At 60.8% G+C, this 45438-nt stretch carries 72 protein-coding genes and 1 tRNA gene; 33 read left to right on the forward strand and 40 right to left on the reverse strand.

What is annotated here, in order from left to right:
• The first annotated feature begins 36 nt into the window (after positions 1-36).
• Positions 37-121, forward strand: a tRNA-Leu gene (locus ACK4HJ_RS20815).
• A gap of 168 nt (positions 122-289) precedes the next feature.
• On the forward strand, positions 290-1219 hold the full coding sequence (locus ACK4HJ_RS20820; protein ID WP_409835109.1) for a tyrosine-type recombinase/integrase: 930 nt from the start codon (positions 290-292) through the stop codon (positions 1217-1219).
• Positions 1220-1409: 190 nt separating this feature from the next.
• Here ACK4HJ_RS20820 and ACK4HJ_RS20825 read toward each other — a convergent pair whose 3' ends face one another.
• The 34 genes from ACK4HJ_RS20825 to ACK4HJ_RS20990 all read right to left on the reverse strand — a co-directional run bounded on the left by ACK4HJ_RS20825 (position 1410) and on the right by ACK4HJ_RS20990 (position 25654).
• The gene (locus ACK4HJ_RS20825) at positions 1410-1808 is read right to left on the reverse strand and encodes a DUF1353 domain-containing protein (protein WP_409835110.1); all 399 of its coding nucleotides are present in this window, start codon (positions 1806-1808) and stop codon (positions 1410-1412) included.
• Entirely contained in the window at positions 1805-2284 is a 480-nt protein-coding gene (locus ACK4HJ_RS20830; RefSeq protein WP_409835112.1) for a glycoside hydrolase family 108 protein, read from the reverse strand. The genes ACK4HJ_RS20825 and ACK4HJ_RS20830 overlap by 4 nt, the downstream gene beginning before the upstream one ends.
• Positions 2281-2526, reverse strand: a complete 246-nt coding sequence (locus ACK4HJ_RS20835; protein ID WP_409835114.1) for a holin — start codon at positions 2524-2526, stop codon at positions 2281-2283. The genes ACK4HJ_RS20830 and ACK4HJ_RS20835 overlap by 4 nt, the downstream gene beginning before the upstream one ends.
• A 141-nt stretch (positions 2527-2667) precedes the next feature.
• Entirely contained in the window at positions 2668-4359 is a 1692-nt protein-coding gene (locus tag ACK4HJ_RS20840) for a hypothetical protein (protein ID WP_409835116.1), read from the reverse strand.
• A complete protein-coding gene (locus ACK4HJ_RS20845; RefSeq protein WP_409835118.1) occupies positions 4360-5619 on the reverse strand; it encodes a hypothetical protein in 1260 nt (419 codons plus the stop codon).
• Between the two features lie 2 nt (positions 5620-5621).
• Positions 5622-6383: a hypothetical protein gene (locus tag ACK4HJ_RS20850; protein ID WP_409835120.1), complete on the reverse strand. Its 762-nt coding sequence runs from the start codon at positions 6381-6383 to the stop codon at positions 5622-5624.
• A gap of 1 nt (position 6384) precedes the next feature.
• Positions 6385-6747: a hypothetical protein gene (locus tag ACK4HJ_RS20855; protein WP_409835122.1), complete on the reverse strand. Its 363-nt coding sequence runs from the start codon at positions 6745-6747 to the stop codon at positions 6385-6387.
• Positions 6747-7718 carry a hypothetical protein gene (locus ACK4HJ_RS20860; RefSeq protein ID WP_409835124.1) on the reverse strand — a complete coding sequence of 324 codons (972 nt, stop codon included), beginning with the start codon at positions 7716-7718 and terminating at the stop codon, positions 6747-6749. Before ACK4HJ_RS20860 ends, ACK4HJ_RS20855 begins: the two co-directional genes overlap by 1 nt.
• 8 nt (positions 7719-7726) lie before the next feature.
• Positions 7727-7969 carry a hypothetical protein gene (locus ACK4HJ_RS20865; protein WP_409835125.1) on the reverse strand — a complete coding sequence of 81 codons (243 nt, stop codon included), beginning with the start codon at positions 7967-7969 and terminating at the stop codon, positions 7727-7729.
• The gene (locus ACK4HJ_RS20870) at positions 7970-9520 is read right to left on the reverse strand and encodes a hypothetical protein (protein ID WP_409835127.1); all 1551 of its coding nucleotides are present in this window, start codon (positions 9518-9520) and stop codon (positions 7970-7972) included. It abuts the gene before it with no gap.
• On the reverse strand, positions 9520-9768 hold the full coding sequence (locus ACK4HJ_RS20875; RefSeq protein WP_409835129.1) for a hypothetical protein: 249 nt from the start codon (positions 9766-9768) through the stop codon (positions 9520-9522). The genes ACK4HJ_RS20870 and ACK4HJ_RS20875 overlap by 1 nt, the downstream gene beginning before the upstream one ends.
• A gap of 2 nt (positions 9769-9770) precedes the next feature.
• The gene (locus tag ACK4HJ_RS20880; protein WP_409835131.1) at positions 9771-10862 is read right to left on the reverse strand and encodes a hypothetical protein; all 1092 of its coding nucleotides are present in this window, start codon (positions 10860-10862) and stop codon (positions 9771-9773) included.
• Positions 10859-11701 carry a hypothetical protein gene (locus ACK4HJ_RS20885; protein ID WP_409835133.1) on the reverse strand — a complete coding sequence of 281 codons (843 nt, stop codon included), beginning with the start codon at positions 11699-11701 and terminating at the stop codon, positions 10859-10861. The genes ACK4HJ_RS20880 and ACK4HJ_RS20885 overlap by 4 nt, the downstream gene beginning before the upstream one ends.
• Complete coding sequence (locus ACK4HJ_RS20890) at positions 11701-12279, reverse strand: hypothetical protein (protein ID WP_409835135.1); 579 nt, start codon at positions 12277-12279, stop codon at positions 11701-11703. Before ACK4HJ_RS20890 ends, ACK4HJ_RS20885 begins: the two co-directional genes overlap by 1 nt.
• A complete protein-coding gene (locus ACK4HJ_RS20895; RefSeq protein ID WP_409835136.1) occupies positions 12276-12587 on the reverse strand; it encodes a hypothetical protein in 312 nt (103 codons plus the stop codon). The genes ACK4HJ_RS20890 and ACK4HJ_RS20895 overlap by 4 nt, the downstream gene beginning before the upstream one ends.
• 57 nt (positions 12588-12644) lie before the next feature.
• Complete coding sequence (locus ACK4HJ_RS20900) at positions 12645-13616, reverse strand: DUF5309 family protein (RefSeq protein WP_409835138.1); 972 nt, start codon at positions 13614-13616, stop codon at positions 12645-12647.
• 12 nt (positions 13617-13628) lie between these two features.
• A complete protein-coding gene (locus ACK4HJ_RS20905) occupies positions 13629-14594 on the reverse strand; it encodes a hypothetical protein (RefSeq protein WP_409835140.1) in 966 nt (321 codons plus the stop codon).
• Between the two features lie 85 nt (positions 14595-14679).
• Complete coding sequence (locus ACK4HJ_RS20910) at positions 14680-14973, reverse strand: hypothetical protein (protein WP_409835142.1); 294 nt, start codon at positions 14971-14973, stop codon at positions 14680-14682.
• On the reverse strand, positions 14970-17150 hold the full coding sequence (locus ACK4HJ_RS20915; protein ID WP_409835143.1) for a hypothetical protein: 2181 nt from the start codon (positions 17148-17150) through the stop codon (positions 14970-14972). Before ACK4HJ_RS20915 ends, ACK4HJ_RS20910 begins: the two co-directional genes overlap by 4 nt.
• Before the next feature lie 170 nt (positions 17151-17320).
• Positions 17321-18574: a PBSX family phage terminase large subunit gene (locus ACK4HJ_RS20920; protein WP_409835144.1), complete on the reverse strand. Its 1254-nt coding sequence runs from the start codon at positions 18572-18574 to the stop codon at positions 17321-17323.
• On the reverse strand, positions 18558-18878 hold the full coding sequence (locus ACK4HJ_RS20925; RefSeq protein WP_409835146.1) for a hypothetical protein: 321 nt from the start codon (positions 18876-18878) through the stop codon (positions 18558-18560). The genes ACK4HJ_RS20920 and ACK4HJ_RS20925 overlap by 17 nt, the downstream gene beginning before the upstream one ends.
• 601 nt (positions 18879-19479) lie before the next feature.
• A complete protein-coding gene (locus ACK4HJ_RS20930; RefSeq protein ID WP_409835148.1) occupies positions 19480-20163 on the reverse strand; it encodes a hypothetical protein in 684 nt (227 codons plus the stop codon).
• 196 nt (positions 20164-20359) lie between these two features.
• On the reverse strand, positions 20360-20698 hold the full coding sequence (locus ACK4HJ_RS20935) for a hypothetical protein (RefSeq protein WP_409835150.1): 339 nt from the start codon (positions 20696-20698) through the stop codon (positions 20360-20362).
• Complete coding sequence (locus ACK4HJ_RS20940; RefSeq protein ID WP_409835152.1) at positions 20688-21254, reverse strand: recombination protein NinG; 567 nt, start codon at positions 21252-21254, stop codon at positions 20688-20690. Before ACK4HJ_RS20940 ends, ACK4HJ_RS20935 begins: the two co-directional genes overlap by 11 nt.
• Positions 21248-21544 carry a hypothetical protein gene (locus ACK4HJ_RS20945; RefSeq protein ID WP_409835154.1) on the reverse strand — a complete coding sequence of 99 codons (297 nt, stop codon included), beginning with the start codon at positions 21542-21544 and terminating at the stop codon, positions 21248-21250. Before ACK4HJ_RS20945 ends, ACK4HJ_RS20940 begins: the two co-directional genes overlap by 7 nt.
• Complete coding sequence (locus ACK4HJ_RS20950) at positions 21541-21948, reverse strand: recombination protein NinB (protein WP_409835155.1); 408 nt, start codon at positions 21946-21948, stop codon at positions 21541-21543. The genes ACK4HJ_RS20945 and ACK4HJ_RS20950 overlap by 4 nt, the downstream gene beginning before the upstream one ends.
• Positions 21941-22168 (reverse strand): hypothetical protein, encoded by a 228-nt coding sequence (locus tag ACK4HJ_RS20955; RefSeq protein WP_409835157.1) that lies wholly within the window; start codon positions 22166-22168, stop codon positions 21941-21943. Before ACK4HJ_RS20955 ends, ACK4HJ_RS20950 begins: the two co-directional genes overlap by 8 nt.
• Complete coding sequence (locus ACK4HJ_RS20960) at positions 22165-22419, reverse strand: hypothetical protein (RefSeq protein WP_409835158.1); 255 nt, start codon at positions 22417-22419, stop codon at positions 22165-22167. Before ACK4HJ_RS20960 ends, ACK4HJ_RS20955 begins: the two co-directional genes overlap by 4 nt.
• A complete protein-coding gene (locus ACK4HJ_RS20965; RefSeq protein WP_409835160.1) occupies positions 22416-22670 on the reverse strand; it encodes a hypothetical protein in 255 nt (84 codons plus the stop codon). Before ACK4HJ_RS20965 ends, ACK4HJ_RS20960 begins: the two co-directional genes overlap by 4 nt.
• A 407-nt stretch (positions 22671-23077) precedes the next feature.
• Positions 23078-23938 (reverse strand): ATP-binding protein, encoded by an 861-nt coding sequence (locus tag ACK4HJ_RS20970; RefSeq protein WP_409835162.1) that lies wholly within the window; start codon positions 23936-23938, stop codon positions 23078-23080.
• The gene (locus ACK4HJ_RS20975) at positions 23922-24728 is read right to left on the reverse strand and encodes a helix-turn-helix domain-containing protein (RefSeq protein WP_409835164.1); all 807 of its coding nucleotides are present in this window, start codon (positions 24726-24728) and stop codon (positions 23922-23924) included. Before ACK4HJ_RS20975 ends, ACK4HJ_RS20970 begins: the two co-directional genes overlap by 17 nt.
• Positions 24729-24744: 16 nt before the next feature.
• Entirely contained in the window at positions 24745-24909 is a 165-nt protein-coding gene (locus ACK4HJ_RS20980) for a hypothetical protein (protein ID WP_409835166.1), read from the reverse strand.
• Complete coding sequence (locus ACK4HJ_RS20985; protein WP_409835168.1) at positions 24906-25274, reverse strand: hypothetical protein; 369 nt, start codon at positions 25272-25274, stop codon at positions 24906-24908. Before ACK4HJ_RS20985 ends, ACK4HJ_RS20980 begins: the two co-directional genes overlap by 4 nt.
• Before the next feature lie 140 nt (positions 25275-25414).
• Positions 25415-25654, reverse strand: a complete 240-nt coding sequence (locus tag ACK4HJ_RS20990) for a YdaS family helix-turn-helix protein (protein ID WP_409835170.1) — start codon at positions 25652-25654, stop codon at positions 25415-25417.
• Positions 25655-25725: 71 nt separating this feature from the next.
• Between ACK4HJ_RS20990 and ACK4HJ_RS20995 the strand changes: the two genes are divergently transcribed.
• The 31 genes from ACK4HJ_RS20995 to ACK4HJ_RS21145 all read left to right on the forward strand — a co-directional run bounded on the left by ACK4HJ_RS20995 (position 25726) and on the right by ACK4HJ_RS21145 (position 40933).
• Positions 25726-26427, forward strand: a complete 702-nt coding sequence (locus ACK4HJ_RS20995) for a helix-turn-helix transcriptional regulator (protein WP_409835172.1) — start codon at positions 25726-25728, stop codon at positions 26425-26427.
• A gap of 8 nt (positions 26428-26435) precedes the next feature.
• On the forward strand, positions 26436-26780 hold the full coding sequence (locus ACK4HJ_RS21000) for a hypothetical protein (RefSeq protein WP_409835174.1): 345 nt from the start codon (positions 26436-26438) through the stop codon (positions 26778-26780).
• Between the two features lie 8 nt (positions 26781-26788).
• Positions 26789-27121: a hypothetical protein gene (locus ACK4HJ_RS21005; protein ID WP_409835176.1), complete on the forward strand. Its 333-nt coding sequence runs from the start codon at positions 26789-26791 to the stop codon at positions 27119-27121.
• 678 nt (positions 27122-27799) lie between these two features.
• Complete coding sequence (locus ACK4HJ_RS21010; protein ID WP_409835178.1) at positions 27800-28069, forward strand: hypothetical protein; 270 nt, start codon at positions 27800-27802, stop codon at positions 28067-28069.
• A gap of 32 nt (positions 28070-28101) precedes the next feature.
• Positions 28102-28428 carry a hypothetical protein gene (locus tag ACK4HJ_RS21015; RefSeq protein WP_409835180.1) on the forward strand — a complete coding sequence of 109 codons (327 nt, stop codon included), beginning with the start codon at positions 28102-28104 and terminating at the stop codon, positions 28426-28428.
• Between the two features lie 387 nt (positions 28429-28815).
• A complete protein-coding gene (locus ACK4HJ_RS21020) occupies positions 28816-29103 on the forward strand; it encodes a hypothetical protein (protein ID WP_409835182.1) in 288 nt (95 codons plus the stop codon).
• On the forward strand, positions 29100-29309 hold the full coding sequence (locus ACK4HJ_RS21025; protein ID WP_409835184.1) for a hypothetical protein: 210 nt from the start codon (positions 29100-29102) through the stop codon (positions 29307-29309). The genes ACK4HJ_RS21020 and ACK4HJ_RS21025 overlap by 4 nt, the downstream gene beginning before the upstream one ends.
• Positions 29302-29547, forward strand: coding sequence for a hypothetical protein (locus ACK4HJ_RS21030; RefSeq protein ID WP_409835185.1), 246 nt, complete (start codon positions 29302-29304; stop codon positions 29545-29547). Before ACK4HJ_RS21025 ends, ACK4HJ_RS21030 begins: the two co-directional genes overlap by 8 nt.
• A complete protein-coding gene (locus tag ACK4HJ_RS21035) occupies positions 29544-29960 on the forward strand; it encodes a hypothetical protein (protein WP_409835187.1) in 417 nt (138 codons plus the stop codon). The genes ACK4HJ_RS21030 and ACK4HJ_RS21035 overlap by 4 nt, the downstream gene beginning before the upstream one ends.
• Positions 29957-30304: a hypothetical protein gene (locus ACK4HJ_RS21040; RefSeq protein ID WP_409835189.1), complete on the forward strand. Its 348-nt coding sequence runs from the start codon at positions 29957-29959 to the stop codon at positions 30302-30304. Before ACK4HJ_RS21035 ends, ACK4HJ_RS21040 begins: the two co-directional genes overlap by 4 nt.
• A 183-nt stretch (positions 30305-30487) precedes the next feature.
• Positions 30488-30997, forward strand: a complete 510-nt coding sequence (locus ACK4HJ_RS21045) for a hypothetical protein (RefSeq protein WP_409835192.1) — start codon at positions 30488-30490, stop codon at positions 30995-30997.
• On the forward strand, positions 30994-31719 hold the full coding sequence (locus ACK4HJ_RS21050) for a hypothetical protein (protein ID WP_409835193.1): 726 nt from the start codon (positions 30994-30996) through the stop codon (positions 31717-31719). Before ACK4HJ_RS21045 ends, ACK4HJ_RS21050 begins: the two co-directional genes overlap by 4 nt.
• A 45-nt stretch (positions 31720-31764) precedes the next feature.
• On the forward strand, positions 31765-32205 hold the full coding sequence (locus ACK4HJ_RS21055; RefSeq protein ID WP_409835194.1) for a single-stranded DNA-binding protein: 441 nt from the start codon (positions 31765-31767) through the stop codon (positions 32203-32205).
• Positions 32206-32213: 8 nt separating this feature from the next.
• Positions 32214-32663 (forward strand): hypothetical protein, encoded by a 450-nt coding sequence (locus ACK4HJ_RS21060; protein WP_409835195.1) that lies wholly within the window; start codon positions 32214-32216, stop codon positions 32661-32663.
• Between the two features lie 48 nt (positions 32664-32711).
• Positions 32712-33230 carry a hypothetical protein gene (locus tag ACK4HJ_RS21065; RefSeq protein WP_409835197.1) on the forward strand — a complete coding sequence of 173 codons (519 nt, stop codon included), beginning with the start codon at positions 32712-32714 and terminating at the stop codon, positions 33228-33230.
• A 9-nt stretch (positions 33231-33239) separates the two neighbouring features.
• A complete protein-coding gene (locus ACK4HJ_RS21070) occupies positions 33240-33440 on the forward strand; it encodes a hypothetical protein (RefSeq protein ID WP_409835199.1) in 201 nt (66 codons plus the stop codon).
• On the forward strand, positions 33437-34387 hold the full coding sequence (locus ACK4HJ_RS21075; protein WP_409835201.1) for a phosphoadenosine phosphosulfate reductase family protein: 951 nt from the start codon (positions 33437-33439) through the stop codon (positions 34385-34387). The genes ACK4HJ_RS21070 and ACK4HJ_RS21075 overlap by 4 nt, the downstream gene beginning before the upstream one ends.
• An 11-nt stretch (positions 34388-34398) precedes the next feature.
• Positions 34399-35016 (forward strand): hypothetical protein, encoded by a 618-nt coding sequence (locus ACK4HJ_RS21080; protein ID WP_409835203.1) that lies wholly within the window; start codon positions 34399-34401, stop codon positions 35014-35016.
• Positions 35016-35279 (forward strand): hypothetical protein, encoded by a 264-nt coding sequence (locus tag ACK4HJ_RS21085; RefSeq protein ID WP_409835205.1) that lies wholly within the window; start codon positions 35016-35018, stop codon positions 35277-35279. Before ACK4HJ_RS21080 ends, ACK4HJ_RS21085 begins: the two co-directional genes overlap by 1 nt.
• The gene (locus ACK4HJ_RS21090) at positions 35276-36181 is read left to right on the forward strand and encodes a hypothetical protein (RefSeq protein ID WP_409835206.1); all 906 of its coding nucleotides are present in this window, start codon (positions 35276-35278) and stop codon (positions 36179-36181) included. The genes ACK4HJ_RS21085 and ACK4HJ_RS21090 overlap by 4 nt, the downstream gene beginning before the upstream one ends.
• On the forward strand, positions 36174-36659 hold the full coding sequence (locus tag ACK4HJ_RS21095) for a hypothetical protein (protein WP_409835208.1): 486 nt from the start codon (positions 36174-36176) through the stop codon (positions 36657-36659). The genes ACK4HJ_RS21090 and ACK4HJ_RS21095 overlap by 8 nt, the downstream gene beginning before the upstream one ends.
• Positions 36646-36903, forward strand: coding sequence for a hypothetical protein (locus tag ACK4HJ_RS21100; RefSeq protein ID WP_409835210.1), 258 nt, complete (start codon positions 36646-36648; stop codon positions 36901-36903). Before ACK4HJ_RS21095 ends, ACK4HJ_RS21100 begins: the two co-directional genes overlap by 14 nt.
• Complete coding sequence (locus ACK4HJ_RS21105; protein ID WP_409835212.1) at positions 36900-37025, forward strand: hypothetical protein; 126 nt, start codon at positions 36900-36902, stop codon at positions 37023-37025. Before ACK4HJ_RS21100 ends, ACK4HJ_RS21105 begins: the two co-directional genes overlap by 4 nt.
• Positions 37022-37255 carry a hypothetical protein gene (locus ACK4HJ_RS21110; protein ID WP_409835214.1) on the forward strand — a complete coding sequence of 78 codons (234 nt, stop codon included), beginning with the start codon at positions 37022-37024 and terminating at the stop codon, positions 37253-37255. The genes ACK4HJ_RS21105 and ACK4HJ_RS21110 overlap by 4 nt, the downstream gene beginning before the upstream one ends.
• Positions 37252-37584 (forward strand): hypothetical protein, encoded by a 333-nt coding sequence (locus ACK4HJ_RS21115; RefSeq protein ID WP_409835216.1) that lies wholly within the window; start codon positions 37252-37254, stop codon positions 37582-37584. The genes ACK4HJ_RS21110 and ACK4HJ_RS21115 overlap by 4 nt, the downstream gene beginning before the upstream one ends.
• Complete coding sequence (locus ACK4HJ_RS21120) at positions 37581-37769, forward strand: hypothetical protein (protein ID WP_409835217.1); 189 nt, start codon at positions 37581-37583, stop codon at positions 37767-37769. Before ACK4HJ_RS21115 ends, ACK4HJ_RS21120 begins: the two co-directional genes overlap by 4 nt.
• The gene (locus tag ACK4HJ_RS21125) at positions 37766-38341 is read left to right on the forward strand and encodes an ead/Ea22-like family protein (RefSeq protein WP_409835219.1); all 576 of its coding nucleotides are present in this window, start codon (positions 37766-37768) and stop codon (positions 38339-38341) included. The genes ACK4HJ_RS21120 and ACK4HJ_RS21125 overlap by 4 nt, the downstream gene beginning before the upstream one ends.
• A gap of 201 nt (positions 38342-38542) precedes the next feature.
• A complete protein-coding gene (locus ACK4HJ_RS21130) occupies positions 38543-38683 on the forward strand; it encodes a hypothetical protein (RefSeq protein WP_409835221.1) in 141 nt (46 codons plus the stop codon).
• A 31-nt stretch (positions 38684-38714) separates the two neighbouring features.
• A complete protein-coding gene (locus ACK4HJ_RS21135) occupies positions 38715-39821 on the forward strand; it encodes a DNA cytosine methyltransferase (RefSeq protein WP_409835223.1) in 1107 nt (368 codons plus the stop codon).
• A 41-nt stretch (positions 39822-39862) separates the two neighbouring features.
• Entirely contained in the window at positions 39863-40054 is a 192-nt protein-coding gene (locus ACK4HJ_RS21140; RefSeq protein ID WP_409835225.1) for a helix-turn-helix transcriptional regulator, read from the forward strand.
• 468 nt (positions 40055-40522) lie between these two features.
• Entirely contained in the window at positions 40523-40933 is a 411-nt protein-coding gene (locus tag ACK4HJ_RS21145; RefSeq protein WP_409835227.1) for a GNAT family N-acetyltransferase, read from the forward strand.
• A gap of 151 nt (positions 40934-41084) precedes the next feature.
• On the opposite strand, the gene ACK4HJ_RS21150 is transcribed toward ACK4HJ_RS21145, so the two are convergent.
• From ACK4HJ_RS21150 to ACK4HJ_RS21175, 6 genes are all read right to left on the reverse strand, one after another.
• Positions 41085-41453 carry a hypothetical protein gene (locus tag ACK4HJ_RS21150; protein WP_409835229.1) on the reverse strand — a complete coding sequence of 123 codons (369 nt, stop codon included), beginning with the start codon at positions 41451-41453 and terminating at the stop codon, positions 41085-41087.
• Positions 41454-41460: 7 nt separating this feature from the next.
• The gene (locus tag ACK4HJ_RS21155; protein WP_409835231.1) at positions 41461-42213 is read right to left on the reverse strand and encodes a plastocyanin/azurin family copper-binding protein; all 753 of its coding nucleotides are present in this window, start codon (positions 42211-42213) and stop codon (positions 41461-41463) included.
• A gap of 4 nt (positions 42214-42217) precedes the next feature.
• Positions 42218-42682, reverse strand: coding sequence for a group I truncated hemoglobin (locus ACK4HJ_RS21160; RefSeq protein WP_409835233.1), 465 nt, complete (start codon positions 42680-42682; stop codon positions 42218-42220).
• Positions 42683-42692: 10 nt separating this feature from the next.
• Positions 42693-43625: a DUF3034 family protein gene (locus ACK4HJ_RS21165; protein WP_409835234.1), complete on the reverse strand. Its 933-nt coding sequence runs from the start codon at positions 43623-43625 to the stop codon at positions 42693-42695.
• Positions 43626-43766: 141 nt separating this feature from the next.
• The gene (locus ACK4HJ_RS21170) at positions 43767-44576 is read right to left on the reverse strand and encodes an anti-sigma factor domain-containing protein (RefSeq protein ID WP_409835236.1); all 810 of its coding nucleotides are present in this window, start codon (positions 44574-44576) and stop codon (positions 43767-43769) included.
• Between the two features lie 14 nt (positions 44577-44590).
• Positions 44591-45160 (reverse strand): RNA polymerase sigma factor, encoded by a 570-nt coding sequence (locus tag ACK4HJ_RS21175; protein WP_409835238.1) that lies wholly within the window; start codon positions 45158-45160, stop codon positions 44591-44593.
• Positions 45161-45438: the final 278 nt, after the last annotated feature.

Here is a 45438-nt window from a genome sequence, read left to right on the forward strand (position 1 = left end):
CCTACTGTGCCATAATTTGGGGCTTCACGAATTCCAGCCCGGGTGGTGAAATTGGTAGACGCAGGGGACTCAAAATCCCCCGCCGCAAGGCGTGCCGGTTCGATTCCGGCCCCGGGCACCATCGGCTATTTTTGCGGTCATTGAAGATTGCCGCTTTTTGCCGGTTTTCCTCGTTAGATCAAGCACTTACGGCGGCTTCCATCTCATCACGGAAGCCGCCGTTTTTGTTTTTCCTTCGCGGTTATTGCTACAGTCTCCCCACAAATTTACGCATCATGGGGAATTACGCATGGCATCCATCAAGCCGCACGGCGACCAATGGCGGGCCCAGGTTGCCCGCAAGGGTGTGCGCAAATCCGCTGTCTGGCCGACCAAGCGCGAGGCCCTGGCCTGGGCTACCCGTGTAGAGGCAGAAATTGACGCAGGCGCGCAACGCGGCCACACCCTGCAAGAAGCGATCAACAAGTATTTGGAGTCGGTATCACCCACCAAGGCGAACGCCACCCAGTGGGAGGCCCGGCGCTTTGCCGCGTTCGCGCAGCACTTCGGTGATGTGGCGCTGGCCGAGATCGACAGCGAGGCCTTGGGGAACTGGCGGGATGCGCGGCTCAAGACGGTGAGCGGGTCCACGGTCCTACGAGAAGTGAACCTGTTTCGCAACATGTTCAAGATCGCCCACAAGGAATGGAGATGGCTTGACACCTCGCCGTTTGATGGCGTGCGCCTACCGGAAGAAAACCCCGCCCGGGAAACCGTGTGGGGTTGGAAGGAGATTCGCAGGGTGCTGCAAGCGCCCAGGTCGGGCAAGACGGCGCAGATGCAGGCCGCGTTCAGGATTGCCCTGCACACGGGCTTGCGGATGCAGGAGGTGCTGACGTGCCGTTATGACCCAGTGCGCAAGGTGCTGGTGCTGCCGATCAGCAAGGGCAAGCGCAGGCCCGTGGCAATGCCAGTTGTCACCAGGGCGCGCAAGCTGCTGGATCCGCTACCATCTTTCACCGTTGGCGCGAATGAGGGGTCTGCGCTGTTCAGCCGGTTGTGCTCTGAACTGCTGATCAATGGCCTGACGTTCCACGATGCCCGGGCCACGGCGCTGACCCTGCTGTCACGCAAGATGGACGCCCTGACGCTGGCCCGAATCTCGCGCCACAAAGACCTCAACATCCTCATGAAGCGCTACTACAGGGAAACCCCGGAGCAGATTTCAGCGCGGCTGTGACGGCCACGCCTCCAGCAGCCCTACAGCTTCTTTACCCCAGCAGGCGCCACAACAGGCGCTGGCTGTGCTGGCTCCATGGTCGCAGCAGTGCACTGACCGCTTACCCCGTATGGGATGTAGCACCCGGCCCCGAGCTTAAAGCTGGAACACCCGACCAGAGCCAGGGCGCAGAGAGTGATTGCAAGAGCCTTCATGGCGCTTCCCTTTCGGCCTCGTTGGCCTGTTGATGAGACTGGTAATACGCACCCCCGCCGAGCCGCACGGCCCAGTACATGAGGCGCCTTGGAATGGCTCCAACTTCGTTTTCCATAGCGGCCAGGAATATCCTGTCGGCGCGCTTGCGGTCGACCTGTTGGGAATAGAGGTAGTCGTGCAGGATCGCCGAGCGCCTGCCCCTGTTGGCAAAGACCAGATAGGCCCCAGGCAGCCTTGGGACGCTGGCAAGGTCCGTGGTGAACCCATTGGGGACCGTGATGATTTCGGTGGTGTCGCCATCCTCCACCCGCACGGTGAATGGATCGCAAAGCTCCCACTCGTCGCTGTTTCCGATGGGCTGTAACTTGGGCTGGATGAGGAAGGTGACTTTCATTGCCCGATGCCCTTGAGGTTCTCGGCAACCCTTCGCGCCCATCCGCGCCCGAACGTGGGCCACGTTGGCAGGTCCGCCATGAACGACAGGCGCTCACCGTTGAAGCGGGCCTGTATCACGGCATCCGGCGTGCTGTTTACGGCTTCCAGCGTCTTCGGGCCAATCACCCCATCTGCGATGACCCCGGCAGCCCGCTGCAGGAAGATGGTGGCGCGCAGTACACCGCTATTTACGGCGGTGTCGAACACATCAAAATCCACCCCTTTCGGCAGTCGGCCGCACTTGGCCTTGTCCCAAAAATCTCGCTTGTAGATTTGCTTGGCGCGCTCAAGGGTCATGCCCTTGATGTCTTCCTGCGGGTAGGAGCGCTTGCTGATGCCGAAATTCGTTTCGCCGCCTGGGTCGTTTTTGTGGTTGACATAGCCGCCCTCATGGCCGATCAGCCGCTCGAAACAGGTGTCAAAGCGGGATTTCATAGCTTGTTCCACTCTGAGCCGAACTCGCTACGCATACGGATCTCTTGCTCTCGCGTCTCGCGGCGGTCTTTGCGCCAGGACCAGATTTGGCCTAGCACCAGCCCCACCACCGCCACGAAAATACCGACGATCACGCCTAGCTCGTTGAGGGTGAGCCCTGCCACCACGGCCCCACCTGCCCCGCCGTAGGCTGCCACCTTGCTTGCGACAATGCCTGCGTTCTCAACTGCGTGGTTGCTCATCTAACCCCCTGTGCCTCTAAAATGCCCCTTTGCGGGCGTAAAAAAGCCCGCTAGGAGCGGGCATGGAATTCACTGATTGGATGTGGCTCAAGGTTGCTGTGATTGGCTTCCTGGCCTTCCTTTACGGCATCTGGCGCGGCTTCACTGGGCGGTGAGGACCGGAACGGTTCTCTGAGTTGCGGTCAGCAATCCGGGCATCTGCGGGACATTGGCAGACAGCAGGCCACGCGCGAGCATGGGCGCGCCAAGAACCTGATTCAAACCCATCGCGGACGGAACAACAGCCGCCGCCACCAGTGGATTGGACATAGCCCCAAGACCAAGAGCCGCGCCGATTGCGCTGTTTTGGATGCCAGCCCGCAGACTACCCCCTGTCTGGGGCGTCCTGTCCACAAGGTACTTTGAACCCATCTTGCTCAGTTCAGCCAGTGGCGACCCTGCGGGGTTGGACTTGTACGACTGCAGCACAGCGCCCGGCAGCAATGCCGCAGGCACGTCGCCAGCTTCGCGCCCGGCAACCCCCAATTCACCCTTGTTCAGCAGCGGTTCGACCGTCTTGAAGGCCTTGTACTTCTTCTGATTCAACGCCAGTGCGGCGGCGTCATCTGGAGACACCGAGCGATTGAAAGCGCCGATCACGTCTTTGCGCAGGTTGGTCAGGTCGTTTTTCAAAAAGCCCTGGGCACTCTCTGAAGCCTTGCGAATCGATGATTGGTAGCGGTTTGCCACCTCGCCGGGGATGATCATGGACCCATCGGCAGCTTGTACCACTTGACCCTCCAGGTCATCCAGCATCGACAGGATGCGGGTGCGCTCTGCCTTGGGCAGCATGGAAGCGTTGGCGCGGGTCTTGGACAGCGTATTCAGCAGCTGGTTGTCCACCTTGAGGGCGTTGTTTGACCAAATGCGGTCAAATTCCGCACCCATCTTCTGCTTGGCTGCGTCCATCACCTGCGGGGTCAGCTTGTCATCAGCGGCGTCGAATACCTCGCCCACGGCACGGTTGAACCACTTCTGTTTCGCCTCGTTCTGAGCGGCGCCAATCCCACCCGTCAACGGCGCATCGTTGAGAACCGAGCGCACGGCCTTGGTGAACTTGCCCTCTGCGACATCTGCAATACCAAGCGGCGCGCCCATATCAAGGGCTTTTTGTGCAAGCTGCGCGCTTTCACCGCCCGGGCGGAGTTGACGGCCAATGGCTGAACCCACGGCCCCCAAGCCTCGGACCACGCCGGGCATTGCGCCACCGGCAAGCGCACCAGATATGGCATCCTCTGGATTCACCGTAGCGGCAGTAGCGCCGCCGGTTATGGCGCCGCCAGCCGTGCGCGTGAGCAGCCCGGCACCCGGTGCTGACATGCCGCCAGACTGGATTGCAGACAGCAGCGGTTGAGCACGCGGCAGAAGCTGAGGTGCAACAGTCACAAGCCCACGGCCTGCCACGTTTGCGATTGCCCCACCAGTACCGGCGGTGCCTGCAATTTCACCCGCAAGTTTGCCGCCTTTGTAGGCCCAGGAATCAGTGTCAGCGCCCAAGCTGCCCAGCGCAGCGTCCATGTCGGCGCGGCGCTGTCGGTTGGACTCCAAGGAAAGACCTTTCCCCGCGAGCGCATCGCGTGCAATGTCGACAGGCGCAAGAAGCGTCGCCCCGATAGACCCTGCACCACGCACAGCACCGGCAGCAAGGTTTCCCACACCCTCGGCAATGCCGCGCATGGTGCTCTTTGGCTGCTGCGAGGTGATGACCTGCTCCAGCTGGTCCGCAGTCGCCCCGGCTGGCCCCTCGATGTCATAAGTCTTGCCGTCAGGGCCTTGGACTGTGTAGACGGGCATTTAGCGTACTCCGATGATCTTGAATCCACCGCTGGATGGCTGCATCCCAAAAGATCCGCTGCCAATTTCTCCGGGCTTCGCTGGATCTTTTGGCATCTGTCCATTGACCGCGTTTTTCCAGTTCCCGTAGTGCTTTTCGATCTTGTTCAGCGACTGCTGGAGCTGCGCAGGGCTTTGCGCCTGGTCGAGCGAAGAAACGGTGGACTGCAGGGCGATTAGTTCCTGAACCGCCACAGCGCCCAATGCCCCGCCTGTCGGCGACATGTCGCGCATCTGCTGGAGACGGTCGAAGCCCAAATTGGCCTTGATGGTTTCCAGCTTGGCCTGAAGGTCGCGGGCGTTTGTTCCTGGCACTCCTGAAAGCACGGACCCCACGCCAGCAGTTGTCCTGCCGGTGAGGTTCTTGGCGTCGCGCACTGCGTCCAGCGTGTTGTCTGCCGCCGATGTTGCAAAAGCCGCCCGCTGCTTGGCCTTTTCCCCTTCCAGCCCAGCCTTCACATCTGCCGGGCCGCCGGGGATGGCTTCGGCGGTTCCATCCTGCTTCCATCGATAGCCGGGCGGTGCCTTGCCAAATTGTCGGGTCAGCGCAGCTTGGGCGCCACCACCTTCAGTGCCGCCGCTCATGTCGAAGGCAAGCCGTTGTTGTGCGAGGTTGTTGGATGCCCAGCCGCGTGCGGATGCGTCACGCTCGGCCTGGGACATGTTGATCCCCAGGCTGCCGATTGTTTGACGTGCCGCAGGGTCGAAAAGGGTTTGCCGGTCCCCCTGGTTGATGAGCATTGGCGCCTTCCACTGACCTACCCCATCCCCCACGCGCTGACCGAATTTGTCGTATTGGAACGTGGCCGGGCGGCCTTGAGCATCGACGCCCTCAACGGTGCGCGCGACCTCTTGGCGGCCCACGTTCTGCAGCTCTGCATATTGCTGAATTGCCTTGGGGTCCATGCCAAGTGCAAGCGCCTTTTGCACGTCGAAGCCACTCACACCACCAGGTTGACCGGGAGTGAACAGCGAAGGGATGGCAGCTTGTTGCGCGGCCTGAGCCTTGGCGGCGGCGTCCTTCATCTCCCATTCCTGGCGCTGGCGGTTGGCCTGCTCCTGGCGCAATGCTGTTTCGGCTTTCATGCGCGCCGAATCGTCCTGCGAAGCCAGCAACCCCATCAGCCCCTGAAACCCCTGGTTGCGCGGCATCTGGCCCAAGGCCAGAAGACCCAGCCCCATCCGCATCCCTGGGTCGTTGAAGTCGAGCAGTCCAGCCATGATTAAGCCCCCGATCCGATATAACCCATACCCGAACGCACCAGGCGCTCCCATTCCTCTCGGGCGAGGTCTTCGGGCGACTTCTCTGGCGGCTTTTCAGCGACGGGGGTTTGTGGGATTCCGTTGGATGCAGTGAACGGATTCAGCTGCGTCCAATCGAGCGTGCCGTATGTGCTACCAGCGGGGACGGAGAACGGGCCACGGTTGCCTGCTTGCGTTTGACCAAACCCATATTCCATCCCTGGCTGGCCGCCCAAGAGGCCGTTCCAGCTTTCTTGCGCTCCCATCAGCGACCTGCCGCCACCCTGCGCCATACCACCGAGCAGACCCTCAAGGCTGCCGCCTTGTGCCTGCATGGGCTTGGTCTGGTACACACCATCCGGGCCTTGCATGAGCATGGGTTTCTGCTGCCCCATCATCGGCTGGGATTGCATAGCCTCCACCTGCGAGTTGCGCGGGCCCCGCTGATAGTTCGAGGTCATCATGCCGTTGGCGAAGTTCATCAATCCCGGCGCCATCTGGGTGCGGAATGCGTCGATGTCGCCGAACAGGTTTTGATAGCCTGTCTGCTGCAGCTGGTTAAATGGATTGCGCTGGTAGTAGCGCTCAAGGTCTTGGCCGGTGTTTAGCGAGTTGATAAGCGGCTTGCGTGCGGGCTCCCACGGCTCTTTGGACGCGGTTTGTTGTTGTCCGCCATCGTCGCCGCCCAAGAGGCCACCAGCTAGCGCCCCGACGCCGCCCAAAATACTTCCCACTCCTGGCATATCAATCTCCTAGTTTTTTCCGAGCAAACACCCTAATTGGCTCGTAATCCTTGCGTCTGCGGGCCCAACCAATCCGGCCAGCGAAAATCGATTCGACGCACCCTTGCTCTGTCGCCCATACGTTGATTTCATCAATCAACACATCACATTCAGCCCCGCCAAGCGCCTCTATTGCAATCACTTTTCCGACCTTCGTGACGGCTACCACCGTCACTGCCCAGCAGTCTGAATTGCGCCACAACATCGCCCGCCCTTTGCGGCATAGATCCACCCACTTTTCTGCGGTTTCCGTGTACGAATACGCAGCGGCAGGCCGCAGCGCATCCACCGCCTCTGCGGGGATGTTTTGGGGCGTGTAGTGCATCAGAAATTCAGGCCGAGGTCTTGATTCCCGTACCCGGCGCCTGTACCCCAGCCTTGCGCATTTGCCCCGCCAACGGAATTGGTCGTCGGGCCTTGGCCTCCCCACATCGAGCCTATGCGACTACCCAACTGCGCACCACCGAGCGCGCTCATGAATGGGTTGCCCTGCTGGCTGGTAGAACCCGTAGTTGCGCCGTAACCCTGACCGATGGAATTGAACTGGTTGCCGAACTGGCTCCAGTAGTTCATCGGCGTGTTCTGGACGTTCGTCCCGGCGTTGATGCCCGTCTGGTTGTTGCCCATCAGGCGGTCAAAGATGCTCAGGCCGAACTGCGCGCCGGTCAGGTTGTTATTGAAGTTGTTCTGTGCGATCTGTGCATCCAGGCCAGCAAAGCCCAGGTCGTTGCCACGCAAGCCCAAGTCATAGCCGCGCATGGCGTTGAAGTCCTGTAGCCCGAGGCTTGCAAGGCTGTTCGCCAAACCCTGGTTCATGTCGCGCATGGCGTTGGCTTCGATCACGCCTTGGCGAGAACCACCGTAACCACCGGTCGCCATCATCTGACTGGAGATTTGTGGCATCACGTTCCGGTTGAAGTTCGTGGTGACCTGGTTGGTGATGCTGTCCATCATCGGCTGCAGATAGGGGTTTTGCCCGCCGAAACCGCCGCCAGATGTTTTCGTGTTGCCGTTGTAGACGCCACCAGAACCAGAGCTGGAGCCGCCGAACGTTGCGCCACCGGACGGGCGAACCGTTGCCGGGTCCACAAAGTCGGGAGGGGTGTAGCCCATCATGGATGCGGCTGCCGACCCGCTCACGCCCGGTGTGTAGCCGCCGCCAGGGTTTGCGGAGCCCAGGAAAGAGCCTTCCATGACCGAGCCGTTTGCATCGAGCATCACATTTCCAGATGCGTCGCGCTGCCACGGGCTTGCACCCATGGTGCCGTCCGAATACTTGTACATCCAATCGGCCATTTTTTCTCCTATCCCAAAAACACCCAGGCGCCCGCCCGGTAGATGTAAAGGCCAGCCCCCGATCCGGGGTTCCAGTTCGTGCCGTCCGCCTCAACCAAAAGACCGGCACGGGGCTTGGCCGGGGCGACTGATTGCGGCTGCAGCTGCACGGTGTCGGTCACGGTGCTGCGCGCGATGTTGTTGAGCTCTGACGAAAAAAAACCCGGCAACAAGGCCGGGTCTGCGGGGGGTTGGCGGGGTATGTAGGCCATCTAGTAGCCCCCCCTTAGTTCGTAGTTCACGCCGTACGAAACGATCTTGAAAGCCTGATTCCCTACCGAGGTAAACCGGACACCCATGAATCGCCCGGCCTTGGAAAACACGTTCACTTCGATCTTGCCGGACCCGTGCGTGTACAGAGCCGGTGCGCTCCAGGTCACGTTGTCCTCTGCCTGCATGGCAGACCCCACTTGCACCTGTACTTGCGTGCCTGCTGGGCCGTTGACTCGAAGGCGCACCCCTTTGATGACCTTCACGCGGTCGGGTTGATCCATCGTCCAGCCGGTGCGCTCAGCCACTGCGGTGAATGGCACCCCGTTGAATGTCGCGGCGGCATCCATGGCGGCGATCAGTGGCTCTGTGGTCGTGACCAGCAGGCGGGATTGATTGCGCGAGAACTCGTCTTCATCCCACGCCGTCACGTCGTCATCCCAGGCGTCGTTGTCACTGTCCCATGTCTGCGTGGCGGAGTATTCGATCTGTCCGGTCGCCCCGTAGGTGACATTCGGGAGATCGCGCACGCTCCACACGTCATCCACCCAATTCCATACACACGCTTTGTCGCACGCTGCAGAACCCAACGAAGGGAAGCACACCAGCACCTCATTGGTCGCCGGGTTGAGCGTCACAAAGGACATATCCCCGTTTGTGCTGTCGATCTGCGAGAACAGCCACCGACGCAAACGGGCGTTGATGATGGACCGTGGGCCTTGGCCGCTGTGAATGATCACATCACCGGGGGTCAGCACGACGTGCCCAAGCGGAGTATTTGCGATGCACCCCCGGGCCAGGGCCCCAACCTCGCCGGGCAAACGCTGGAAGCGGAAAATCTGGCTGTCACCGCTGGGCACCATCGACCACATGGACTGCTGCTTGTAGATGATGTTTGCATCACCCAATGTCAGCTGGTCCACCATCTCCGATGGCTCTTCGGCCAAGTCCAGTTCGCCCGCGTTTTTGGTCGGGTCTGTCTCATCCCAAGATGAAGGCACAGCACCGGGCACGGCCTGATCTGACCACTTGACCATGTGGGGGTATTCCACAGGCGTAGACCCGACCCCCTTTGTTACCCCAATGGCAACAGCGACGTTTTTGTATGGGCGGATGGACCGGGCGCGGACACCAGATTGCCAGCCGGGCAGGGTCTGCAATACCCCCGTACCCCCCCAATACCACGGCGCGTCCTTGCCGTTGTTCATGATCAGCACACCATTGAGAACACCACCGGTATATCGGTCCATGACACCGCCAGTCGGCGCAGACGATGGGGTGATGGTCGAGCGGCTCGTGCCGTCATCAGCAAACACCGCCGCCAGCCCGGCGTGAATCCACCACCGCTTCCCGCCCTGGTTGTATGCCTGCAGCCAGTACGGCGTGACGGATGGCGTGGTGTAGATCTGCTTGTGCCCAAGGATCTTCTCCATTGCCCCTTCGCGGAAACGGACGTTGTTCACGTCCGATAGCGCGCTGACCGGCAGTTCCTCGGCTGGCTGGTCGTAGATGACCCCTACCGAGCCGAGTTTAGGGACCTGGGTGATGGGCATCAGGACAGGTCCGGAGTGTGGGCCTCTGTCGCCGGGTTGGGGTTGTACCACTCACCCTCGGGGGTGTCACGGACCCAATTGACCCAGCAGTTTTCCGGAAACTGATTCTGTGGTGCCCAGGTTGTCCCAGGGTAGAACGAAGTCAGCCATGGCGTGAACAGAGCAATGTCTGACTCCTGTGCAAAGTTGATCGCGTAAAGAATGACGTGCCCTTCACCTTGGGCTGCGTAGCCAAAACCAATGACCATGATTAGCTCCCAGACTGCAGGAATACTGCAATTACGAAACCCTCACCACCAGCCCCGCTGGTGACGCCAGAGCCTGCGACGGCGGCAAAAGCACCACCACCACCACCGGCTTTTCCTGCACCGCCGAAAACCCCTGTGTGCGAAGAACCGTTGGTATTGACTGCGGCACCACCTCCACCAAACAGAATTGCGTTTCCACCGAAGTTTTGCCCGCCGCCGCTGTCTTGGCCGCTGCCGCCACCACCGCCGCCGCCAGGGGCGTCATTGGTTCCAGATGTTGTGCCTATGGTCGAGGTTCTTCCACCGCCAAACACATCAAGCCCAAACAGCGCAAAATTACTCAGGATGCTTGTCGGAGAGGCCGCATTGCTGGTCCCTACTGCGTTCGGGCCACCAGTCAATGCATCAGTAGCTGCAGCCCCACCATAACCACCGCCTCCAGAGCGGAAAACTGAGTTGGTTGTGAGGTCTCCACCATTCCCACCAGCGCCACCACCGCCTGTTGATGTGGACGTTCCAGCGCCTGTTTGTGAGTAGTTGCCGCCGCGCGTAATCGTGGAGCTGCTGGTTAACTGCAGATTGCACGCCCCACCGCCCGTGGCCCCGGTGCCGTTGTTTGCAGTGCGGCTTCCGCCATTACCACCTGCGCCACGCTGGACAAGTGATGTGCCACCAGTACCACCAGTACCGCCAGCGGCGCCGGTGATGGCGCCTGTTGTCGTGGAACGGACGCCGCCAGCACCGGGCGCGCAGGTCAGGCTATACGTGATGGACCCGCCGATGGAGACTGCTGATTGCGTCCCAGGATTTCCGGCGTTTATGCCGGTCACCGATGCGCCACCAGAACCCGGCGAGAGGATCACCAAATCACCCACCTCGATGTCGATCAAGTCAGTTGCGATTTCCCCGGCCGCACCACCGCCACAAAACCCGGTGTTATTGGTCGTTGCTGCCCCACTCCCAGAACCAGCCACACACAGCACAGCCAGCTTCCCGCGCACAGGGCTGGTGATCATCTGCATGGAGCGGGCAAAGACGTAGCGCAGAGGAATTAGGCTGCTACCCGCCCCGATGAATGTGTTTAGATTGCTCATGCGACAAGCTCCCAGCCGTAGCCAGTGCGGAATTCAAGGACGAGGGGGAAGTAGGGGTTGCCGATGGTCATGTTTTCAGCAAGACCACAGATGTTTTGCCCGTTGCGCGCCACCACGTTGTCTTTGCGGCGGTTGAGCGAGGCGATGCCGACCACATCACCGTCGGAAGGCGAGGCGGGCAGCGTGACCGTGGTTGCAGCGGCGTTTTGCAAGCGATACCGCTTCCCGGCAACTGCCGTAACGCTCGTTCCGGTCACGGACTCCGAAAAAAGAAACGGATAGCGCCAGCTCGCAACAGAGCCATCATTCGCGGTGAACTTGAAAGGGTTGCCGGATATGCCAGGCAGCGCAGACGAGAACGCCACGCCCGCTACAAAAGCTGTAGAGGCAGCCTTTGTGCTGGCATCCCCTGCCATTGCCGTTGGGACGTTGACAGAGCCCGCCGTGAAGTCATGCGCACCGCTCCACGTCTGCCCGGTGATGGCGCCTTTCCCATCCAGCTGAGTCTGGATCGCAGACGACACACCGGACAGGCGGGAAATCTCCGCATCCGTGACCGTGCCAATCGAAGTTGTCGAAGGAAGAACGACAGTGCCCGTAAAGGTAGGGCTGGCCGTGTTGGCCTTGTTCCCCAGCTGCACCTGCACGTTCGATGTGACGCCGCTCAGGTAGTTGATTTCGACGTGGGTAGGCGTGACCTGGCCGGTGATATTCGGGAAGGTGTTCTTTGTCCCGAATTTGATAATCTGCAGGTGGTTGTCACCGTTGGACTTGGGGTCGCTACCCAGCGGCCATAGCGGGTTGAAATCGCTGATGTAGTTTACGGTTTCGAGTGGCATTAGCGCCCCCCTCTGACGATGAGCCGCGATCCGCTGGATTGAGCGGCGCGGTCTTGGCTGTTGAGCGAGTTCACGGCGCTGGCGTAGTTGTTGGCCTCGCGTGCTGCGGCTTGGTCATCCATGGCCCAGCGGTAGGCTTCCACCAACAGCGATGCCAGGTAGACGGAAGGCGCGTTTTCCGTGAGCCAGTTGCTGTCACTGTCTGCGACTGGTGTGGTCAATTTGGCGTAGTACGTCAGGTCAAGCGGAAAGCCCTGGTCGTCGGACAAAACCAGCGTCTGGCCGTCCCAACTGAATGCGCGGCGTTCCAGAGACAGGCGGTTTAGCGGGCAGAAATCCAGCGTCTTGTCCGGGCTGCTGGCTTCGTTGACCTTGATTGCCTCAAGGAAACCTGATGGCCTGGTTCCATTGGCAAGGGTCGCAAACTGCCGCATAGCAGCCACTCGCACCTTTGGTGAGTTCACCTCACCGATGTAGATGCGCTGCTCTGCCAGCTGCAGAAACGTAGGGAACAGCGCATCCAGGTCGTCGCGGTGGGTGTAGCCCGCAACTGCGGCTTTGAGTTCACCCCAGTTCATTTGATGAAGGCGTCATACGCCAGAAATGCGGGGTTTTCGCGGAAGAATTGCTTTGTGGCGCGCTCGCGTTCGGCGTCGTCCTCAATCAAGGAAATCGGATGGCTGACCCAAGGCGGCAACACGCCCACCTCCTTGCCTTCACCCCAACGCTTACCCTCGTTGCGGGCCCGCATCTCTGCGGCGCGCTGGATGTAGGGTTCGGCGTCGTAGGTCTTCTGCACAACGACTTGATCGCCTTCGAAGTGAATGCGCGTGCGAATACCCGTGGCCGGGTTCACGCCTTCGTCAATCTGGAAGTTGCCGAACATCTGATGTCCCAATGAAAAAGGGGCCCCGAAGGGCCCCTCTTGTTGCTGCCGAGTTGATCAACCGCCTGTGAGGTCGGCGATCTTGAAGTTGGCTTTTTCAGCCTCGACGCGCAGGGTGGCATCCACCAGAATCTGCTCGCGGATGCTGTCGCCAGTCTTGGCCAGGGGGGTGGACTGGAATGGGCGCAGGTACGCGATCTTGATTTCGCTCACGTCCAGGCCGAACACATTGGTGCTGCCAGCCATCATGTAGTGGGGGACGTGGGTCATCGCGCCGAAGTCCGACACGTACACGTCAGCACCGCCGATGATGGCGCCCTGGTTCTCGCCCTTCACTTCGTAGCGATTCTGGGCAATGCCAGTGAAACCGGAAGCGACGGTCTTGTGAGCTGGGGACATGTACACAGCCTTTGGCACCTTGCCTGCGCTGATGTACGTGGCCTGAACAGCGGCGTCGTAGATGGTCTTGCTGAACGCACGGCCAGTGCCAGCAGTCGGGGCGACCGTGGCAAAACCAGATGTGTGCGCAACCGTAGAACCACCGGCACCGTGGTTGGCGTTGGTGTAGATCAGCGGGCCGAGACCGGCAGACTTCGCCGCAGCGGCACCAGAACCCAGCACGGCGACGTTGTTGGAGACCACCATCTTCTCCATGTCGCGCATGAGTTCCTTGTACATCTTGGCCTTGTTGTAGGCTAATGCGGACTTCATGCCTGCCTTGTCCACCACTTCGGCACGACCGGAGACCTGCACCGTGTCGGTGAAGATCTGGCAGTAGTTTCCGACGCGGGCGGGGGGTGTCTTGGCAGACGTGGTTGCGTCGTCGCCGTCGATGGCCGCGTTGTCTGCGTTGGGGGCGCGCAGCGAATCGCGGTTCCACTCGTGCGCCGTCTGCATGGCTTTGGCTTTGCCAGCGCTGGAGATGATGGGCGTGGTTTCGGGGTCCTGGCGGGCGATGAAGTCGGCCAGGTCTTCGCGCACGTTGGTCGATGCCGTGTAGCGCGTGTAGGTATTGGTTGGGACTGCCATTTGCAGACCTCCTTACAGATCGTGTTGTGCGATGAATGCGGCCAGGTCGTCACGCGACCCTCGACCGGAACGAAGCCGCTCTGCGCGCTTTTGCTCGGGCGCATTGCGGGGCACGGGTGATTTCTGAGGCAGGCGCGGTGCAGCCGCAGCCTTTTGGGTGACCTCGGATTTCTTCTTCTGCAGTTCCCGATAGGCAACCGCGTCGCGCATCACCATCACCGCCGCAGGGTCTGCCAGGGTGGCAAAGCTCTGCATGGGGATTCCGTAGTCTTTCGACACGGTTTCAAAGATGTGCTGCAGCTTGGGTTTGTCGATGCCTTTCTGGCCCAACACGCCCCAGCATTTGGCGAACTGCTGTTGCATGGCCGCTTGCTGTTCCTGCTGCTGCCGGAACTGCTCTTGCTGCCACTGGTTTTGCAGGCCAGCGATCATGCTGTGCACCTGCTGCTGCCGGGCTTGCTCTGCGACGTACGCCGCAGGGTCTTGGCGCGACAACTCCAGCATTTCTTCGGGACTGCGCAATCCAGCAAGACGAGCCACCAGCGCTTCGGCCATTTGCGCTTTTTGGACAAAGTGCTGCTGCGCCTCGGTGACCTTGGCGCGGACAATCTCTGTCGCTTGCTCCTCTCGCCGCGCAAGCTCTGCGGTTTTGCGGGAGTAGTCCGCGTGCCGCTGGTAGCCTGCTACGAGTTCCTTTTCGTCAACCTCTGTTTCGAGGTCCGCGCCGTCTTCGCCCTTGACGGTGACTTTGAACTTGCGACCGCTTGTCGGATCGGGCTTCTCGGCGGGGTCTTCCTCGCCATCATCCGGGCTGTCGTCTTCGGTTTCCGGCTCGTCCGTGTCCTCATTGGAGGGGGATTCGTCGGTCGGCTCTTGCGGTTCTTGTGGTTCATCGGCCCCGTCTGCTTCGGGGTTGTCGATCAAGAACTGAGCCAAATCATCAGCAGAGACCGGGGCCTGATCGGCTTGTCCGTCCATTAGATGCTCCTATCAAAACCCGCTCTCACGTCACCAGAGAGGGCTGCGGGCGCGCATCACTGCGGAGGCCCAAAAAGGTAGGTGACTACCGAAAAACCTTGCGCGCCGCCTTCTTCATGGCGCTTTCGTCGCGGTGCTTGTCCAGATTGGCCTGGGCAAACTTGCCGCCTTCAATCATTCGCTTGAGGATGGTCTCGAAGTCGTCTGTCACTGATGCGAACTGGCGGGCGATCTTCAAGCCCTCAGCATCCCGCAGGTCGGTTTGCTTGAACGCCTTGTGGGCCAGTTCGTGCATCTGCGCCATGGCCTGCTGAAACGCCGGGTTGTTCAGCACCTGGCGTGCGTCGTCGCCCATCTTGGCTATTTCGGCGTCGTTCATGGCCGCACCTCCCGGCCGATCTCGGCGGTGGCGGCAGCGGTCGCCTCGTTTGCCACCTTGGCCTTGCTGCTGATGTTGGCCGACTCGATCTTGACCGATGCATCCAGCTCAGCTTCCCATCGTTTGTAGGCCATCTCACGCACATGGCGGGCGTCGTCGTATTGCGCACGCAAGGCCTGCACTTCAGCCTCTTGCGCCAGCTTCATGCGATGCAGTTCGGCTTCCATCGCCTGCCGATTGGCATCCGTCTGCTGCTGGGCGCGCTGGCGGATCAGTTCCAGCTCTGCCTGTTGGCGGCGGTCCATCTCTGCCGCCTGAGCCTGGAATTGCAACTCCATCTGCTTGATCTGGCCCTGCTGCTGCATCTTGGCCTGCTCAAGCATCAACTGCGGAGGCGGGCCGGGCTGTGGCAAGGGTTGACCTTGCGGGTTGGCGATGAAGTCATTCACATTCTTCTGGCCGCCCAACTCCACCATCTTTGCGACGGTGTTGTAGATGTGCTGTGGCTGGATCATCAGCTGACCAAAGGGAGATTGAGCCAGGCCCATCTGCGTCTGCAGAAGGTTCGTAAACACGCCGATTTGCTGCTGCTTGTCACCCGTTCCCAGGCCGACATTCACGGTCATGTCGTACTGGTCCCGCCATTCATTGGGGTCGTATTGCACGAACTGCCCGCGCAGGCGGAAGGCCAATGGCTCCATTTCCCCTTGCGTCAAGAGCTTGAGGATGCCCATGAAGACCGGCTTCACCAGCGTCTCAGCAAAGATTCGGGCAATCAGCTTCACCCGTTGCTTTGCCGCGTTGGCCGTCATCATCACTTCGGCGGCCGTGCGGTCGGGGCGCAGGGCGTTCACATCAAGGCCCTGCTGCTGCTTGGACACACCCGTGCGCTTCTCGGCCATGTCATCGACATAGGCGAGGACTGGCAGCACTTGGCCTGGGTTGAATGGCGTTGGCTCTACGCTCAGCGCGTTTTCCCGAGTCTGACGGACGATCCCACCCACACGGAAGTCCAGCAGATCATCCACATCCACGTATGGGTTGCCGTTCGCATCGGTGAGAACTGTCTTGCGCGGGTTGACGGCAAGATTCGCGCCGTTGACCATCGCGCGGGTCAGATCGGTTTTCAGCCGCTGGATATCCGACACGCATTCGGCAATGGACATGCCGTCCCAGCGGTGCGTGTTGATGATCGGGCTGGTGGTGGCAATCTGTACCTGGTCGGTTTCCTCGTTCTCAAGGATCTTGTCGTGCAGGCGATAGATCAGGCGGCGCTCTGCAATGCCGTCGCCGTCATAGTCCACCAGCACGAACTCGATGCGCAGCCAGCCAGTAGCAAGGCTCTCGTCCTCGGTATCGACCGAATCACCGTCTTCGGTGAACTTGCCCTCGGTGCGCTGGATACGATAGTCCTCTTCCAGGCTATCAGGCAAGGCATCCTCAGAAGCCCGAAGCTCGGCGGCAGTCACATCCTTAAAGCCCATCTGCCGCAGGTCGGACAGCGTGACTTCCATCACCCGGGCGACATAGGGGCAGTCGGCCAACAGGGGGGATGTCCACCCCTTCTTGATGATCATTTGCTCAGGCGGGAATGCCTCTACCCGAATCTTCTTCTTCTCGACCGTGCGAGCTACAGACGCATTGAACAGCGGAACAAGCGCGCCCATCACAGGGCTGGCAGCCTCAATCTCGTAGCCCTCTGCCTCAAGCATGGCGAGCACCTCGATAGGTGCTCCATTGACCTTCTGAACCTCGCGCACTTGATCCGTGCAGGTGCGCCACATCACCGCGCAGTTCTGGGCGATCAGCGCATCCTTGAACGCCGTGTACAGCGTCAGGAAGCCATTGTTCTGCTTGTAGAAGATGTAGTTGCAAGTGTCGGTAGCCTGCTGGGCGCCCTGCACGTCTTCTTGCGTTGTTGGCTCGAATACCACCGCTTCATCGCTGGTGGTGAACACATCCAGCAGTTCGGGCAATATCCATTCGACCGTGTCCTGAACCTCGGACGTGACAATCTGCGACCAGCCGTCCAGCTCTTCATCGCCTGGATAGGGCTCGCGGTAATACTCGCGCATCGACGCGAGACGCGCATAACCCACGGCCTCGACGTACTGCGCAGCATCATCCTCGTTTGCCTGGAGGTGCTTTAGCAGCGTGTCGTCGGTCATCTTCGCCATTGGTTAGTCCTGCTTTGGCTTGGGGCCTGGTTTCGCGCGTGGCTTGGGCTCTGGTTCTTGGGTCGTCGGCTCACCACGCAGCAGGGCCGCTTGTTCTTCCAGTGGAGACAGCTTCGGGAATGGTGCGCATCCGACCCGCTGCGAGCCGTCTGCGTAGGTGTGAAGTTCGTTCATGCGAGCATCTTTCGCTTGTATTGGATGGGTTTATTCCCTGCTGCATTACCCATCTGGTCAACCGCCATGGCCGCGTAGCGGAACATGTCAGCGCCGTGGCTGTGTTCGTCGTGAAGTGGTGCGCCTGGCTCGTTCGTCCTGGCATTGATCGTCCGCTTGTAGCGCTTCAAATGCTCCAGCAGGGGCCCCGCCTTGTCCTGGTCAAAATACGTGCGCGGGAACATCATCCGCGTGGCCTTGATGCCCTCCTCCACGCTGAGCACTGGCAGAACCTCTACCGCCTTACCCATTCCCGTCAAGATTTCTTCTGTGCTTTTGCCGGTCTTGAAGTCCCTAGCCCTGCCGTCGTGCGGTATGAAGTACGTCCCTATGCGATAGGGGCGCTTTTCGACCTCCGCCACATACCAATCGAGCGTTCGGAATGAGTCCTCGATGTAGTCGATGCAACGCACCTCAGCGCCGGAGCGCTGGAAGAACCCGACAGTCATCGAGTCGTTCCAACCCAAGTCCCAAACGGTGTGCACTGAGAGCAGCGGGTCGTAGGGCACTGCCCGCACCCTGTTTTGTGCATACGCTTGGTCAATCTCCATAGCGTAGATCGCACCCTCTGCGACACGCTTTGGCTTGCCTTCCCAGATGTTTTCGTAACTGTCCGGGTCGCGGCGCATGGTCTCTTGCCGCTCCGCCTCCAGCACATCAGGGAACCACGGGTTATCGCGCCAGTTCACCTGCTCAACTAATGCATTTGGAGGCGGATTAGCGACAAACCTCTGGTAGGTCTCGTCCGTCTCCATATCTGGATTCAGGCTCAGCCACACCTCTGACCCATCCTTTCGAATTGTTGGCAGAAGCACGTCGTATGACCGCTTGCTGATGACCTGCGATTCCTCCAGCCAGCAGATGTCCACACCCTCAAAGGATTTGATGGACTCGACTGTGTGCTGGCTCAACCCGGCAAACAAGAAAAGGCTACCGTTCTTACCTCGGATCTCCGACTCAAGTACGTCGAACGACTGACCCAGGCCCAATGCCTGAATCTGATCGCTCAGGAGCCGGTGGACAGAATCCTTGATGGACTTCTGCACCTCTCGGCCGCACAGGATGCGCAATGGTTTCTGTGCGGCCAAAAGGATCAGCGCGCGGGCGAATGCCCAAGATTTGCCAGAACCACGCCCGCCGTGCGCTACCTTGTATCGGGCTGGCTTGAACAGAAATGCGAGCTTCCGTGGAAACTCAGCTTCGATCTGCATTCACTACCTTGATGACGATCTCGTTCAGGACCGGCCCGCCGCCTTCGCCAACATGCTCCACCCGCCCGAGCTTTGGAGCGGCGAACTCGGCCAGCTTCGCCAGCAGGTCAAGCGCCTTTGCCGGATCGGCTTTGTTCTCGCCGTGGCCCTCGGCTACTTGCGTGATCCACGTGCCTACGTTCTCTGCGTTGTCGTCCAGCAGCTTGCGGACAGTCTCGCGGAACTCACGATTGACCTTGTTGGGCGTGCCTTTGGTACGGCCTCCGGTCTTCTCTCGCTTTCTAGTGGGCTCTACAGTAGACATGGCTCGGGTTCTCTGTGGATTGTCCGAAGTGGTTAAGCGCCCATCGGTCTAGCTCATGCCTGGGCGTTGCCGTTCGCGCCTCCCCCTGTCGTATGGGCATACGAGAAAGAACCGACTGGTTTACCCGCCAGCCGCCACGCAGGGTTCGCGGTGTTCTCGGGGTCCGACTATTGGCACACCTCACATGTCCCGTCTTCTGACAGTTCGCAGATGACGGGCAGAGGTGTTTCGTCGTTCAGGTCAAGCTCAAAGGGCTCGTCCTGTTCTGGTTTGGGTTCTGGGGTCATGGCAGTGGGTTGCTCAGCGCAGGACGATCCAGGGCGGTGAAGGCTGTGTCTGGCGAGCCTGGCTGAGCGAACGAGACAGGGTGCCCGTGGCATTGCTACCAAAGGCGCCCGGATACTTGCTATCCACATGGGACACAAGCCAAACGAAAAACCCCGCCAGGCGCGAACCTGCGGGGTTAGAAAATTTAGGGCGAGCTCTCCCATCGAGGTCTTCCCACGTCGCTACAGGCGATGCCAGGCTGTTGCGTGGTGACGTTCAGCAGAGAGTCGCCGCGCGAGAGGGACAGCGCCCTCTGCAATCGACGGTTGCAATTCTAACTACATCCAATTGTGGTGTGCAAGCGCTTTTTTATCGAGTTGCGCGCGATGCCCACACAGTCGTCCATGAAGTTCGCCAACCTGCGCCCCGCCTCCCCGTGCGGAATCCGTAACTTTCCCGTCGCGCCGCAGGGCTTGCATTGCTTGCTAGACAGCCGGCCGGTGTCCGGGATCGTCTCGAACTTGCGGCCTTGGCAGGCGTGGCAGTTGGGGGCCAACCACCACCGCAGCAGCGCACCCGCCACCTGCTCGGCGTTTTCTACCTTCCATTTCAGCAACTGCAGAGTCAACTGCTCGCGGATGACGGGCATGGTCTTCAAGTGCGCCATCAGCAACTTGGCCTGCTGTTTGTTGTGCTCGGTCGCAAGCTTCTCGGCCCGCTCGACTTGCTCTCTCTTATCAAGCATGGGGCTGCGCGGCCCAACGTTCACCGCAGAACGCGGCAATGCGGCCTGCCCAAGAAAGTCGCTTGCGACAGCAGCGTGCCCTCGCTCGGATCCATCCCACTCGGTATGCAGGCGCAACAGTGCGGCTCCGATACGGCTGGGCGACCAGCCTGCGGCGATCAGCAGGTCGGTGTCGGAGCGCGGCGCACCATCGCGGGTGTCGCAGCGCAGGTCAGAGCTGGCAGTAGCAGAAGCATAGGATTCTTCAATGGTTCGGCGTTCGTCGTTCAGCATTTTTCCCCCTTGTTTACTCTGTGCTTGCATCCCTGGCATCTCTCATCGGCCTGGCCCAGCTCCGAATGCGTGTACTGGCATGCCGGGTTCATGACTGCGGGCCAGGACGACACCAGGCGCCCGTGGTGGTCCCGAAGCTCTGTCGATTGCTTGAACGGCGGGCGGTTGTGGCACCCGTTGAGCTTTGCTGGCTGGGTCATGCGGCCCCCAGTGCAAAGACGCTGTTTGCCATGCGCCATGTACGCGGCGGCGTGGGCTGTGGCTTTGGCTCAGGGCGGCGGCGTGATGGTGGGCGGGCGTCAATTGCCTCTCTCCAGCCTTCCACGGCGCGGTACACAATCGGGTGTTGCGTGCGATCGGCGGTGAGCAGTCCAAGGCCCACGGCGCGGGAGCAGTATTTCCCCACGTTGGCTGACTCGACATGGCCCTTCATTGCCAGGCGGATTTCGGTGGTGTTGGCCTGGCCACGGGCTTCGGTGATCTCCAGCACCTCGCGGATGCGTGCGCCTACTGGACGGCCTGCGTTATTTCTCACTCTTCATCTCCTTGAGCTTTGCCCTGTAGGTGTCGCGGATGGCCCTCAGTTCTTCGTGCGTCCACTTGTGAGGGGCGTTGCTGGCCTCCAGGGCCTCGACTCTTTCCAAACCGATGCGATTGATAAGGCCTCTGCGGTAATCAACTGCTCGGCCAGCACCATGGCGATTGCAAATGACAAGCTGCCGGTGGGCGTTGTCCTCGTTGAAGCGCAGGTGAGAAGCACTTCCGGTGCTTCGGTAGTGGCCGCAGTCCCATCCATGAGCCGCCGTGCCATAGCCATCCTCTTGCGTGCGGCCGCAACAGATGCACGGCTTGCCTGCGTCACGCTCACGGATGTAGGCGTTGAATTCACGTTGGGCCTCCTTGATGAGTGCGGGGATGGTCTTGATGGCTTCTTTGCGGGTGCGGACCTTTGCGCGCTCCTGCACCTTTTCCTGGCGCACCTTCTTCATTGCGCAGGCAGGACGGCAAACGACCTGGCCCATGCGGTCGGGAACGAATAGGTTCTGGCACACCTCACAGGGCTTGGCCTTGGGGTTCTTGTAGGTCAGCATTTCCCCGCCCTCCGCATCCCATCAGCCAACTTGACCAACTCCGCGACCTGGTCCCGGTTCAGCCCCGCCACATCCATTGCGCGGCGGTCCAGGGTGTATTCGACTTGGACGGGAATGGTTGCCAAGCCTTTGTCCACGAGGTGCCGGTAGAAAGATGGCGGGGTCTTCTTCATCCCTGCTATCACTTGGCATGCATAACCATGGGTCACCCCGATGGATCTAGCGAACTCGCAGACCTTCAAATCTGCGTCGATCATTGCCTTGCGGACTTCTTTGCCGAAGTTGGTCATGCCACCTCCCGATACAGCAAGTCCACTTCGCGCGCGGCAGCCGTCGCGTGCAGGAACTCAATGAATTCGCTCATCTCGCGAACGCTGAACTTCGACGTGCGGCAGCCCAGCATGACCACACCGCCATCCATACCCATGGCAACCCGGACAGACTCGCGCTTGTAGGCCGCGCTCAGGACATCCTTCCATTCGTCGGGCGTCATCCACACCATGGCGCCATTCACGGGCCACTGCAGCTGATCGGCGAAGGCTTGCAGGATGGGCCACATTGCCGCGTTCTGGTCCAGGCTGCGGGTGGGTTCCGAAACAGTTACGCAAAAGCCATCAGGGGCGGATTGCACGGCCTCCACAGCGCCACGACGGGCCTGGGCATGCACCAGCTTGAAGACGCGCTTTTCAGCCATGACGCCTAGCCTCCTGCGCGTCGATTTCCTCGATTGCGCGCTGCAGATAGATGGCCTGGTCTAGGGCTTCTTCCTTCGCGTGGACAAGCCACTCGCGCAGGCTCAGGGGGTTTTCGGCTACGGTGGTGCCGTACTTGTTGATGCCCATCTGTTGGCGTGCTGCAATCTCGGTGCAGATGCGGGCTTCTGTGCCCTCTGGCATGAATACACCGATGGTCATACGCCTCCCTTCTGGCCTCTGTCGCGGATGGCGGCGGCGCATTCGATGCCGTACAGCTTTTCCGCGACATTCGCCCACTGGCCTGCTGCAATCCGTGCGCATGCCTCCCGCTCCTGGGCTGCGGCCTTCTCGGCTACCAACTCAGCAAATCGAACCAGTGCCATTTGATCCTGTGGGCGCACACCAACAAAGGGGCTGCTCGGCAAAACGCCCGCCTCTTTCGCCATGGCTGTGATTTCTTCGGGGGTCATGCTGCCTCCTTCACAGTGCTGGGCTCTGGGAGCCATTGCAGGGTTTCGTCCTGGGCGTCGTCTCCAGGGTCGCGGATGGGGCGGAGGCAGCTATCAGGGACAAGGATTGGGTACTTCTCGTTACCGTCCAGGCTCTTTTCAGTACTCCAAAACTGCCCATCTGTTTCCACCACGCGCACCACTGCGCCGATGTATTTGGAAAACGCAGCGCCGCGAAAAATCACGGCCAAATCCCCAGGTTTGCAATTCATCACATCACCCTCCATTCCTTGGCCGTGAGGCCGACTGTTTGACTGGCGCAAGCTGCCAGTCGGCCTTGCGAGAAAGCTCCCGCACTTGCGGACCATTCAGGCCATCCGCCACGGCATCCGCCAGAGCCTTGCGGCACCGCTCCTGGCGCTTGTCCACAATGTGTTTCTTGTCGCCCTTGAACAGAACCCTTTGCAGGTACTGAATGCGCCTGGCCGCGCAGTACAGGCACCCCTGCGCGAATAGGCGTGAGTGCTCTGGCGTGGCTCTGGCTTCGCTGCAGGTGCTGCATGTCATGCCACCTCGCTGAACAGATCGCCAGTTACCCAAAGGGCAAACAGCACTTCGGACTCAGGAACGTCGCCGCCAGCGCGGACCAAGTCGAGGAGGTGATTGGCTTGGGCGCGGGTCATGCTGCGGACTCCTTGCGAGCCTGGGCGCGGTAGCTGTCGCCCTCAAAAGTGACGATGCGGGCGGTTTCCGTCAGCCGGTCATAGATCCGCTCGCCAAGCACTTCGCGCAGCCCTGCCGGGTCTTCCGGCTTCTCGCGCTTGAGCTTGAGGTTTGCCAGCAGGATGGTGGGCATCATGTCCCGGTAGCGGCGGTCCATCACGTCGAACAGGATGTTCTGTTCGCTGTCGGTGCCGTACTGGACGCCGATCTCGTCAATCACCAGCAGCGGGACGCTGAACAGGACCGACAGGACTTGGCTCTCGGTCTTTTCCGAGTTGGGGCGCCATGTCGCGCGCACCGTACGAATCACCCCTGAGCAAGTCGTGTAGAGACCGCAGTACTCTGGCAGGATTGCTTGCAAGATGGCGGCGGCAAGGTGGCTCTTGCCAGTGCCAGGGGCGCCCAAAAGGATCAGGGAATCACCACGCTTGGCCTTCTGCGCGAAGTTCTCCGCGTAGTCTGTAGCCACAGCCAGTGCGCGCTTTTGCTCCTGCGTGATGGCGTTGTAGGTCTGCAGGGTGCGGCCGATGAACCGGCGCGGAATGGCGGCGTCCTCAAGCAGCGCCTCCAGACGCTGGCGGGCAGCATTTGCCGCCTTCTCGGCCTCGGCTTGGCGCTCGCCAGCCACTCGGGCTTCTTCGCAGTCAGGGCAAGGCGTCCACACCTCTCGGTTCATGCGCCCGATCTTGTAGCGCACGCCGGTCGATGTGTACGCGCCATGCGTTGCGCACTCCTTGCCGACTTCGCCCAGGGCATCCTTGGACGTGTCGAGCAGTTGTCCAATGCTCTGGGCGGTGTTTTCAGGCGAATGTTCCATCTGCGTTCACTCCTGCGGAATAGTTCATTGATGACAAGCCGCTGTGGCGTGTCGGCTGGGTTGGTTGTGTGGTTCGTGGGGTTTGCCGGTCTGCCAGCCATTCGGCCTTCAGCGACTGCCACCCCCGTTCGCAGCAGATCGTCACGGCCTCCTCCAGCGTCTTGCCCGCCTTCTCCGCCTCGCGGATCAATCCGTTCACAGCGGTGGTGGTCAGCGGTCCGGCCTTCTTCGCTTTCCGCACGGCCATGTAGTCCGAAAACAGTTGGTCAGGAACTCCGGGCATGGACGCGCACGCGCTCTTTTCCTTATTCCTTCCTTGTTCTTTTCCTTGTTCTTTCCTTATTCCATCCCCCGTTTTTGGGGGAGTTACATGGGAAAAACGGGGGAGTTCCACCGGAAAAACGGGGGAGTTATCGGGAAAAACGGGGGAGTTAGGTTCTGGTGCAAGTGCCCCGTTTTTGGGGGTCTTTGCGGAAATTTGGGGGAGTTGTTCGGGCTCATTAACTCCCCCGTTTTTGGTGGTGTTCAGGCGGTAAACAATCACCTGCCCGGTCATGCCGCGACGGGCTCCGGTGTCCACAATCCAGCCAGCCTCGCGCAGCCGCACAACGCTGGTTTCGATGGTCTTTACGTCCTGGCCGGTGATCTCGGCCAGGTGCTTTGCGGACGGCCAGCAAACCATGTCGCCAGATTCAGCGTTCACGCAATGAGCCATCGCCACCAAGACGAACTTGGTAGACGACTTGCCCACTTGCTGCGCCATTGCCCAGCTCACCGCTTCGTAGCTCATTCGGTTCCTGTGCGGGCTATACAGCCGCCTTGCTCAAAGCCTGACGGCGCAACGTGCTTGCCTGTCCGGTCTGCTGGTTCTCCAGCACGAAGCCGGGGTAACGCTTGAGGGCCATGGATGGGCGCTTGATGCCAGCAGATGGGCCGGGGTTGGCCTTGGGGCGGATGGTGGGGAAGGTCATTGCGCCAGCCCTTCCACTTGGCGCATCAGCTCCGCAATCTGGGCCTTCACGGCTTCCACTTGCTTGATGCCCTTGTTCTGCAGATCGGGAGCAAGAAATCGCTCCACCAGATACAGCACCGGGGTCTTGTCGCCCGTCTTCTCGATGTACGTTTCCAGGCTGTCAACCGAGAAGCGGCGTGATGGGTCATCGCTCAGTTGGACAGACAGATTGCTGGGCGCTTGATCCAAGTCGATAGCCACGCGCTTGAGGCCGCGCTGATAGACACCGGTGGCGATGCAATCGCGCAAAGAACCGTAGCGCTCCACAAGGCCCGGCTCAAAATTCAGGGTGAGTTGAGAAGGGCTGATAGCGGCTGATTTCATGTCGTATCTCCGGGTATCGCTGGTTATCAATGGCGTGCCAAACAATGGACGCCATGAACACGAAAGAAAAAACGCCCAGACCCGAGGGCCTGAGCAAAGGCCACTGCGAAGTGGCACTGGAGGGATTGGGTAGCCATGGGTTAGGCCGCTTGGATGGCTTTGGCTTTGCGTTGCTTTGCCAGCTCGGGCCAGATGCCGAGCCAAGTGCGCTGGCACAGCATTTGCCGAGTGAGCTGCCCCTTGGTGGCGTCCTCAATGCGGCGCGCCTCCGTGGGGTTCATGTCACGCCGCCCGGTCAGGCACTGGTACAGGTACTGCTCATGCACGCCCACCTTGGCGGCGAGCGCGCGGCGGAGTTCTGGTGTGATTTGGCTGGTCATGGAGCGTCATTCTGTCGAAACGCTAGCTACTTGTCAAGCGTTTCGACAGAAGCGGAATGCTAGAAATCCGAATGAACACGACAGACCCATTTGTTTTGGCGCTACAGCGCCTGTGCGACCGCGTTGGGGGGCATGACGCCCTGGCCGCTCGGATAGGCGCAAACGGCCAATCCATCTATCAAATCGTTTCGCAGCGCAAGCTGCCAAGCGGGAACCCTAAGGGAGTCGGCCCAAACCTGCGCGCGAAGATCACCCAGGCTTTCCCTGACTGGTTAGATCAAGCTTTGGAATCCGACGCTTCCGTAATACCCTCTGCGCATTCGTTACAAAATGAAATCAGTGATGTTGTAATCCGGCAATTCGAGACCGGGGGATCAATGGGACGGGGGATCGTGTTGGCAGAGCAACCAGGTGTGATTAAGGAATGGCGGGTTTCCGACCGCTGGGCGCAGGAGAACGTGCATCGCATCACGGCCACCAAGAATCTAGCCATCGTGACCGGCTTCGGGCCATCCATGCAGCCTCTTTTCAATCCCGGCGACCCGCTTTTGGTGGACACGGGTATAAATCGCGCAGACGTGGATGGGATCTACTTCTTCCGCGTAGGCGAGGAAGGATTTGTGAAGCAGCTCCAGCGCATCCCGACAGCTGGCGGCTTGGTTCTGCGAGCCAAAAGCTACAACACTCTCTACGATCCGTTTGACATCGTGGCGGGGATGGATTTTGAGGTCTTCGCCCGCGTGGTGAAGGTGTGGAAAGGCGAGGAGTTTTAGGAGATTTCATGCAGGTAGTCAAAACATCTCTATTTACGCTCGGGCTGGTTGTTCTGACCGGTTGCGCAACCAACATGCCGACACCGGCAAGCCAGATCACCGGGGCCTACGTGTCGCCGCTGAAATACGAGCCATATGACTGCGCCACGCTATCTAACGAGCTGGCCTCCCTCTCACGGCGGGAGAACGCCCTGGTAGCAGCGCAGAACCAGCGTATTAAGACTAGCGAAACGCAAGCCTTTTGGATGGGCTACGGCACCGGGGACGGCGTAGAAGCAGCTGAGCTGGCAACGGTGCGCGGAGAACGTGAAGCCGTAATGACCGCCAGCGGCAAGAAAAACTGCAAACAGTAGAGGCGCATATGAAAAAGCTCTTGACCGTGGTTGCCTTCATCTGCATCTCCATAGGCGCAAGCGCCCAACAAGACGAAGCAGAAAGAGAGCGCGCGAGATTGGCTGCACTGCGAGCGGACTTTGATCGGCAGGCGCGCGAGGACGCCATGCAGGAGCAGATCCAGCGCCAGAACCAAGCATTGCAGCAGATGCAACAGCAACAGCAGCAACAACAGATCATCAACGGCTTGATGTTGATGGAGGCCGCAAGACCAAGGCCAGCGCCAAACCCGCTAATGGCGCCTTCCGTGTCATGTCAATCCCGCTATATGGGCGGTGCTGTTTACACGAACTGCAACTAGTCCGCCACGCCCAACAGGCCGCCCGCTGAGGCGGCTTTTTTTTGCCTACAGCGCAGTTACTGACCAACGGGTCATAAATAATCTAGCGCATAACTAGCGTAACGCTTGACGTGCTATGTCGTTTCGCTAGAATAACACCCATACCGCAGCGAAAGCCTAAGACGGTGTCGGGTGAGCGGATCGGCGGTCACTACGGAAACGGTTCCTTAACAACTGAGCGCAATCAGGCGGGGGCACTTGTCAGCAACAGTGAAAGCCATACGGGGCACCGTGGTGGCGAGGTCATTCGAGTGGGCAGGCCCATACCAAGTAGCTGCCAAGTGGCGTACCTCTAACCAAAACGTACATGCGGCGGAATGGCCCCGATGAGAGAGGTGGGGCGAAGTGCCTCCACCTGATTGCGCTCAAACACCCCTGCGGTTCGCGAAAGACGACAGCAGGCACAAGCCGGGAGTGGGGTAGCACCGAATCCGGATAGGCAACTGCAGGGCCGAACGCCTGCATACGCGGGATGCAACAGAGGCGGTCTCTCCCCCTCCCGTGCCGATCAACCACCAGGCAGCCAAGCGCTGCGAAGGAGAACACATGACCCGTCAATGAGATGAACAACCCGCCCTGCCAACGCGGGGCAATCCCAAAGCCTTGCGGGTCAGGGCTTTGGCATTCAAGGAGCACCAAATGATCGAACCAAGCCAACTGCAGCTGTTCACTGAAAAGCTCGTATCGCTGGGCATCCCGCACCACACGCTGAAGGTGTTCGGCAATCCCCGCCTGAGCGTGAACGTGGTGTGCAAGAGCCGCACTGCTGCTGACCGCTGGGCAATGGTCCTGGCCACCATCGAGCCAGGCAGAAAGATCGCCTGCGTCAAAACGCGAATTGAGCGCGTGGCTTTCAAGCGTGATGCAGCAAATCAGACATCGCTGCGCGGCTGGCTGGTTTCCCTGTAACCCCCCCCAATTCAACAAACTAGGAGAAGAGCATGGACTTGAACGCATATCTTATGGGCTTCCGAGACCATCGCGGCTACGGCCATGACGGAAGCCATTTCCCGCTTGCAAAACGCATCACCTGCAAAGATGGGTTTTCGCTGTCAGTTCAGGCAACGCACGGATCGTATTGCTCTCCAAGGAAAAACTTGGGGCCTTGGTACGAGGTTGAGGTGGGTTTCCCAAGCGCTGAACCAGAGCTGATCATGAGCTATGCGGAGCAGCCAGAAAAGCCAACGGACACAGTTTATGGCTATGTGCCGATTGAACATGTAGAGCAGCTGATTGAGCTACACGGCGGGATCGTTACCGATGCCTAACCCCCTCCCTGTCTTCCTATAGACAGGGCAAGCTACCTGGGCGTGATGCTCAGGGCCACCAATAGCGCCCATTGCGGATGACGACCGAACACAGCGCCTCGTCAGTGCTGTGGCAGTGGTCGCTATTGGTGGTGTCCGCATGACTGGATCTGGCTGGCTAGTACCCAGCCCGGAAGAAGTGACAACACCCCGGCCTGGCCGGTATCGAGATTGCGCTCAATCACGAGAGGTGAAGGTAGCCCGGCCACCACCAACTTATTAGCCCCGGATCGGATGGCGGCGCACTTGTCTATGCGTTAGTCGCCGGGTTCGACTCCCGGTAGGGGCGCCAACCAAACACACCACAAGCCCGCAACACGCGGGCTTTCTGCTTTCTGGAGAACAGCAATGAGCTTTGAAATCGACATGCTGGCCTGCGCAGCCGAAGAAGACCGCCGATCAAAGCGCGACGAGCTGATGCAGCGTGAAGAGGCGCGGCTTGCTGCTGTCGCAATCTTGGACGCCCGCCTGGGCAAGTACGACAGGCTGCTAGACGGACTGAGCTACCGCGACCACGACGAGCAGGTAATCGCGGCACTGATGGACGGTTGCGCCGCCGGTGTGCAGTCGTGCATTGCGGTGGTCAAGGCACTGGCAGACAAGCATGGTTATCACACAGCGGAGATTGACGAATGACCCGCACCGAACGCGACCGCCCTGCAGCACTGGCAGCGAGCGAGGCCAGCCAGGCGGCTATCAAGCGGGAGACCGCGCTACGTGATGCCGCGCCGGAGCTTGTTTTCCAGCTTTTATCGGCTGCCAACTACATCGACGCTCTTGGCGGAGATAGCAAGAGCTACCGCGCAGCCATAGCCAAAGCCACCGGAGACACCCATGACTGATTCCAACTGGACCCTGCGATTCCCGCGCACAACCAGATGCGACGGGCACGCGATCTACCACTACCGACAACCGCTCACGAAGCGGTTTTTTTACGCCTGCATTCGCCACGGCTGGATATTCGCCGTCGCCATTCTTGCCGCGCTGGTTCTCACCGGCTGCAGCGACATGGACGCAGAACAGCGCAGCGCTGACAGCCTTATGGATGCGGTTGCACAGGCACAAGGAGCAACGAAATGAGTGAAGCAATCAAGCCGCCAGCCCGGCCATGGGTGGCGCGCGGCCGCGACGTGTATGTCGGTCGCAAGCGGGTCGCTTTCTCGGTGAACGCCGCAACTGATGAGCCGCTGAGCATGAAAGCAGATGTGGAGCGCGCCATGCAGATGGCCGCTTTTATCGCAGAAGCCGGAACAGTCCACCACGAAACCGGCCTCACTCCCCGCCAGCTTGTAGAGCGGGTGAAGGAGCTGGAGGACACCCTAGACCACATGGCAAAGAGCATGACGCGCCAACTGGATCTGATTGCAGAGCGCGCGCCGGGTGCTTTTCTGGACAAGCAACCAGTGATCAACACGCTGCGCATGCACTCTCAGCGAGCACAGAAAGCCCTCTCCAAGTCTCTCCCCAACACAGTAGCGGAGGTGAAGGAATGACAGCACGCCACACGCCAGGCCCATGGACCATCGGCGACGAAAACAACGCTTGCTGCGACGTACTGCTTGGCACGGAGCACAACCTCACCTGCAGCATGGACCGCCGCGACAACAACACCTGTGCCGAGGTGATCTCGCGGGAAGAAATGCTGGCTAACGCAAGCCTGATCGCAGCCGCGCCTGATCTGCTGGATGCGCTCCGAATCGCACGAGAGTTCATGAGCATTGCGTCCGACTGGAATTTTCATGAGGCCGAGATAAACGGAGAGATGCGCAGCACTTTCGACTGGCTTGAAGTCGTTGATGCGGCCATCGCCAGGGCAACCGGGGAGCCATCCCCATGACCGACCGCTACCTATTAGAGCTTGCCGCAGGACTATGGACCATCCTGGCCCTATCCATCGTGGCGCTGATTGTGGTGCTGCCATGAAAACCACCGCCCTACTAGCCTGGCTCCTTGCCTGTGCTGCAGCTCTCGCACTCGCATGGGTGCGAGTTTATTCACCACCGATTTATTGAGAGACACCATGTCAAAGACGCACTACAAGCGCCTGATGAACCCGGACTACATCGGCGCCTATTCGCTCAACGAAGGCGAAGACCTGACGGTGGTCATCGCCCATGTTGCGCGTGAAGTCATCACCGGGACGGGTGGGAAGAAAGAGGAATGCACAGTGGCTCACCTCAAGAACCAGAAGCCGATGATCCTCAACAGCACGAACCAGAAGAGCATTGCGAAGCTCTACGGGCCGTATATCGAGGATTGGGCCGGGAAGCCAATTACCCTGTTTGCCAGCACTACAAAGCTCGCTGGCGACACCGTGGAGTGCCTGCGCATCCGCCCGACCGTGGCGAAGCGCACGCTACCCAAGATCACCGATGAACGTCTCAAGGCTGCTGTGGACAAGATCAAGGCTGGGGAATACACAGCAGAGAAGGTGCGCGGCAATTTCACACTGACACAAGAACAGGATGAATGGCTTACGCAAGAGCTGCAAGTCGCTGCGGCTGGCTTGCCAGAGGATGCGCCCGCATGAAGCCATTCAAGTTCCGCGCCTCCAGCCTTGGCCGGATCATGACGGATGCGCAGTCGATTGAACCAGCCCTGCTGACCGAAGATCTCGCGGCAATCTCGCGCAAGACGAAGAAGACCGACGAGGAAAAGGCTCTGTTAGCCCCGCTGAAAGAGCAGTCTCTGTCTGCAGGCGCCAAGACATACCTTGACCAGCTTGCAAAAGAGTTTGTCTACGGCTACGAACAGACGTTCTCCAGCAAGTTCACAGAGAAGGGAACGATGGTCGAGGATGACTCAATCGAGCTTTACAACTCGGTGTTTTTTTCGTCCGTCACCAAGAACACTGAGCGCCGCGAGAACGACTGGATCACCGGAGAGTGCGACATCGTGCAGCCGAACCGGATAACGGACATCAAGTCCGCGTGGTCGCTGGCGACGTTCCCGGTAACGGCCGCTCAGGCGCACGACAACGACTATGAATGGCAGGGCCGCGCATACATGTGGCTGTGGGACAAGCCGGAGTTCGAGGTTGCGTGGTGCCTTGTAGATACACCGCCCGATCTGATCGGCTATGAGGATGAATCGCTGCACTACGTGTCGCACATCAACCCAGCCCTGCGCGTGACCCGCGTGCTCTATCAGCGCGACCCGGCAGCAGAAGAGCGCATCAAGATCAAGGTGAAGGCCGCAAACGCCTACATCGAAAAGACCATCCGCGAAATCGTGGAGCAACACCCGGTTTAACCAACTCCTGCCGCGCTGGGCGGCGGGCAATTTGAAAGGGCCATCATGGCAAAAATGTACGGTTTGATGCGCCTCGGGCGCGATGCAGAAGTCAAGACGCTACCGAGCGGAAAACAGGTAGCGAATTTGTCGCTGGCCTACAACTACGGGCAAAAGGAGGGCGACGTCTATCCAACCCAATGGATTGACGCGGCATTCTGGGGCGAGCGCGCGGAGAAGCTGGCGCCGTATCTGGTCAAGGGCTCATTGCACTGCTTCACCCTGGGCGATGTGCACATTGAGGAATACGAGAAGGATGGATACGCGGCATTCAAGCTGGCTGCGCGCGTGGACGACGTGGAGCTTGGGCCAAAACGTGACAGCGGGGGCTCTGACGCCCCGCCACAACGCCGCCCAGCCCCGGCACCACGGCAGGCCCAGGCGCCCGCCCCGCGTGGCTCCACAGGATCCGGGTTTGACGACATGGACCCAGATATCCCGTTTTAGGAGGCGCCATGCACTGCAAGCAATGCAACACAACGAAGGGTGCTGCTGAGTTCTACAAAAGCAACCCAAACCGCTGCAAAGAGTGCATCAAGGAGCGCGTGCGGGCGCATCGGCAAGCGAACCTAGAAGACATTCGGGCCTATGACCGCATGCGCGGTTCAATGCCGCATCGTGTGGCAGCGAGAGTCATGTATCAACAGACGGAACAAGGGAAGCAGGCACTGACGCGAGCAAGGCAGTCATACAAGGCAAGAAGGCCGGAACGCCGGGCGGCACATATTGCTCTTGGCAATGCGGTGCGCGATGGCCGCGTGATCCCTTGGCCCGTCTGCGCAGTACCTGAGTGCTGCGGCAAACCTCACGGCCACCACCCCGACTACAGCCGTCCCCTCGATGTGGTGTGGCTCTGCGACAAGCACCACAAAGAGGCGCACTCGCTTGTGAAACGAGCCGCCTAACCACCCCGCACCCCACCCCCAAGCCCTCCCCGTGAGGGCTTTTTCTTTATGACCATGCCAAGAAAAGTGCACACGACAGAAAGCCTACTTGCCCGCGTAGATGAATTTGGGGACTGCCTGATCTGGAACGGCTACATGGCAAACAACACACCTTATGTCTTCCACGAAGGAAAGATGACCAGCGTAAGGGGTTTGCTGTGGAAGCTGTCTGGCAAGAAGGTCCCAGATGAAAAGGTGTACTACCGGGCAATCTGTCAACAGGACGGATGCGTCAACCCTGCGCACATCCGATGCGACACCGAGGCTGACCATATGAAAAGACTCGCGCAACCTGAACTGAGGACGGCTGCAGGCGAGGCTATCCGAGCGGCAAAGATTTCTCAGCACAAACGGAAGCTGAGCCGGATCACGGAGGAAACCATTCAGGAAATTCTCCACAGCAACGAAACAGGCCCTGAGATTGAGCGACGCCTGGGAATCAGCAGATCGCTGGTTAGCCAGTACCGCAGGGGCAGACTTGGAGCAACCAGGGCGAGCAACCCATTTCAGGGCCTTGGCGCCCGATAGGAGCAGGACATGACGGACGCAAAGGAGCCAACCTTAAAACAGTGGAAGCGCCGCGCCCTGCAGGCAGAGCAGCAGGTGGAGTTTCTGCAGGGCGTGCGGGCAATGGAAAGCGACAAGGAGATGCGCCAGTTCCGCGAGCTGGCTGCGTTGCGGGTTGCGCTCAAAGAGGCGCGCGAAATCATCAACTGGGCATTGGAGCAGCAGACATGACAGAGCACAACATCATCAGCGTGAGCGGCGGGAAAGACAGCACAGCCCTGCTACTGCTGGCAATCGAGCGCGGTGCGGAGAACCTGCAGGCCGTGTTTGCCGACACGGGGAACGAGCACGAACTCACGTATGACTACGTGCGCTACCTGTCAGATGCCACCGGGGTTCCGATCCGCTGGGTGCGCGCCGATTTTGCCGACCGCATCGCGGGCAAAAAAGAATACGTGCTCACAAAGTGGGCGGCAAAAGGCGTGCCGCAGGCCGACATTGACCGGGCCGCTGCCGCGCTGGTGCCAACGGGAAATCCTTTCCTCGACCTGTGCATCTGGAAGGGTCGATTTCCCAGCACCATGGCCGCGTTCTGCAGCGCAGAACTGAAACGCGACCCCATCGTGAAGCAGGTACAGACCCCGCTTCTGGCCGCTGGCGATGACGTGCGTAGTTGGCAGGGTGTGCGCCGGGACGAATCTCTCAAGCGCCGGTTTCTGCTGGAGCTGGAGCAAGTGCCCGTCAAACACCCAGGAGAGCTGTGGAACTACCGGCCCATCCTCGATTGGACCGCAGAGGATGCCTTCGCCATGCACCGCAAGCACGGCATCAAGCACAACCCGCTGTACGAAATGGGCATGGGCCGGGTCGGCTGTATGCCCTGCATCAACTGCCGCAAGGATGAGCTGCTGGAAATCAGCAAGCGCTTCCCAGAGGCTATCGACCGCATCCGCGAGTGGGAGGCCGCTGTAGCAAGCGCCAGCAAACGCCAAGCAGCAACCTTCTTTGCGGCAGCCAACCACGGCGACAACGTAACGCCAGCCGAGGCGGTTGCCATGGCCAACATCGACGCGGTGGTGGAGTGGTCGCAGACCAGCCGAGGCGGGCGGCAGTTTGATTTTCTGCGGATCGAAAACGATGGGCCGCAATGCTCATCCATCTATGGGCTTTGCGAATAGGAGCAGCAGACATGACCAATACAGACATGAGCAGGGAGCGCGAGGACTTCGAGGCGTGGGCGCTTTCGCAAAAGCTTGGAGAGTACACCGAGCAGATGGGGTTCAGGTTCTTCGACGCAGGCGACGGATACCCATCATGGAGGGCATGGCAGGCCCGCGCCTCTCTCGCAGCAAGTGCGCCTGCGCCATCGGCGCACATCAAAGAGCCCTACACACTGGCAGAGATCAAAGCCAAGATAGCCAGCAACGACTACAGCGCTGAGATGCTGTTGCAGCACGCAATGCTGCTGCTGGATAGCGCCTACCTCTCAGCAAATGCAGGGGAGCCGGTGGCGCACCTTTGGCAGCACTGCGAAACGGGCCGCACACGCATCGTGATGCCCGACATGATCGTTGACGCTGATGCAAGCTGGCAAGTAGTCGGCCCCCTGTACTTGGGCGCCGCCCCACCTACAGCACAAGCGGAAGGGTGGAGGCTGGTGCCGGTGGAGCCGACACTTGCTATGGGCTGGGCATACCTCGACGCCGCCAGGGAATCTGAGCCGGGGAAAACACACACGTTCAATTACGCTGGCTATCGCGCAATGATCGCCGCCGCCCCTCCCGCATCTGAGGCAAAGGGGGCGTAGTGCAGTACATCCTCACCCAGGAAGAGTACGACGCCCTGCGCCGCGATCAGGGCGTCCGCGTGACCAACAGGAAGGCCGAGCTGCAGAAACTCTGCACCGATGCAGCCAACCACATCCCCATCGTGCGCGACTGGGCGCCGAATGAGCCACCAGCCCCGTGGGGCTGCATCCTCGACGAGGGAAGCCCGAATTACCGTGGCTACTGTGACGACTGCCCTGCCAAACAAATCTGCCCACATGACGGCAAGGAATACAGCCAATGACCACCACATCCCCCACCCAAGGCGAACACGCCCAGCCGGAAGCGCTGCAGGATTTTGAGGTCCGCAAGCTGGCAGCAATCGGTGCCGTCAGCACAAGCAGCGGCCTGGTAGAGCGCCGCCCCATCGAGTACCGCCGCGAACTGGAAGACCAGTTTGTGCGAGGTTTCCGAGCCGCAGAAAAGCGACTTGCCGCCAAGGTTGCCGCGCAGCCAGCAGCGCCCCAGGGCGGGGCCTATGCTGAGCTGCCATACGCACTGACGCGCATGGACCAGGGGGCGCACATAGAGCGCTGGCGGGTTATCGACATGATGGAGGACTACGCCGACGCCACACACGCCCTGCGCGCATCCCATGGGCAAGCACCAGCCCCCACGCCCCAGGCAGACAGCCAGCCAGCGCCAGTTGGTGCGGATGTGAAGCGTCTCGATCCTTCGCAGCCGCTACATGTCAATTTGGCCCATTTGGCCAAGTCCCCGAAAGCAGCGATTGAGGCATTTGGCGCTGAATGGGCCGGTTGGTGTGCAGCCTCCGCAATCGACGCACTCCGCGCAGCCCGTGCCCCGGCAGACAGCGGGGCGGCACCCATGACGCCGAGCCTGACAGACGACCAGATTGAGAAGGTTTACAGCCTAATGAATCGACGATTGTTTGAAGGGAAGAGGCCTTGCTACGCCGAAGTGAGGGCCATGCTCTCCGCAGCGCCCACCCCACCCGCCCAGGCGGCAGACAGCGTGCTGGAGGATGCGGCGCGGTTGGATTGGTTGGATCAGCAGTGTGAAGCCTACGGATTTCAAGACATTCACGAGGGCAACCGCTGGGAAATCAGCGGCCCTTACGCAAACGTGCGCGTCGCTATCGACGCTGAACGCGCAGCCCGCAAGCAAGGAGCAAACCATGACTGAGCAAACACAGCCCACGGATGCGGAAATCAAGGAGATGATCCCCGACGGCGATGAATGGAAATATGGCGTTGGGTTTTCCGAAGCCATCATGTTCGCCCGCGCAGTCCTCGCCAAGTGGGGCACGCCGCCAGCAGTGGCGGGAGAGCCGGTGGCGTGGCAACAGGGATCCCTGACGACATTGAACCAAGACCCATACCCCGCACTTGGCAAATGGTTTGTTCAGTTTTGGGAAGGTGATGACGTTGCCGCAAGGGTCTATGGCAGCGATGCGGAGACTTTGCGGCGTCGATGCGCGGCGATCACCACCCCGCAGCCCACCCAGGCGCAGGCCGGGGCGGTGCCGCTGACACACGATGAGGCGTTGGATGCGTTCTGCCACACACCGGGCATTCATCAGTTTGTGCAGGCGTTCGTGGCGGGCGTGCGCTTCGCAGAGCAGCACCACGGCATCAAAGGAGGCCAGCATGGCGCTGAGTGACAGAGACTGCCGCCACGGCAGGCAGATTGGCAAATGCGCGGACTGCGCCCTTGACCACATGGAGATGGCGGCAGACGCAGAGGCGCGCAGGGTGGATGAACTCACTGCACTGCGCAAGCAGGACGACGCGCTGATCCGGAAACTGGTTGATGCGCTTGAGTACCACACCATGCAAACACGGCCAATCTCTAAAACTGAGAAGGTACTCACCGCCGCCCGCGCCCGCCTGGAGAAATCACCATGACCACCACAACCGGCTGGCCACCATCGGCACTGATGCAGGACGACTGCAAAGCGTTGAGCAAGTGGCTTGCACGCCGTGCCTGCTGCATTTGCTGGCGACTGAAAGCAAGGGAGACACCATGACCCCAGACCAAGTCAAAACCTTCGCCCACCAGGCCAACGTCTACGCCTGCCAGGCGTGCTTGAAGCTGGAGGACTGGCAGGGCACGCGAGACCAGAAATTTGCCGAGCTTGTCGAAGCGGAAACGCTGCGGCGGGCTACGGAGCCCGACCTCACCCAACTGACAGAGCGCGGCGCTACAGCCTGGGATGGTGTTGATCCGCAGAAGTTGAGAGAAAGGGGTGTGCTGTGACTGATCGTGAATTGCTGGAGGCGGCGGCGAAGGCTGCTGGTATTGCTGCGCGTTGGAACGAAAACCCACCTAGCACCGTGCAAATTGATGACTTTGGTGATGCGGGCTGGTGGAACCCACTTGATGACGATGGCGATGCGCTGCGGCTGGCGGTGAAGTTGGGCATGCAAATTTGGCGAAACACGGGCGGCACCGTTTCCGCAATGCCTCCGGGTGACGCCATCAACTTTTGGGAACGCCTCAAAGATGAGCTTACGCCCGACCCCTACGCCGCCACCCGCCGCGCCATCGTCCGTGCAGCCGCTGAAATCGGAAAGGCAATGCAATGATCAAACTACCTGAGTCAGCCCTGAAGCCGTTTGCGATGGGTGACTGCTACACCGCCGCCCAACTCAAGCAAGCCATGCGTGATGCGCTGGAAGAAGCGGCGCAGGTGTGCGACAACCTCACCAGCGAATGGACGCCGGAAGATTGCGCCAAGAAGATCCGCGCCATCAAGGAGACTATCCAATGAGCAAACATGAAGAACTGATCAAGAAGCTGCGCCGTCTGGCACTTGCGGCAACCCCTGGCCCATGGTCGTCAATCAGCCGGGCCTCGTACTGGGGCGAGGAAGAAGGTGATGTTGACGGCCCTGATGGCGAAGAAATACGCGGGGCAGAGCATGTAGAGCCACTGTCTAGCCAGGAAACTAGACGCGGGCAGGCTTGGCTGCGAGACACCGACTACATCGCCTGCGCTCATCCGCAGAACATCCTTGCGCTCATCGACCTCATCGAATCCCAATCCCGAGAGATAGCCGACATGCAACAGCAGGAATCCGAGCTTTGCACCCTGTATGCAATGGCTGAGGCTGAGTGCAAGAAACTGCGGGCGGAGATTGATGCCATGGAGCGGCAAGTGGAAATCCTCACCGATGCATTGGCGGAAAGCCGTAGGGAGGGCGACGGGTGGCGCAAGGATGCGGAGCGGTATCGCACATTCATTGATTGCGGCCAGCCGATTTGCTTTATGGGCGAAGAGTATTTCGGTAAGGAGGCGTTAGATGCCGCCATCGACGCTACCAAAGGAGCCAATCATGGCTAGCCACTCAAAAGAACGCCAAGAAGTCATCGAGGCCAAGCGCAACACAAGGGAGAGGGATGGCTACACAGAAATCATTGGCGCGTCTGGCGGCGCAACTCCTTACCCAGAATTCTGGACCGGAGCCAATCCACCAGATCGCACGCCAATAGAAGCAGAGCTAGATCGAATCATGAACGCAGCAAGACTGCACTGGAGTCACTCATGAGCCGCAGAGCCCGCACCTACCGCGAAGCCTACAACGCCAAGCACTACCCCGAGCGCTGGCAGGACGAGCGCGACACCGACGACGAAGACATACCCGACCGGGACGACGAGCCCGAGCCGGTGCATACCCTCAACTGAGCCCCTAGCGGGCTCTTTTTATTTCTGAGCCATGACCGCCTATTACAACGAGATAGACCCGTTCGCGGCTCAGTGGCTGCGAAACCTCATCAACGCTGGGCACATTGCGCCTGGCATCGTGGACGAAAGGAGCATCGAGGATGTCTACCCCAGCGATTTACGCGGCTTCACCCAGTGCCATTTCTTCGCAGGCATTGGCGTTTGGTCCCATGCCCTCCGGTCTGCCGGATGGAGCGACGACAGACCTGTTTGGACTGGTTCCTGTCCGTGCCAACCTTTCAGCGCGGCAGGCAAAGGAGCTGGGTTTGATGACGAGCGGCACCTGTGGCCAGCCTTCCACCACCTCATCAAAGAGTGCCAGCCTCCAATCGTCATTGGAGAGCAAGTTGCAAGCGCTGACGCAATGCCTTGGCTCGACCTTGTACAAACTGACCTGGAAGCCTTGGGCTACCCCTTCGGGGCGATCCCGTTCCCGTCTGCGGGCGTCGGCGCTCCGCACATCCGAGACAGGCTCTACTGGGTGGCCAACGCCAACGGCGGCACTGGCGGACAAGGGGGTGAGAACGTTAGCCGGCGGATTGATGGAAGCGATGCGCAGCCACGGGCCGGACTTGGCGGCGGCCGCGTGCTTGACCGGTTGGCCAACCCCACAAGCGCGGGACCACAAGGGCGCGAACAACCCGGGGAACGAGATGACGCACAACGCACGTCCGTTGAACGAGATGGTGCGGCTGGCGGGATGGCCAACGACGACAGCGACCGATGCGAGCCGCGGCGTGAAGGATGCGAGGCCATGGGACACGGGCAAGCCACTGGGGCAGATCGTGGCCCTGGCGGGTTGGCCGACACCACTGGTGGGCAGCACATCGCCAGCGGCGCATGGGCAGATCAGCGGGCAATGGCGGGAAGCCATGGAGCCCTGCAAACCTCACCCGGACCAACCAGCCCGACTAACGGCTTCTGGGCAGATGCTGACTGGCTCTTCTGCCGGGATGGAAAGTGGCGGCCAGTTGAACCCGGCTCATTCCCGCTGGCTCATGGGGCTCCCGCCCGAGTGGGACGCCTGCGCGCCTACGGCAACGCCATCAACGCGAAAGCCGCGCAAGTCTTCATTGAATGCGTGATGGACAGCCTCTAACCCACCGCCCCGCTAAGGGGCTTTTCTTTTTGGAGGTCAGGATGAGCGATCTGATGACGCTTGATGACATCAGCACGGCATTGAATCTATCCCATGCGTACACCAGGGATCGGCTGGTGAAGCGCCCCGATTTCCCGCGCCCGGCCCTTGCGCTTTCCCAAAAGTGCAGGCGCTGGAGCCGGGGGGATTTCGAGAAGTGGGTCAGCAAAAACATGAAGATGCAGGCCCGGTGATTACGCACGAAATTACGCATTCTGCGAAATTGCCTATGAGTTCGATTCCGGCCCCGGGCACCACAGACAAGGCCGCATGGTTTCTCAATCGTGCGGCCTTTTTATTTCTGTTCAGCAATCAAGACAGGCGCTGAACCCCAGTGGCAAAACAGGGCAACCATGCTCCGCGCCATTGGCTTTGTCGCCCTGTTGCAAGCGTAATTCTGGCCGTCAGAGCTAGGCGGAGGAGCGCACCTCCAGCCGAAAGCCAGGCGCTGTTCTTAGCCGGCGAATGCTGTTGATGATTTCGAGGTGAGGCAGTGACCCAACCTAGTCACTTGCTAACAGTTTGAGCGCAAAATCCCCGCCTTCATGATTCAGCCACAGCGAATGCTTGTACGCCTAGCCGAGTCAACGGACGCCGCCCCACTTCCTCGCATCGAGAAGTCCGCAAGCGAGCTGTTCGCATCGCTGCCAGGCCTTGGGTGGTTGGCCACCAGCGCTGTCACGTCCGTTGCCGAGCACCATCGGCTGATCAAGAAACGAACGGTGTGGGTCGCTCATCCGCTCTCAGGTGCGCTGGTCGGCTTTTTGGCGGCAGCGCAGTTTGGTGATGAGTTGCACATCTGGGAGCTGTCGGTACACAGTGATTGGCAGCGAAAGGGGATTGCCAAGACCCTGAGGCAGCACGCGACCGAACACGCCAAGGTCTGCGGCCTCCAAGCAGTGACACTGACCACTTTCACGGATGTGCCCTGGAATGGCCCAGCGTACGCAAAGATGGGGTTCCAGCAAGTACCGTCGCCTGACGAGCGCTTGCGTGGGATCCTGCAAGCGGAAGCTGCGCGCGGCCTGCCTGCGCACCGCCGAACAGCTATGCGCCTGCCGTTGCAGCAATAGGCACCAGGGCTGTCGCGCATGCAAGCCCTGCAGTTGCGGGGCGCTCTGTTCAACTTGCGCAAGATCACAAGGCGGTCGCCGCGTTGGGCTTGCTGTCAACGTGTGCATTCCGCGCTGAGCGGTTAACCGGCATGCGGTGCCGGTTTGCCACTCACAACCGAGGCGGTTTGCCCACCGGGTCGCCGGACTCGTCCTCTACCTCCCCCGCATAGGGCCCGGTGCTGGAGGCCGGGGGCAGGCTGGGCTGTGGTGGCAGGGTGGGTAGTTCCGTGCTGGGCGGCAGGTCTCCCGGGGGCAGCGGGAAATGCTCGGGGACTTTATGCGCGGGGTGTTCGTTGGGATCGTTGGGCATGCGGGGCTCCTTGGTGGTAGAGCCTTCATTGGGCGGCGCTGCGCTGCCGGTGCCTGTAGGAGGCCGCGCAAAGACAAAGCCCGCCCAGGGCGGGCTGTGGGCTACAGGTGGCAAGGCGCGGCGTGCGGCGTGCGGCGTGCGGCGTGCGGCGTGCGGCGTGCGGCGCATGCCCAGGTCAATGGCGGTGCGCCAGTTTCTCTGCGCCGTCGCCCATGGCGGGCGCCTGGCTGTACCCACCCATCGGCCCGCCAGGCGCGTTGTTGCCCGGCGCCGCAGGCGGCGCGCGGCGCACGCGGGGGACCACACTGAGCTGCACGGTGTCCAGCACGGGGCCGGGCACCACGCTCAGGCTTTTGCGGGGCAGGTCCACCAGCTGCTCTGCGTGCCACACGCGCACCTGGGCGGCGCCGTCGGGCACGGCGGGGAAGCGGGCGATACCGTCGGTGTCGGTCTTGATGGCCCAGGGGGAGTCGGTCACGAAGATGTGGCCGCGCATGGATCCGTGCAGATGGCACGACAGCAGCACCGCGCCGGCAGCGTCAAGCTTGACTTCGGCGGAGCTGGCCGGTTTGCCCTCGGACTTGCCCGCAAGGCGCAGTTCAAACCCACTGGCAGCGGTCGCGGCAGTCAGGCCTGCCGCAGCGCCGCGCACGTGGTGGTCCCAGCGGTCCTGGTTGGTGAAACGCACGGTGGTGCCGGGTTCCACCACCGTCACGGCGGGCACAAAGCGCATTTTTTCCTGCTCGATGGTGGGGCTGGGCTGCAGCAGGCTAGGCGGGGAGCTGGCCGAATTGCTGGGGTAGACGACCACCACGGCATCGGGCACGGGCTTGCCGTCGCGGTCCAGCACCTGGATTTGTACATTTCCGGCGCTAGCGCTTATCCATAGGGCGCTGCCAGCTAGCAAAAAGATAGTATTTTTCATCATGAATTTAACGGACAGTGATCACGTCGCGGTGCATGGGTGCCAGCAGGGCCAGCAAGCGGTTTTGCTGGGTGAAAGGTATGCCTTGGGCATCCATGGCGCTTTGCAGCACCTCCACCAGGGCGTTGAAATGGCCCTTGTTGATGTCCATGTCGGCATGGGCCGATTTCATGTCAGCGCCTTCATATTTGCAAGGGCCGCCGCTCAGTTGGCAAAACTGGTCGGTCAGGCTCTCTTTCAGGGCGGCGGGCTTGATCGACTTGAAGTGGCTGCCGATGCGCGGGTCCGTGACAAGCCGGTTCACAAAATCATCCACCAGCCGGGTGATACCTGGCTTCTCGCCCAGGGCCTGGTACAGGCCCGCCGGCGCCGCTGGTGTTGTCTTCGCTGCGCTTGGCTGGGCCAACGCTGGCTGTGCCATCAAGCCCGCCAGGGCGAGGGCAAGCGCTGCGAGGTTTTTGGAGTGCGTCATGAAGGTCTCCTCAGAAAGCAACTTGGGCCGACAGGTAATAGCCGGTCTGGCGACGGTTGTTGGTGATGCCAGGCACGATGCGGCCAAGGTCCACATAGGCCAGGGTCAGCGACACGTTCTTGCTGGGTGCCCAGGCAATGAAAATGTCCTTCCAGTCGTCTTCACGCAGCGCCGCGCCGAAGCCTGCAGCAGCGCCCAGGGCCTGCAGGTTGTTGGGCTTGACGCGATATTCGGCGCCAACGGCCAGGTTCTTGCTGATGAGGTATGCCACCGAAAACTCAGGCTGCAGGCTGCGGCTGCTCTTGCCCGGCGCGGCGGAGCCAAATCCCAGCAATCCGTTCTGGTTGGCGTTGGTATAGCGCAGCGTGCCGTTGACGAGGAGGCTCTGTGCCAGGAAGAGCTTGGTCGCGCTCACGTACACATCGGTTCCGCTCGTCTTGGTGCCCAGGAAACTCAGCACCGATCCGATCGTGCCGGGGTGCGTGCGCTTATGCTCCAGCCCTACGGCAATCTGTGGCATGAAACTGTCGGCGTCCAGCACGGCATCGCCTGCCACCCGCAGCTTGATGCCAACAACATCCATCTTGATGTGCTGGCCGGGCGCCACGCCAAACGGTGCGATGCCGTTCAGGGCCAGCGCTGGCGATGCGTCGAAATCCTGCCGAGCCAATGACAGCTCCACCCGGTCGTGCAGGCCCAGGGCCACGCCATAGCCATTGACGCTGTAGTCCTGCGTGGCCGCGCGTGTGGCATAGCCGCTGAATCCCAACTCCCCCGCAGTGGTGTTGGTCCCGATGACTGCCCACGGGGTGAGGCCGCCGCCAGCCGAGCCTCCAATGCTGCTGACGCCGCCCGTGAGCAACAACTTGCCGGTGTCAGCCTGCGCAAGGCCTGCGGCCATCGCAAGCGCGGCTATCAATGTGCTGTGAAGCCTGTATTCCATCGTGATCTCCAGGGACAGTGGGTAGGATGTAAGCGGATGTTGCTTCCGTACTTACGCACAAGGCCTCCGCCTGGATTCAAACTTTGGAAATATTTGTGAAGGCGGGCTGAAGCCGCCGCCCCTAACGCACACGCATACACGCTACAGCGTGCGCTGAATCACGGCCCCCTTGAAAAGCACCGGCCCTGTAGGCCCCGTCTCACTGGGTACGCCGCCTTTGGGTTCCAGGCTGATGGCCAGGGTGGGGACCCGGCGCACGTCAGACTCGCCCGCCACCAGGATGGAGCGGGCGTCTTCCCCCAGCACCCCCAGCGACCTTGGTCCTCCGGTCGGCGGCAGTGCCCACAGCTGCAATGACTTGTCAGCGCCCTCACGGAATTCACCCACACGCTCCAACACCAACTGGTTGTGCTTGGGATCGAATGTGACCAGCATGGACGCCGCGGCATTTTCATCCGCGAGCACCGCCACGTACTGGATTTGTGGCGCGGCCTCCAGCTGCTGTTGCAGTGCGGCGATCTGCTGGCCGGCACTGGACCGGAGCGCGCCATACGTCTGAACCCCCACCGCTACGGCGGCCAGCGTCGCCAGGGCCCCTGCCGCTGCAGCGCCGCGCCACACCCACAGGTTTTGCCACCAGCCCTGGGCCCTGCGCGCGGCATCGCCGGACGCTGTGGAGCCCTGCGCAGGGGCCGCACATGCAGCCCGCAGCGCCTGGTCGGCATCGACAAGATTGTGAATGCGGGTCCACACATGCGCCGACGGCACAGCCTGCCCCTGCAGCTCGGTCAAGCCCGACCAGCGGCTGTGCCAGACCAGGGCCGCCGCCCGCACCGGGGCCTGCTCGCGGGCCAGCGACTCGAAGCGGCGGCGCGCGCCGCCGCGCAGGGTGCCCAGCGCGTAGCTTGCCGCCAGGCGGTCCAGCAGTTCAGGATGTCGTGACAGATTCATGCGGCGGTCCGGCCTCAGGCATAGCGCGCCATGCAGACGCGCAGTTGTTCCAGCCCGCGCCGGATCCAGGTCTTGACCGTCCCGAGCGGCAGCCTGAGCTGCTCGGCCAGTTCGCCGTGGCTCAGGTCCCGCAGGTACGCCAGGCTCACCACCTCGCGCTGCCTCGTTTCAAGCCGCGTGAGGCACTGGTGCAACGCAAACGCCTGCTCGCTGGCCGCCGTGGCGTCCATGGGGCTCACGCCATCGCCTGCCATCGTTTCGGCGAATGTCTCGTCCCAATCGCTCATCAAATCGGCGCGGTCGCTGCTGCGCTTGCGCAGCGCGTCCAGCGCACGGCTGCGCACGATGAGCCCCATCCACGCCAGGGGCGGGCTGAGCGACGCACGGTAGCTGCCAGCAGAACGCCAGATCGTGAGGTAGGACTCCTGCAGCACGTCTTCGGCCGCGTCGCGGTTGCGCACCACGCGCAGCGCCAGGCCGAACAGGCAGGACGAGGTGCGCTCGTACAGGTTTTTCAACGCGTCGGCGTCCTCTGCGGCAATGCGGTCGAGGAGATTCATCAATTCGCTGTCTGGGGTGCTCATGCGCCCATTCTCTGGGATGGTGGGGTTCAAAGTGCTCGGGGTTTCCTGCACCTAGTCCACTGAATCCGAGAAATCGGCGGTGCGCCGGGGCTGCGGCGGGTGCGCGGCAAGGCGCCTGGTGCAGCCAAGGCTGGCTGCCTTGGCAAGGCGGGCAACGCCGCCGCGCGCCCGCCGCAGCCCCGGCCCGCAGGGTGAGGGTCTGGCGAGGGCCCCCACGTCGGTAACGGGGGGGCCCGGGGTGGGACCCCGCGGCGCCCCGCGGCCCGAATGGGGCCGAG

The sequence above is a fragment of the Acidovorax sp. genome (assembly GCF_046294525.1).
In the GTDB taxonomy this organism is placed as follows: Bacteria; Pseudomonadota; Gammaproteobacteria; order Burkholderiales; family Burkholderiaceae_C; genus Acidovorax.

Bases quoted from the DNA above. Each gene is read 5' to 3' on its own strand.
- ACK4HJ_RS20820 (WP_409835109.1), top strand. From the start codon at position 290: ATGGCATCCATCAAGCCGCACGGCGACCAATGGCGGGCCCAGGTTGCC.
- ACK4HJ_RS20825 (WP_409835110.1), bottom strand. From the start codon at position 1,808: ATGAAAGTCACCTTCCTCATCCAGCCCAAGTTACAGCCCATCGGAAAC.
- ACK4HJ_RS20830 (WP_409835112.1), bottom strand. From the start codon at position 2,284: ATGAAATCCCGCTTTGACACCTGTTTCGAGCGGCTGATCGGCCATGAG.
- ACK4HJ_RS20835 (WP_409835114.1), bottom strand. From the start codon at position 2,526: ATGAGCAACCACGCAGTTGAGAACGCAGGCATTGTCGCAAGCAAGGTG.
- ACK4HJ_RS20840 (WP_409835116.1), bottom strand. From the start codon at position 4,359: ATGCCCGTCTACACAGTCCAAGGCCCTGACGGCAAGACTTATGACATC.
- ACK4HJ_RS20845 (WP_409835118.1), bottom strand. From the start codon at position 5,619: ATGGCTGGACTGCTCGACTTCAACGACCCAGGGATGCGGATGGGGCTG.
- ACK4HJ_RS20850 (WP_409835120.1), bottom strand. From the start codon at position 6,383: ATGCCAGGAGTGGGAAGTATTTTGGGCGGCGTCGGGGCGCTAGCTGGT.
- ACK4HJ_RS20855 (WP_409835122.1), bottom strand. From the start codon at position 6,747: ATGCACTACACGCCCCAAAACATCCCCGCAGAGGCGGTGGATGCGCTG.
- ACK4HJ_RS20860 (WP_409835124.1), bottom strand. From the start codon at position 7,718: ATGGCCGATTGGATGTACAAGTATTCGGACGGCACCATGGGTGCAAGC.
- ACK4HJ_RS20865 (WP_409835125.1), bottom strand. From the start codon at position 7,969: ATGGCCTACATACCCCGCCAACCCCCCGCAGACCCGGCCTTGTTGCCG.
- ACK4HJ_RS20870 (WP_409835127.1), bottom strand. From the start codon at position 9,520: ATGCCCATCACCCAGGTCCCTAAACTCGGCTCGGTAGGGGTCATCTAC.
- ACK4HJ_RS20875 (WP_409835129.1), bottom strand. From the start codon at position 9,768: ATGGTCATTGGTTTTGGCTACGCAGCCCAAGGTGAAGGGCACGTCATT.
- ACK4HJ_RS20880 (WP_409835131.1), bottom strand. From the start codon at position 10,862: ATGAGCAATCTAAACACATTCATCGGGGCGGGTAGCAGCCTAATTCCT.
- ACK4HJ_RS20885 (WP_409835133.1), bottom strand. From the start codon at position 11,701: ATGCCACTCGAAACCGTAAACTACATCAGCGATTTCAACCCGCTATGG.
- ACK4HJ_RS20890 (WP_409835135.1), bottom strand. From the start codon at position 12,279: ATGAACTGGGGTGAACTCAAAGCCGCAGTTGCGGGCTACACCCACCGC.
- ACK4HJ_RS20895 (WP_409835136.1), bottom strand. From the start codon at position 12,587: ATGTTCGGCAACTTCCAGATTGACGAAGGCGTGAACCCGGCCACGGGT.
- ACK4HJ_RS20900 (WP_409835138.1), bottom strand. From the start codon at position 13,616: ATGGCAGTCCCAACCAATACCTACACGCGCTACACGGCATCGACCAAC.
- ACK4HJ_RS20905 (WP_409835140.1), bottom strand. From the start codon at position 14,594: ATGGACGGACAAGCCGATCAGGCCCCGGTCTCTGCTGATGATTTGGCT.
- ACK4HJ_RS20910 (WP_409835142.1), bottom strand. From the start codon at position 14,973: ATGAACGACGCCGAAATAGCCAAGATGGGCGACGACGCACGCCAGGTG.
- ACK4HJ_RS20915 (WP_409835143.1), bottom strand. From the start codon at position 17,150: ATGGCGAAGATGACCGACGACACGCTGCTAAAGCACCTCCAGGCAAAC.
- ACK4HJ_RS20920 (WP_409835144.1), bottom strand. From the start codon at position 18,574: ATGCAGATCGAAGCTGAGTTTCCACGGAAGCTCGCATTTCTGTTCAAG.
- ACK4HJ_RS20925 (WP_409835146.1), bottom strand. From the start codon at position 18,878: ATGTCTACTGTAGAGCCCACTAGAAAGCGAGAGAAGACCGGAGGCCGT.
- ACK4HJ_RS20930 (WP_409835148.1), bottom strand. From the start codon at position 20,163: ATGCTGAACGACGAACGCCGAACCATTGAAGAATCCTATGCTTCTGCT.
- ACK4HJ_RS20940 (WP_409835152.1), bottom strand. From the start codon at position 21,254: ATGCTGACCTACAAGAACCCCAAGGCCAAGCCCTGTGAGGTGTGCCAG.
- ACK4HJ_RS20945 (WP_409835154.1), bottom strand. From the start codon at position 21,544: ATGACCAACTTCGGCAAAGAAGTCCGCAAGGCAATGATCGACGCAGAT.
- ACK4HJ_RS20950 (WP_409835155.1), bottom strand. From the start codon at position 21,948: ATGGCTGAAAAGCGCGTCTTCAAGCTGGTGCATGCCCAGGCCCGTCGT.
- ACK4HJ_RS20955 (WP_409835157.1), bottom strand. From the start codon at position 22,168: ATGACCATCGGTGTATTCATGCCAGAGGGCACAGAAGCCCGCATCTGC.
- ACK4HJ_RS20960 (WP_409835158.1), bottom strand. From the start codon at position 22,419: ATGACCCCCGAAGAAATCACAGCCATGGCGAAAGAGGCGGGCGTTTTG.
- ACK4HJ_RS20965 (WP_409835160.1), bottom strand. From the start codon at position 22,670: ATGAATTGCAAACCTGGGGATTTGGCCGTGATTTTTCGCGGCGCTGCG.
- ACK4HJ_RS20970 (WP_409835162.1), bottom strand. From the start codon at position 23,938: ATGGAACATTCGCCTGAAAACACCGCCCAGAGCATTGGACAACTGCTC.
- ACK4HJ_RS20975 (WP_409835164.1), bottom strand. From the start codon at position 24,728: ATGAGCTACGAAGCGGTGAGCTGGGCAATGGCGCAGCAAGTGGGCAAG.
- ACK4HJ_RS20980 (WP_409835166.1), bottom strand. From the start codon at position 24,909: ATGACCTTCCCCACCATCCGCCCCAAGGCCAACCCCGGCCCATCTGCT.
- ACK4HJ_RS20985 (WP_409835168.1), bottom strand. From the start codon at position 25,274: ATGAAATCAGCCGCTATCAGCCCTTCTCAACTCACCCTGAATTTTGAG.
- ACK4HJ_RS20990 (WP_409835170.1), bottom strand. From the start codon at position 25,654: ATGACCAGCCAAATCACACCAGAACTCCGCCGCGCGCTCGCCGCCAAG.
- ACK4HJ_RS20995 (WP_409835172.1), top strand. From the start codon at position 25,726: ATGAACACGACAGACCCATTTGTTTTGGCGCTACAGCGCCTGTGCGAC.
- ACK4HJ_RS21000 (WP_409835174.1), top strand. From the start codon at position 26,436: ATGCAGGTAGTCAAAACATCTCTATTTACGCTCGGGCTGGTTGTTCTG.
- ACK4HJ_RS21005 (WP_409835176.1), top strand. From the start codon at position 26,789: ATGAAAAAGCTCTTGACCGTGGTTGCCTTCATCTGCATCTCCATAGGC.
- ACK4HJ_RS21010 (WP_409835178.1), top strand. From the start codon at position 27,800: ATGATCGAACCAAGCCAACTGCAGCTGTTCACTGAAAAGCTCGTATCG.
- ACK4HJ_RS21015 (WP_409835180.1), top strand. From the start codon at position 28,102: ATGGACTTGAACGCATATCTTATGGGCTTCCGAGACCATCGCGGCTAC.
- ACK4HJ_RS21020 (WP_409835182.1), top strand. From the start codon at position 28,816: ATGAGCTTTGAAATCGACATGCTGGCCTGCGCAGCCGAAGAAGACCGC.
- ACK4HJ_RS21025 (WP_409835184.1), top strand. From the start codon at position 29,100: ATGACCCGCACCGAACGCGACCGCCCTGCAGCACTGGCAGCGAGCGAG.
- ACK4HJ_RS21030 (WP_409835185.1), top strand. From the start codon at position 29,302: ATGACTGATTCCAACTGGACCCTGCGATTCCCGCGCACAACCAGATGC.
- ACK4HJ_RS21035 (WP_409835187.1), top strand. From the start codon at position 29,544: ATGAGTGAAGCAATCAAGCCGCCAGCCCGGCCATGGGTGGCGCGCGGC.
- ACK4HJ_RS21040 (WP_409835189.1), top strand. From the start codon at position 29,957: ATGACAGCACGCCACACGCCAGGCCCATGGACCATCGGCGACGAAAAC.
- ACK4HJ_RS21045 (WP_409835192.1), top strand. From the start codon at position 30,488: ATGTCAAAGACGCACTACAAGCGCCTGATGAACCCGGACTACATCGGC.
- ACK4HJ_RS21050 (WP_409835193.1), top strand. From the start codon at position 30,994: ATGAAGCCATTCAAGTTCCGCGCCTCCAGCCTTGGCCGGATCATGACG.
- ACK4HJ_RS21055 (WP_409835194.1), top strand. From the start codon at position 31,765: ATGGCAAAAATGTACGGTTTGATGCGCCTCGGGCGCGATGCAGAAGTC.
- ACK4HJ_RS21060 (WP_409835195.1), top strand. From the start codon at position 32,214: ATGCACTGCAAGCAATGCAACACAACGAAGGGTGCTGCTGAGTTCTAC.
- ACK4HJ_RS21065 (WP_409835197.1), top strand. From the start codon at position 32,712: ATGACCATGCCAAGAAAAGTGCACACGACAGAAAGCCTACTTGCCCGC.
- ACK4HJ_RS21070 (WP_409835199.1), top strand. From the start codon at position 33,240: ATGACGGACGCAAAGGAGCCAACCTTAAAACAGTGGAAGCGCCGCGCC.
- ACK4HJ_RS21075 (WP_409835201.1), top strand. From the start codon at position 33,437: ATGACAGAGCACAACATCATCAGCGTGAGCGGCGGGAAAGACAGCACA.
- ACK4HJ_RS21080 (WP_409835203.1), top strand. From the start codon at position 34,399: ATGACCAATACAGACATGAGCAGGGAGCGCGAGGACTTCGAGGCGTGG.
- ACK4HJ_RS21090 (WP_409835206.1), top strand. From the start codon at position 35,276: ATGACCACCACATCCCCCACCCAAGGCGAACACGCCCAGCCGGAAGCG.
- ACK4HJ_RS21095 (WP_409835208.1), top strand. From the start codon at position 36,174: ATGACTGAGCAAACACAGCCCACGGATGCGGAAATCAAGGAGATGATC.
- ACK4HJ_RS21100 (WP_409835210.1), top strand. From the start codon at position 36,646: ATGGCGCTGAGTGACAGAGACTGCCGCCACGGCAGGCAGATTGGCAAA.
- ACK4HJ_RS21105 (WP_409835212.1), top strand. From the start codon at position 36,900: ATGACCACCACAACCGGCTGGCCACCATCGGCACTGATGCAGGACGAC.
- ACK4HJ_RS21110 (WP_409835214.1), top strand. From the start codon at position 37,022: ATGACCCCAGACCAAGTCAAAACCTTCGCCCACCAGGCCAACGTCTAC.
- ACK4HJ_RS21120 (WP_409835217.1), top strand. From the start codon at position 37,581: ATGATCAAACTACCTGAGTCAGCCCTGAAGCCGTTTGCGATGGGTGAC.
- ACK4HJ_RS21125 (WP_409835219.1), top strand. From the start codon at position 37,766: ATGAGCAAACATGAAGAACTGATCAAGAAGCTGCGCCGTCTGGCACTT.
- ACK4HJ_RS21130 (WP_409835221.1), top strand. From the start codon at position 38,543: ATGAGCCGCAGAGCCCGCACCTACCGCGAAGCCTACAACGCCAAGCAC.
- ACK4HJ_RS21135 (WP_409835223.1), top strand. From the start codon at position 38,715: ATGACCGCCTATTACAACGAGATAGACCCGTTCGCGGCTCAGTGGCTG.
- ACK4HJ_RS21140 (WP_409835225.1), top strand. From the start codon at position 39,863: ATGAGCGATCTGATGACGCTTGATGACATCAGCACGGCATTGAATCTA.
- ACK4HJ_RS21150 (WP_409835229.1), bottom strand. From the start codon at position 41,453: ATGCGCCGCACGCCGCACGCCGCACGCCGCACGCCGCACGCCGCACGC.
- ACK4HJ_RS21155 (WP_409835231.1), bottom strand. From the start codon at position 42,213: ATGATGAAAAATACTATCTTTTTGCTAGCTGGCAGCGCCCTATGGATA.
- ACK4HJ_RS21160 (WP_409835233.1), bottom strand. From the start codon at position 42,682: ATGACGCACTCCAAAAACCTCGCAGCGCTTGCCCTCGCCCTGGCGGGC.
- ACK4HJ_RS21165 (WP_409835234.1), bottom strand. From the start codon at position 43,625: ATGGAATACAGGCTTCACAGCACATTGATAGCCGCGCTTGCGATGGCC.
- ACK4HJ_RS21170 (WP_409835236.1), bottom strand. From the start codon at position 44,576: ATGAATCTGTCACGACATCCTGAACTGCTGGACCGCCTGGCGGCAAGC.
- ACK4HJ_RS21175 (WP_409835238.1), bottom strand. From the start codon at position 45,160: ATGAGCACCCCAGACAGCGAATTGATGAATCTCCTCGACCGCATTGCC.